This is a genomic window from Mycetocola sp. Y171, from assembly GCF_056713165.1.
On record NZ_JBWYGX010000001.1, the window covers coordinates 223,784 to 280,526 of the forward strand.

Sequence of the window (56,743 nt, forward strand, 5' to 3'; positions counted from 1 at the left end):
AGCGACCGATTTTCCGCTAAAACGAACGTCCGCCGGGCGAATCCTTCCCCGAGACGGCGCTCCAGATCGTGCACGACGAGGCGATGCTGGACGGCAACTCGAGGCTCTAGCCCCCGCACGGGCTCACCTTCGTAGGAGCGTGCTCGTGTGACTTGCCGCTGAATGGCGGCGATTTGGCAGTGTCACTGTAACCTGCGGCGCCATCGCACACGGGATCCCGCAGCGCTAGATGCCCTTCGTCTTAGTGCCAGCTTGAGGCGACGTCTGCGGCACTGTTCACGACTTCGGCCCGTCGCCCTCGGTAGGTCGCTCACTCGCTGTAGCCGGCGGCGCACTGGCCCGCCCCCCGGACCCGGCTTCGGACTTCTCCGGCGGAGCGATCCGGAACTCCGGGACCTGCGAGACCATCAGCCACGCCGGCAGTACGATCACGCACAGGACCGGCAGCAGTGTGATGTCTCCGCCGATGGCAACGGCAACGAAGAGGGCGAGCCAGCCGTCGCGGCCGACGACGAGCACTATGCCCACTACGCCGCAGGCGACGGCGAGGGCTAGCGGGATGGACGGGACCAGGGCATGCGCGGCGAGCCCGAGCGCGACGCCGATGAACGTGGCGGGGAAGATCCGGCCGCCGCGGAACAGGGCGGAGGCCGCGACGAGCAGGGCCGCGATCTTGATTCCTGCGATGACGAGCAGCTGACCGGCATCGTACTGACCGGGATTTTGCAGCAGTTCGCCGATCTGCGTCAGGCCCTTGAACATCGTGATCGGTCCGCCCAGGAAGCCGAGCGCACCGAGAATGAGTCCGCCGAGGGTGGTGATGAGGATGGGATACCGCAGCGCGTGCAGGCCGCGATAGACGAGGGGGAAGGCTGCCAGCGCGGCGAGTCCGACGACCACGACACCGCACGCGATGAGCGTTCCCGTGAGGAAGTCGATTGGGTGCGGTCCGGGGTAGGCAGGCATGTCGAACGCGAACGGCGGCGCGCCAAGCAGATGCATGGTGATAGATGCGGCACCGGCGGCGGCAACGGGAAGGAACAGCCGGTCCCAGAGTGATCCGCCGGCCTTCACGGCGGCGACGAGCCCGGTGAAGAGGAGTGCCGCGGCGACCGGGGTGCCGAAGAGCGCGCCGATTGTCGCCGAGGCGGCCAGCAGCGTCGCGATCTGCGTAGGCACTTGTGGGATCAGCCGCGCGAAGAGCGCGACGACGATCGCGCAGTTGATCGCGATGGTCGGGTTCTCGGGTCCGAGGCTCACTCCGCCGGCGAGGCCAAGGAGCGTGACGATCGCGATCCCGGGCAACCACAGAAGTGGGAGTGGCGGTCCCGTGAGTTCCGTCGTGGCGGTGTCGGGGCCCCCGTGTCCCGGCAGGAGGTGCAGCACGATGCCGACTGCGAGCCCGGTGACCGTGAGCACCAGGATGATCCACCATCCGGAGGGATTGATGCCCAGCGCGCCGGGCAGTGTGGTCCAGAGCACGGTCCCCAGTGCGTCGGAGAGGCGGTCGAGGGTCCAGAGGATGAGAGCGGCGAGGACGCCGACGGCGATGGCAGGAACGGCGAGGACGAGCAGGCGCCGCGGAGTGACGTTGGGGTCCGTTTCCGGCATTGCGAGGCTCATTTGTATCGCTACTTCGAGATGATCACGGTGCGACCGCTCGCGCCGGATCGACGATCCAAGGACCCTGCCAGCCGCTGTGGGCCTCGACGAGGGTCGACGCAATCGCGGGCCCCCACGTCCCCGGCGCGTACGGATGCACGGGGGGCGGGTTGTCGATCAGCGGCTGCATGATCCGCCAGTTCTCGTCCACGACGTCCTGCCGCTTGAAGTGACTAGAGTCTCCGACCATCGCCGCGTGCAGCAGCACCTCGTAGGGTGTGGGACCCTCACCGCCCTGGTCGGCGAATTCCGCGTCTAGGGTGATCGCCTGGGGTCCCGTGCCGTCGCCGCGGTGGGCGTCGATGAGTAGCCGGACGCCGGTCGAGGGATCGAACTTGATCACGAACTCGTCGCGCACCGGCTGACGGTCCTCCCCGCTGCCGAGCCCCAGGTGGACAGGTGGCGGCTCCCGGAAGACGACGCGCACCTCGGTTTGGGTCACGGGAAGTCGTTTGCCGGTCCTGATGTAGAACGGGACGCCCTGCCAGCGCCAGTTGTCGATCTCGAGGCGCAGGGCCGCATACGTCTCGGTGGTCGAGCCGTCGGCGACGCCGGCGATGTCCTGGTAGCCGTCGTACTGGCCCCGGATGTAGTGAGCGGGATCGGCGGCCTTCACGGCACGGAACAGCGTGACCGCCGCATCGCGCAGCGAGTCCGGCCCCTGCGCGGACGGGGGCTCCATAGCGGCCGCCGCCACCACCTGCATAAGGTGATTGACCACCACGTCCCGCAGCGCGCCAACCGGGTCGTAGAAGTGACCCCGATCCTCGACGCCGAAGTCTTCGGCCATCGTAATCTGCACGCACTCCACGTAGCTGCGATTCCAGAGCGGTTCGAGAATGGTGTTGGCGAAGCGGAGGTAGAGGATCTCCTCATAGCCCCTCTTCCCCAGGTAGTGATCGATCCGGTACAGCTGCGGTTCTTCGATGTGCGCGCGCAATTCCGCCGCGAGCGCCTTGGCCGATTCGACGTCGTGGCCGAACGGCTTCTCGACGACGACCCGTGCCGCCGCGGTCAGCCCGGCTTCGGACAGTCCCTTTACGACGGTGCCGAACAGGAACGGGGGGATCTCGAGATAGAACACGGGATGCTTCGCTCCGCGGATCGCCTCACCTACCCGCTGGTAGGTGTTCGCGTCGGCGAAATCGCCCTGCACATAGGCCAGCCGTCCGGCGAACCGAGCGAACGTGTCCTCGTTTAGCACCTCGCCCGTCGCTACGATCGAGTCCCGCGCACGCTGCACCAATCGCTCTAGCGACCAGTCGTCGACGGCCACGCCGACGATGGGACAGTCGAGCAGCCCTCGCTGCTCCAACCGATACAGCGAGCGGAAGGTCATCACCCTGGCGAGGTCGCCGGTTATCCCGAAGACCACCAGCACGTCGGCGACTGCCGACCACTGATGAGAGGCTGGGGATGTCGTGGGCGCAACTGATGTTGTCATCGGGGCCTCCATGCTCATCGGGGCGAAAGCCGCGGGGTTCCGCGACGAGCGTTATGGTCGTCCCTCGGCTCCCAGAATGCCGGCCGCGACCGCGGCGTGCCCGACTGATTTCGGTGTGCAGGGCGCTCGTGCGGCGCCGCGAGGGCGATCATGATGGCGCAGGCTGACCTGCCGGGCTGTCTTTCGCCCGGAGCTGCCGCACACCGACGGTCCCGATGCTCGCGCAAATGCAGAGGCCGGAGGCAATCAGCAGCGGCGGATAGTCGAGGAAGCTCAGGATGCCGATGACCCCGATCGGCAGCAATAGCGCGAGCGCGAAGTGGAGGATGCCGGCACGGTGCAGTCCGACGCAGGTCACGATGAGTCCGACGACGAGGAGTCCGAAGGCGATGCCTGTCGGGATCGCGACGGCGGTGTTCGCCAGCGCGTCGTCGACGTAGGTCTGCATCATGGTCGTGTCCAGGTTCGTGCTCGCGCCGGCGATGTAGGTCATGAAGTCCATGCCGTCGAACGCGCCCCAGCCCACGAAACCCATGGCCGAGAGCACGAGCCCCCACAACGCAGCCTTGGGGTGGCTGGGCCGCACCAGCCGGTTCAGCCCGATAACCGCCGGGGCCAGGATGACTCCTCCCACGAAGAACAGCGTGTGCGCGATGAAGAATTGGGTCGAGTGGTCGTGCGCGGCGTCGTAGTACTCCGACCCGCTGGTGACTCGGATGCCGTGCGCAGGATGGGTGATTGTCGCGGCGAGGAGGACGAGCGAGCCAACGATCATCAGGATGGCAAAGACGACCCTTTCGGTGTGAGCGTAGCTCTCAGCGACGGCGACGGTGGACTGGGTTCCTTGGGTGGCCATTGCTGGCCTCCTTCCCTGGCAGAAACGCGGATGCTGTTAGCAGCGTTTATGCTGCCCCAACGACCGTTATTCGCCGAGCTTGACAGGATCGTCCTGCGTCGCAGGTCCCCCAGATGGGGTGATTCCGTCGCGACGTTTCCCAAAGAGCGGTGTTGGGGAGTTCCTACGGTTGCCGGTGGTCACGATCAGCGCTACCCCTGGGATGCTCGAAAACTCGCGACCAGTGTCGCTCATATGCAGACTCTAGAGCGTGACTGTTCATCCAAGATCTCGGATGTGGGATTCGCACGTCAACCGCGAGCGCAACCCTCAGAGGGAACGCCCACCGGTACACGAACCTAGAGTCAGGGCCTCGTGCCTCTAGCGTTTCCCGGCGTCAGTACCGTGCTCGGCGGTGAAGACCGCTATCTCGCGCTGATAGCGGCGGAGGAAGAAAAGCCCCATCGCGCTCCATAAGACCACCAGTACGATCTGAATCCACGGGTTCCAACTCCAAGAGGTGGCCACCCCACCGATGACCAGAATGACCGCGGAAATGATGCCGATGCTCAAGAAGAAGACACCGAAACTCCGGTGCCTTTCTATCGCCATGCGTTGCTGCACAAGTGAGGCCATGACCGTGACGGTACACCCTGACCCTTAGCGAGAACCATCTGCCCGGCCTCGCATGATGGTAGCGAAGCGCTACGCTGACGAACTACGTAAACGACGAGGAGTCCCGTGGCTAAAGCCCCTGAGACTAGAGAAATGTCGAGTTGGTGGCTCGCCGTCGTCGGCCTTGGCTTACTGATTCTTGGCGGATCTCTCTTCCTGCTCGATTGGGCTGGCGTGATTGACGCGCACTCCTATTCAGCCATTGCTATTGGTCCGGTTGCTGCTGGGACCCTTCTATTGATCATGGGCGTCGTCCTGGGCCTGAAAGGAAGACGAGTTGAGGGCGACGGAAGGAATCGGTACGGGAAACCGAAGAAGTAGGCAAAGCCCAACCCCACGAGAGTCTCGACGCGGAACGCAGCGCGTGCGATCATCTGCCCGTGGCCACGAGCCATCGTCGGCAGTTGCCCAGTTCCTCGCGGAACACTGAGCCGAAGGGTCCAGCGGCCTACCGTTGCTTTCGATAGTGCGTCCCCTATGGGAGAGTTCGTTCATGAATCTGACAGTGCTCGAAGATGAACGGGTCTGGGGTCTGCTTCCGCGCGAAATGACCTGGCTCTCTGCAACTGCGATGTTTATGGGGACGGTCGCTTTGGTCGGATTGGGGTTCATCGTCAGTCCCCTCTTCTTCATCGCCGCAGTGCTAGCACTGGTGGCGATGATTTACCTCGTTCGAGTCACCTTCCACCTTCGGCGCCTTGCGTACAGAGAGGCAGAAATTACCTGACTCACCCGGCAGCGCCGGAGAGCCCCTGAACGGCACCTCGAAGGTCCGCTGTCCAAAGTTGATTCGGCTTCAGTAGACTCCGCCACATGAGCCCGTCATTGATCCTCTCCTTGGTTTCCCTGGCGCTGGCTATCGGCGTTGCCGTATACGCGTTCCCACGGCCGGGCGCTAAAGGTCAGCCGTGGACGCGGGGTCGAAAGGTCGCTCTGGGCATCATCGTGGTCGCACTCGTTCTCGCGGTCCTGGCCCTCCTGCTCAGTTTCTGAGCCACGAGCTAAAATCACCCTCCGTGCCGTCCAGCGACGGCGAAGTAACGGAAGACCGCCGGCCGCTAGCGATTGCCTCGATCGCCGCAAGCCGGACCCTCTGCGGACACATCCCAGCAGCTACGGGCGTCGCGACGCTTGTCGCCGCCTACGTTCCGTATGACCCGCCCGCGTCGGATTCGCACAAAGGTGCGCTTTACGCTCCACCCTGGCCCAGCGCAATTCAGGTCGGCGCTCGAACGCGCGCGAAATTGCCAGAGCCAGCACCTCAGACTGCGATCAGCTGACGCTGACCACCGGCGCACCGATAGACGTGTCGCTCGCCGGCATCTCAGCCGCGAGGCGGTTGGCCTCTTCGATCAGCGTGGCGACGATCTCGGACTCGGGCACGGTCTTGATGACCTCACCCTTGACGAAGATCTGGCCCTTGCCGTTACCGCTGGCGACACCGAGGTCCGCTTCGCGCGCTTCGCCTGGACCGTTGACGACACATCCCATCACCGCGACGCGAAGGGGAACGGTCATGCCTTCGAGACCATCCGTCACATCGTTGGCGAGCTTGTAGACGTCGACCTGCGCACGGCCACAGCTCGGGCAGGAGACGATCTCGAGCTTGCGCTCACGCAGGTTGAGCGACTGCAGGATCTGCAAGCCGACCTTCACTTCTTCGGCGGGCGGCGCACTGAGCGAGACCCGGATCGTGTCACCGATGCCCTCAGAGAGCAGGATGCCGAACGCGGTCGCGCTCTTGATCGTGCCCTGGAACGACGGCCCTGCCTCGGTCACACCGAGGTGCAGCGGCCAGTCGCCGCGCTCGGCGAGCAGGCGGTAGGCCTTCACCATGACGATCGGGTCGTTGTGCTTGACCGAGATCTTGAAGTCGTGGAAGTCGTGCTCCTCGAAGAGGCTGGCTTCCCAGACGGCACTCTCGACGAGCGCCTCCGGCGTAGCCTTGCCGTACTTCTGCAGCAGTCGCGGGTCGAGTGAACCGGCGTTGACACCGATGCGGATCGACACGTCTGCGGCCTTGGCCCTGCGGGCGATCTCGGCGATCTGGTCGTCGAACTTACGGATGTTGCCGGGGTTGACTCGCACAGCCGCACAGCCGGCGTCGATCGCCGCGTAGACGTAGTTCGGCTGGAAGTGGATGTCGGCGATGACCGGAATCTGGCTCTTCTTCGCGATGATCGGCAGCGCCTCGGCGTCGTCACGGCTGGGCACCGCCACGCGGACGATGTCACAGCCGGATGCCGTCAGCTCGGCGATCTGCTGGAGGGTCGCGTTGATGTTCGGCGTCGGCGTCGTCGTCATCGACTGGACGCTGATCTGCGCGTCACCTCCGACGAGGACCTTGCCGACCTTGATCTGACGGGTCTTACGCCGTGGAGCGAGGACTTCGGGGACCTTGGGCATTCCCAAATTAACTGCTGGCACGATGCCATCCTACGCCGGGACCCCTGAACGCTTGCCGCACGCCCGGGCACCTGTTTCGGCGCCCGAACGTGCGACACGGGTCAGCCGATTGCGACTCTGAGCGGCGGTTCGGTGGCAGCGATGACCTCATCGACAGTGACGCCCGGCGCCACTTCGACGAGCACGAGACCGTCAGGGGTGACGTCGATCACGGCGAGGACGGTGATGATGCGGTGAACGACGGCCCGGCCGGTGAGCGGCAGCGAGCAGTCGTTCACGATCTTGGCTGAGCCGTCCCTAGCCACGTGCTCCATCAGGACGATGACGCGCCCGGCGCCGTGGACGAGGTCCATCGCTCCGCCTGGGCCCTTGACGACCTTGCCGGGGATCATCCAGTTCGCGAGGTCACCGGTCGCGGAGACCTGCATGGCGCCGAGGATGGCTGCGTCGATCTTGCCACCGCGGATCATCGCGAAGCTCAGGGCCGAGTCGAAGAACGACGTGCCGTGGAGGGTGGTGACGGTCTCCTTGCCCGCGTTGATGAGGTCAGGATCGACGGCATCCTCTGTCGGATATGGTCCGACACCCAGGATGCCGTTCTCCGACTGCAGGGTGACGGTGATGTCGTCAGGCACGTAGTTCGGCACCAGGGTCGGCAGGCCGATGCCGAGGTTGACGTATGCGCCGTCGGTCAGTTCGAGGGCGGCGCGTGCGGCCATCTCGTTGCGGGTGAGAGCCATGGGTCAGGCACCTTCCGTTGTGCGAACGGTTCGTCGTTCGATACGTTTCTCGATGTCGGGTCCGACGAGCACGACGCGATGCACGAAGACACCAGGCAGGTGAACGGCGTCAGGGTCGATCTCCCCCGGTTCGACGAGTTCCTCGACCTGGGCGATGCAGATCCGGCCGGCCATCGCCGCGAGCGGCGAGAAGTTGCGGGCGGACTTGTCGAAGACGAGGTTCCCGTGCCGGTCACCGCGTTTGGCGTGAACGAGAGCGAAGTCGGTGGCGATCGCCTCCTCGAGAACGAAGGGCTTCTCCTCGCCGCGCACGGTGAAGTTGCGCACATCCTTCGCCGGCGAGGCGATGGCGATGGCACCGGATCCGTCGTAGCGTCGAGGCAGCCCGCCTTCGGCGACCTGAGTGCCCACACCGGTCTGGGTGAAGAACGCCCCGATGCCCGCGCCGCCTGCACGGAGCTTCTCGGCGAGGGTGCCCTGCGGCGTGAGCTCGACCTCGAGCTCGCCGGAGAGGAACTGGCGCTCGAACTCCTTGTTCTCACCGACGTACGACGACGTCATCTTGCGGATGCGGCGGTTGGCGAGAAGAACGCCGAGGCCCCAGTCGTCGACGCCGCAGTTGTTGCTGACGATCGAGAGGTCATCGCTCCCCTGGTCGAGAAGGGCCTGGATCAGGATCATCGGGTTGCCACACAACCCGAAGCCTCCCACCGCGATCGACGAACCGCTGGCGATGTCCGCCACCGCCTCGGCCGCGCTTGCCACTGTCTTGTCCAAAGTCACCGTCGCACCTCCATCGCTGCCCGATCCGCCGTTCTGCGGACGCGGAGTCGCGAGGCGCGGTGCTTCTGGCGCCGGTGCCTCGCGCCTACAAACCTATCGGTGGAATCAGGGCTGCGGGTGCGACCGGGCCGGGGGAAACCGTCCGAATCCGTGGCAAGCTAGAAGAAGCATGTTCACCGTGCAGACCAGTGCGGAAACGACGAAGGAGTCGAGAAAACTATGAGTTCAGACGATGTGGTCATCCTGGCCGGTGCACGGACCCCTCAGGGCCGCCTGCTCGGACAGCTTGCAGGTTTCAGCGCCGTCGAACTCGGGGCGATCGCCCTGCGGGCGGCCATCGAACGGTCGGGTGTCGACGCGGATGACATCGACGCCGTGGTCTTCGGCCAGGTGCTCCAGGCCGGAGCAGGGCAGAACCCTGCCCGCCAGACCGCACGTGCTGCAGGCATCGGCTGGAACGTGCCCGCCGTCACCGTGAACAAGGTCTGTCTCTCGGGCATCCACGCCGTCGTGGACGCTGCGCGCCTCATCCGCGCCGGCGAAGCATCCGTCGTCGTCGCCGGCGGGCAGGAGTCGATGACGAACGCTCCCTACGTGCTGCCCGCGTCACGCAAGGGCTACAAGTACGGCGACGTGACGCTCATCGACACCGCCGCCTTCGACGGACTCACCGACGCCTTCGACGGCGACTCGATGGGCATCTCGACGGAGCGTCACAACGCTCCCCTCGGCATCGATCGCGCCGCTCAGGATGCCGTCGCCGCCGGCTCGCACCAGCGGGCGGCAGCCGCCCAGTCGTCGGGTCTGTTCGACGGGGAGATCACCCCGGTCACCGTTCCGTCACGTCGCGGCGAACCGACCGTGCTCACCGTGGACGAGGGAGTGCGCGGCGATTCGACGGCCGAGTCCCTCGGCGCCCTGCGGCCTGCCTTCGACAAGGACGGCACGATCACGGCAGGCAACTCGTCACCGCTCAGCGACGGAGCTTGCGCCCTCATCCTGGCGCGCCGGTCGTGGGCCGAGGAACGCGGCCTGTCGTGGCTCGCCGTCGTCGGAGCATCCGGATCGGTCGCCGGCCCCGACAACTCGCTGCACTCGCAGCCGTCACGCGCCATCGCCGCCGCCCTCGACAAAGCAAGCTGGACGGCTTCCGACCTCGACCTGATTGAGATCAACGAGGCGTTCGCGGCCGTCAGCGTGCAGTCGATGCGTGACCTGGAACTCGACCCCGAGAAGGTCAACATCCACGGCGGTGCGATCGCGCTCGGTCACCCGATCGGCGCGTCAGGCGCACGGCTCGTGCTGCACGCCGCACTCGAGCTGTCGCGGCGCGGCTCAGGCAAAGCCGCCGCAGCTCTCTGCGGAGGCGGCGGCCAGGGCGACGCCCTCCTGCTCTCGCGCTGAGCCGCTCAGCCGACGAGGCGCATCGAACTCCAGCCTGACCCGAGCTGGAACGGGGGCGCCCAGCCTTCGCGATTCGCCAGATGGAACATCCACAGTCGTCCCTGCAGGTCGCGTCCGACGAGCCCCCTCCCACCGAACTGAGCCAGTGCGTTGTAGTTTTTCCAACCGGTGCCAAGGAACTGGTGACCGGGCAGCCAGCCTCCGGCACCGTTGTTCCCGTAGAGGTAGAGCGTGTCGCCTGGGGCCAGCGGCCCCGACAAGGACACCCGCATCGAGGTCCGCCCGACCAGATCGGGCAAACCATCGCGATTCAGGCTGATGCCACCGACGAGCAGCGAAAAGATCCCCCAGCCCTTACCGATGAGACGGGAGCTCGAGAATCCGCCGGTGCCGTTGCCCGCGTAGAGCCACAAGCGCCCCGAGCTGTCACGAGCGAAGACGTCCTTGGTGCCATTGACGTCGAAGTCCCCAGCTGAGATGACCGCTGTGAACGACCCCCAGCCCACACCGACCTTCTTCGAGCCAAGCCAGCCGCCGAGGCCGTTGCCTCGATAGAGCCACAGGCCGCCGGAGCGGTCACGGGCGAGCAGGTCGGGGTTGCCATCACCTGAAAAGTCACCGGGCGAGAAGACCTGGTCGAAACCTGACCATCCGGACCCGATCACGGTGGCGCGCGACCCGCTCAGCGGTAGGAACTCGTTGTTGAACGGATGAACCGCCCCGCGGTACATCATCAGCGCCCCAGCCGACGTGATCGCCAGCACATCGGGTATGCCGTCGCCCGAGAAGTCGCGGTTGTCGTTGGCTGGTACCGCCGCCGCGACGGCCGAGGGAGAAGCGGTCACTTCGGCCGCATCCGCCTCGCCAGGAACGACGCCGATAGCGAGGACCACGCATATCAGCGCAACGAGCATCGCGCGCGGGCGGAAGAGCGAAAACGGCGGTGCAGGCAAGGTGTGCGACACGGTCGGCTTTCTTCGAAAGGCAGGCAGGGCTGCATCACCCTACCAGCCGGCGGCTGACCTGGGAGAAGGACCTTCCGATGTCACTCTCCCGCTGAGATCAGGCCAGACGTTCGGCGAGGAAACGCCAGGCCAGCGCTGACATGCGCGCGGCCTGCGCGTTCGTCGCCGCTCCCCCGTGCCCACCCTCGATGTTCTCGTAATAGGTGACGTCGGCACCCGAGTCGATCAGCTTCGCAGCCATTTTGCGTGCGTGGCCCGGGTGCACCCGATCGTCGCGGGTCGACGTGGTCAGGAGCACGGGCGGGTACTGCTTTCCGTCCTCGACGAGGTGGTACGGCGAGAACGTCTGCAGGTACTCCCACTGGTCGGGATCGTCCGGGTCGCCGTACTCGGCCATCCACGACGCGCCGGCCAGGAGCTTCGAGTACCGCTTCATGTCGAGCAACGGCACCTGGATCACAACGGCGCCGAACAGTTCGGGGTACGCGGTGAGCATGTTGCCGGTGAGCAGACCGCCGTTCGAGCCGCCCTGGACGCCGAGATGGGCGGGCGACGTGACGCCCCTGGCGATGAGGTCGCGGGCGACGGCGGCGAAGTCCTCGTATGCGCGGTGCCTGTTCTCCTTGAGCGCGGCCTGGTGCCAGGTCGGTCCGTATTCGCCACCGCCACGGATGTTCGCAACCGCGTACGCGCCGCCCTGCTCCAGCCAGGCACGGCCGATCGTTCCCGAATAGCCGGGCGTCAGCGAGATCTCAAAACCGCCATAGCCGTACAACAGGGTCGGTGTCGACCCGTCGAAGGCGGCATCCTCCCGGTGGACGAGGAAGTACGGAACCCTCGTGCCGTCCTCGGATTCCGCGAACTGCTGCTCGATCGTCAGCCCGGCCGGGTCGAAGAAGGCGGGCTGAGACTTCAGCGGGATGGGGAGCGCGCCGGCCTGTCCGACCGTCGCGATCGACAGCGTGGTCGGGGTGAGGTAATCGGTGGCCACGACCCAGACGAGGTCGTTCTCGTCCGGGTCGACCGCCGACACCTGGACGGTACCGAACTCGGGCGCGCCGGGGAACTCGCTGCGCTGCCACGCGGCATCCGTCGGTGTGAGCACGCGGATGCGGCTCTTCACATCGTCGAGGACGGTGAGGACGAGCTGGTCGCGAGTCCAGGTCGCGCCGGAGAGCGACGTCGTCGGTGTCGGCTCGAAGACGAGCTCGAACGAGCGGTCGCCCGCGAGGAAACCCTCGAAGTCGGCGGCGAGCAGCGACCCGGCTCGGTAGGTCACGCCGTCCGGTGTCCAGTCGTCGCGGAGTTCGATCAGCAGCCACTGCCTCGAGTACCCGATCTCCGCCGAGTCGGGAACGTCGATGCGTGTGGGGATGCCGTCGACGATGACGAACACCTCTGACGTGTAGAACGTGGTCGCGCGCCAGAAGAAGTCACGGATGTAGCCGGGCGTGTGACTGCGGAACGCGCGCACGGACACATCCGAGACCTCGCCCTCGAACACGGTCTCGGCGGACTCGATCGGTGTCCCCCGCTTCCATCTTCTGGCGGTCCGCGGATAGCCGGACGAGGTCAGCGCCCCCTCGCCGAGCGCTGAGGACAGGAAGACGGTGTCATCGTCGATCCAGCCGAGCCCGCCCTTGGACTCGGGACGGAAGAAGCCGCCCTCCTCCGGCGGCACGAACCGGAACGTCTCGAGGTCGAACTCGCGCGTGACATCCGCATCCGATCCACCGTGGGACAGGTCGATGAGGGCCTTGCGATAGTCGGGCCGGAGAACACTGGCGCCGTGCCAGACCCAGTCTTCGCCCTCTGCGGCGTTCAGTGCGTCGATGTCGAGGACGGTCTCCCAGGCGGGCTGCGGCGAGCGGTATTCGTCGAGCGTCGTCCGCCGCCAGAGGCCGCGCTGGTGCCCGGCATCCGTCCAGAAGTTGTAGTAGAAATCGCCGACCTTCTGGACCAGGGGCAGTTTCGCGTCCGAGTCGAGCACGCCACGAATGGCCTCTTCGGTGCGCTCGAACGCGTCTGAGGCGGCCAGCCCGCCAAGAGTTTCGTCGTTCCGTGCGCGGACCCAGTCGAGGGCCGTCTCGCCGTCGATGTCTTCGAGCCAGAGGTAGGGGTCGTGTTCGTCGACGGTCATGGTCCCAGCCTAGGAGGCGAAGCATCGGGCACGGCGTCGGTGGGGGCTGTTGCGCTGCGGCGATTCAGGTCTACTCTTCGGGTGTGTCTGCGGAATCTCAGGCGTATCGCGCCGCCCTCGACCGGGCTCACGCCCACTCCCTCGAGTGGCTGTCATCGCTGCCCACCCGGCCGATCGCACCGCGATCGACGGTGGACGAGGTGGCTGCCCACACGAGCGGTCCCCTCCCCGACGCACCGACGGATCCCGCCGACGTGGTCGATGAACTCGCCGCACTCGCCGAACCGGGTCTGATGGGGATCCCCTCCGGACGGTTCTACGGCTGGGTGATGGGCGGGACTCTCCCCGCCGCACTCGCAGCCGACTGGATGGTCAGTGCCTGGGACCAGAACACCGGGATGCGGAACGCCACTCCGGCGACCGCCGCGATCGAGGAGGCCGCGGGGCGATGGCTCCTCGACCTGCTCAAGCTCCCCCCGGGTTCAGGGGTGGGATTCACCACGGGCGCGACCGTTGCGAATTTCGTGGGACTCGCCGCCGGGAGGGCCAGCGTCCTCGCCGACGCCGGCTGGGACGTCAACGTCGACGGACTCACCGGCGCGCCTCGGGTGACGGTGCTCGTCGGTGACGAACGGCACACGTCCGTGGACCTGGCCCTTCGCTACCTCGGTCTCGGCTCCCCCACCGCGGTCGCAGCGGACGACCAGGGCAGGCTTCGACCCGACGCGCTCGAGGCTGCGTTCGCCACGGTGGATGGTCCTGTGATCGTCTGTCTCCAGGCCGGCAACCTTCACTCAGGTGCCTTTGATCCGATGCGCGAGGCCATCGAGGTCGCGCACAGGCACGGCGCGTGGGTGCACGTCGACGGTGCGTTCGGTCTCTGGGCCGCGGTCAGCCCGCGATACGACAGTGCTCTCGACGGCTTGGAGTTGGCGGATTCCTGGGCGACTGACGCACACAAGACGCTCAATGTGCCGTATGACTGCGGCCTCGCGATCGTTGCGAAACCGCATCTGCTGCGGTCGGCCTTCGGCGCCCACACCGACTACCTTCTCCACGACGACGCCGTCGGCGATCCTTTCGAGAGAGTGCCGGAGATGTCGCGCCGTGCCCGTGGCATCCCGACCTGGGCAGCGCTGAAGTCACTCGGACGCTCAGGCACCATCGCCCTCGTCGAACGTCTCGCCGCGACAGCGCGTGAACTCGCAGATGGGCTGTCGGCGCTGGACGGAGTCGAGGTGCTCAACGACGTCGTGTTCACCCAGGTCTGCCTCAGTTTCGGCAGCGACGAGCGCACCCGGGCTGTCACCCAGGCACTCATCGCCGACGGCGACGTGTGGATGAGCGGGTCCCGGTGGCAGGGTCGCGACATCCTCAGGATCTCGGTGAGCAACTGGTCGACGGATGCCGCAGACATCGCGACGTCTATCGCGGCCGTCGAGCGCGCGATGGCCGCGACCGTCTGATCCGACCGGCCGGTGCGCGTCCAACAGGAGAAATGTGTGCTCGCGCACGCTCAACAGGATGACGAGCGATTTCTCGGATGACGACTCTGTCGAGCGCGGGAGACAACCTCTTCCGCATCGGCCCAGCGGCGGTTAATCTGGGGCCATGTGCCGAAACATCCATACGCTCCATAATTTCGAGCCGGCCGCCACCGACGATGAGGTGCACGCCGCCGCTCTCCAGTTCGTCCGCAAGGTCAGCGGGTCGACGAAACCGTCGAAGGTCAACGAGGATGCCTTCAACCTCGCGGTCGCCGAGATCGCCCACGTCACGAGGCATCTGCTCGAGGATCTCGTGACGACGGCGCCGCCGAAGGACCGCGATGTCGAGGCTGAGAAGGCCAAGGCCCGTTCGCTGGCGCGGTTCGCCCGCGCGTAACCCGCTGTCGGGTCCGCGCGGGCAAACCCCTAGCGGCCGGAGGGGTTGTTCGTCCTGATCACCTCGAGGCGTGCCCGGTATTCGGTCTCGTCGATGTCGCCCTGCGCGAAGCGTTCGGCCAGGGTGCTCTCAGCGCTTCTGCCCGGGCTGTGCGCAGCGGCCCACGGAGGTGCCGACCGGCGCCAGCGTCGCCCGAGGAAGGCGAAGAGCAGCGCGAACACGAGGATCCAGAAGACCGGGATCAGGAAGAACCACCAGCCGAAGCCTGGCCCCCAGCCCGGGTGCATGGCGACCGTCGCGAGCGCCGGTGATGCGAGTGTGCTGATCATGAAAGTGTCCCTTCGTTCGTCGGTTCCACCGGAACCGTCAGCCCAAGCATCGATGCTGGGCGGCTCGCGGGAATCTGCCGGGGGGACGAATCCGGCGTACTCCGCTCGGACGACGTCAGGCGGTGAAGCCAGGCGCCACGAGTCCGCTTTCGTAGGCGAGCACGACGAGTTGCACCCGGTCACGGGCACCGAGCTTCGTGAGGATGCGGGATACATGCGTCTTCGCGGTGAGCGGGCTGAGGAACAGCCGGGCGCCGATCTCCTCGTTGGAAAGACCCGCGGCGACGAGGACCATCACCTCGCGTTCCCTGTCGGTGAGGGCGTCGAGGAGCTGAGGGGTCACCGTCGAGTGGAGCCGGCCGGAGATCCGCTCCAGGAGCCGCCTGGTCACGCTCGGTGAGAGGAGCGCGTCGCCCGCAGCGGCGATCCTCACCGACCTGATCAGCTCGACCGGTTCCGTGTCTTTCACGAGGAATCCGCTCGCGCCTGCGGCGATCGCCTGGGCGACGTACTCGTCGAGTTCGAAGGTCGTGACGACGACGATCCTGGTTCCGGCGAGCGCCGGGTCCGCCGTGATCTGCTCCGTCGCCCACAGGCCGTCACCGTCAGGCATCCGGATGTCCATCAGCGCGACATCCGGGCGATGCTCCCTGATGCTCGCAACGGCATCCGCCCCTGTCGCCGCCTCGCCGACGACCTCGATGTCGGGTTCGGCCTGGAGCAGCGCACGGAACCCGGCCCGAATGAGCTGCTGGTCGTCCGCGATCACGACACGGATCATGAGGTCCCCGGCAGCGTGGCCGTGACGAGGAATCCCCCGTCGGTGCCGTTCCCCGTGACGAGGGTCCCTCCGAGCAGTTCGGCACGTTCGGTCATCCCGAGGATGCCGTTGCCCGTGTCGCCGCGGAACGGGTCGACCGCTCCCCTGCCGTTGTCGGCGATGGTCAGGCGGATCGTGCCCGCGGTCTCGTCCAGGCGCACCTCCGCCCTGCTGGCCTGGGCGTGGCGAAGCACATTGGTGAGGCTCTCCTGGACGATGCGGAACAGCGCGAGCTGGACGGCAGCGGACGGCACGCTGTCGAGGTTCGCCGTGTACTCGACGTCGAGTCCCTGCGCGCGCATGGACTCGACGATGTCAGGGATCCTGGCGAGGTCGGGCTGTGGCGCGAGCGACGCCGCGTCGACGCTGTCTGCCCGGAGGAACGCGAGCACTCCCCTGACTTCGTCGAGTGCCGTCTTGCTCGCCGACTTGATGTTCGCGAGCGCTTCACGGGCCCGCTCGGGCTCGGTGTCCATGAGGTGGAGACCGACACCAGCCTGCACGTTGATCTGCGAGAGCGAATGCGCGAGCACGTCGTGCAGTTCGCGGGCGATCCGCATCCGCTCGGCCTGCTCGACCGACTGGCGGTGCTCGACGGCCCTGCGCCTGGCTTCGCCGATCCGGTCGCGGCGCTGGCGAACTCGTTCGGCGACGGCGAGCAGCAGGGCGATCCCCGCCGTCGCCACGGCGATCCGAACCGGATGCCAGTCGGTGCCGAGAAGGGACCCCATCGTCACTGCGGCGACCCAGCCGACGGCGACGGAGCTGTAGACCCAGACGCGCGCACCCCGAACGATGCCGAGCACGATGGCGAAGGCGAAGGCCAGGTACGGCGGGCCGAACTCGGGTGGCAGGAGAAGGTCGGCGACGGCAGCCGCGGTCACGACGGCCGCCACGAGGCCGGGGAATCGGCGGGCGCCGAGCAGCGCGATCGGCCCTGCTGCCGCGACGGCGATGCTCAGGGCGGCGAGAGCACCCGTCGTGTCGGGCTCGGTCCGCCAGAGAAAAAAGGCCGTCGGGGGCACCTGCACGAGAAAGGAGAGCAGGACGGGAAGCCAGAGCCGAGCGGCGGGCGGCAGCCCACGGAACGGCGGCCGACCGCCCCACCGGGCAAACGGGTCGCCGTGTTCAGGGTCGACCGCCGCGGGGAGCATCCCTCAAGAGTAGTGAGAAGTTCACGGACCGCCATCCACCGCCCGGCGTCTGGGACTACTCCTTGCGGAGTACGGCTCAGCCGAAGAGGCTGACCGGCTTCACAATGTCGGCGAAGATCAGCAGCGCGCTCATGCCTCCGAGCACGATGACGACGACGAAGGTGAGGGGCATCAGCTTCGCCGCGTCGACCGGCCCGGGGTCTGGACGGTTGAACAGACGGGCGAACCCGCGACGGATCGCTTCCCAGAGAGCTGCGGCGACGTGTCCACCGTCGAGAGGGAGAAGGGGAACGAGGTTGAAGACGAACAGCGCGATGTTCAGCGAGCCGAGGATGCCGAGGACGGTCTGGACCTTGCTGGCGACGGGGACCTCTTCGAGGCTCACCACCTCGCCGGCGATCCGGCCGACACCGACGACGCTGATCGGGCCGTTCGGGTCGCGTTCCCCCGGGCCGAACGCGGCGTTCGCGATGCCGATCAGACGGTCGGGCAGATTGAGGATCATGTTCGCGACGCTGCCGATGTTCTCCCCGACGGCGGGCAGGACCGCGGTCGCGGGCTCCGGCACCAACGCCTGCTGCGATCCGATGCCGACGAACCCGACGTCCTCGGTGACCTGGTCGCCCGAGGCATCCGTCACCGGCTTGCCTTCTGCGTCGAGGACGTATCGTTCGGTGAGCAGGGGGGTGAGGACGATGGTGCTCTCAGCACCGTCGCGCGAGATCACGACGGTGAGATCCCGGCCCGGTGACGTCCGGATGATCTCGGTGGCATCGGTCCAGGAACCGACGGCGGTTCCGTCGATCGAGAGGATGGTGTCGCCGGGTTTCAGGCCTGCTGCCGCCCCTGGGGCGAGCGGGTCGTCGTCGGCGCAGGTCGTCTGCTCGCTCGTGGCGGGAAGGACGCACTCGCTCACGGTCGCGACGGTGGTCGTGGACTGCGGGACGCCGAACCCCATCAGCACGATCGCGAACAGCACGATCGCCAGGAGCAGGTTCATGGTCGGTCCGCCGAGCATGATGATGATGCGCTTCCAGACCGGAAGCCGGTAGAACGTGCGGTCGTCTTCTCCGTCGCCGACGGTGTCTGCGCTGGCCTCCCTGGCATCCTGCACAAGGGTGCGGAAGAACCCGTCACCGCGGGACTCGGATTTCGCCGGACGCTCGTTGCTGAGGGTCTGAAGGAAACCGGTCGTCGACTCGCGTGCCGTTCCGTCCTTCGCCGGCGGATACATCCCGATCATGGAGATGTAGCCCCCGAGCGGGATGGCCTTGATGCCGTACTCGGTGTCACCCTTCTTCTTCGACCAGAGGGTCTTGCCGAACCCGATCATGTACTGCGTGACCTTGACGCCGAACAGCTTCGCGGGCACGAGGTGACCGATTTCGTGCAGGCCGATCGACACGGCGATCCCGACCAGAATGATCAGGATGCCGAGGATGTACAGAAGGGCGGATTCCACGCTGCTCACGATACAGCGCGGCTCTGTACGGTTGCTGTCGGCCGGCTGTGAGGGATGCTCCGTTCCCCCTGTGAGAACATGGGGCTGTGCGCCCCGAACACCCCAGACCCACGTCCCTCGCCGCCTTCGCGGACCGATTCTCGCTGGCTCTGCACGAAGAGCTGCCGGCGGTGACCCTCACCGGTATCACCATGGACTCGAGAGACGTCCGGCCCGGTGACCTCTACGTCGGCGTGCCTGGGGTGACGTTCCACGGGGCGTCGTTCGCGCGCGATGCGGTCGCGAGGGGCGCTGTCGCGATCCTCACGGATGCCGAGGGCCTCGTCGCTGCGACCGGGTCAGGTGTACCTGTGCTCGCGACCGTCGAGTCGCCGCGCCTCGTCATCGGGGCGATGGCCGCCTGGCTCTATGGCACAGACACGAACGCTCCCCCGGTGTTCGGCATGACCGGCACGAACGGCAAGACCTCCACCGCACATTTCCTCGACTCGATCCTGCGGCAGCTGGGCAAGACGACAGGACTCAGTTCGACCGCTGAACGCCGGATCGGACGGGAGGTGGTCGCCAGTTCGCTGACGACTCCTGAGTCGCCCGAATTGCACGCCCTCCTCGCCCGGATGCAGGAGTCCGGCGTCGAAGCCGCGATCATCGAGGTCAGCGCGCACGCCCTCACCCGGCACCGCGTCGACGGCCTCGTCTTCGATGTCGCCGCCTTCACCAACCTCAGCCAGGACCACCTCGACGACTACGCGAGCATGGACGACTACTTCGCCGCGAAGCTCTCCCTCTTCACCCCCGAACACGCCAAGCGCGCCGTCGTGTCGCTCGACACTCCTGCCGGCCTCACAGTCGCGGCACGGGCCGGGATCCCGGTGACCACGATCACTTCCCTCCCCGGGACCGCGGCCGACTGGACCGTGAGGATCGACGAAGAGGACCCGTCCTTCACGTCGTTCACGCTCATCCGGGATGCGGACCGGGCGGAGATCTCGACGCGGGTGCCCGTGATCGGCAGGCACATGGCCGCCAACGGCGGGCTCGCGATCGCCATGCTCGTCGAGTCCGGCATCGCCCTCGCCGAAATCGATTCGGCACTGCGTCGCGACGGCGGGATCACCGCACACCTCCCCGGCCGGGCCGTGCAGGTGCCTGTCGTCGACGGGCCGGCGGTGTACGTCGACTCCGGACACACCCCTGATGCCTTCGCCAAAACCCTCGAAGCCGTGCGCCACCTCACCAGGGGGCGCGTGATCATGATCGCCGGGGCCAACGGTGACCGCGACCAGCTCAAGCGCCCGGAGATGGGCAGGGAAGCCGCCCTCGGCAGCGACCTGCTCATCATCACCGATCACCAGCCCCGCTCCGAAGACCCCGCCCTCATCCGTGAAGCGGTGCTCGATGGGGCCCGCGCGGCCAAACCAGGCGGGGACATCCGCGAGATCGCCGCACCTGAGGAGGCCATCAGGGCCGCCGTGCGCGAGGCGACGGCCGCTGACACGATCCTCTGGGCCGGACTGGCCGAGAAGGAGTACCGCGAGGTCGCCGGGGTCAAGGTGCCGTTCTCGGTGCTCGACGAGACTCGGGCCGCGCTGGCCGAGGCGGGCTGGACCGCCGCTTAGACCGCTGCGATCACGCGGTCGGCGTGGGCGCGCGCCTCACGCTCGGCGTCGGCGAGGCTGGCGAGGCTGAGTTCGCCCTGCTGTTCGTGCTCTTCGACGACCCGACTGACCGTGTCGACGATGTCGAGGAAGCCGATCCTGCCCTCGTGGAAGGCGGCGACGGCCTGTTCGTTCGCGGCGTTGAACACGGCTGGGTACGTTCCGCCCGCGCGGCCGACCGTCTTGGCGAGGTCGACGGCGGGGAAAGCCGTCGAGTCGAGAGGCTCGAACGTCCAGCTCTGCTGTGCAGTCCAGTCGAGCGGCCGCCCCACACCGGCGACGCGGTTCGGCCAATCGAGGCCGAGCGAGATCGGCAGCCGCATGTCAGGCGGCGACGCCTGGGCGAGTGTCGAACCGTCGATGAACTCGACCATGGAGTGCACGATCGACTGCGGGTGCACGACCACGTCGATGCGCTCGTATGGCACGTCGAAGAGCAGGTGCGCCTCGATCACTTCGAGCCCCTTGTTGACGAGGGTGGCCGAGTTGGTCGTCACGACGGGTCCCATGTTCCAGGTGGGGTGGGCCAGCGCCTCGGCAGGCGTGACCTTCGCCAGCGACTGGCGGGTCCTCCCCCGGAACGGGCCACCGGATGCCGTCAGGACGAGGCGGCGGACCTCACGGCTGGTCCCTGCCCTGAGGGCCTGGGCGATGGCGGAGTGTTCGGAATCGACGGGGACGATCTGACCGGGCTTCGCGACGCGGGTGACGAGGTCGCCGCCGACGATGAGCGACTCCTTGTTCGCGAGCGCGAGCGTCCTGCCGGTCTCGAGCGCGGCCAGGGTGGGGCCGAGACCGACGGAGCCGGTGATGCCGTTGAGGACGACATCCGCCTCGACAGCCCGGACGAGCTGCTCGCACTCGGCGGCACCGATCGCGGTGTCGTCGACCGAGAACTCGGCAGCCTGTTCGGCGAGGAGTTCCCTGTTCGCGTTCGCGGACAGCCCCACCACCTCGAATCGGGTGGGATTGGCCCTGATGACATCCAGGGCCTGGGTTCCGATCGAGCCGGTTGATCCAAGAATGAGAACGCGACGCACCCCGTCAGCTTAGCCGCGGCATCCGGTTCGCCACCGGGACAGCCCGGACTACCGGGTGGTGGCGAGGATGTCGACGACGAAGACGAGCGTGTCGGTGCCTTCGATGCCCGCGTCGGGCTGGCCGGCCTCACCGTAGCCCTCGGCGGGCGGGACGACGACGATAACCTGCGACCCGACGGCCTGGCCGACAAGCGCCTTGGAGAAGCCGGGAACGACGCCTGTCGTCTGGAAACTGGCCGGGGACTTGCCCCAGCTCTGGTCGAAGACCTCGCCGGTGCGCCAGTTGGTGCCCTGGTACTGGACCGCGACGGTGTCGCCCTCGACGACGAGTTCGCCGTCACCCTGCTTCAGGGTGGCGAGCTGCAGTTCGGCAGGCGCGTCACCTTCGGGAAGGGTGACGGTCGGCTTGCCGTTCTTCGCCAGTTCGACGGTGGGCAGGCCGGCGACAGGCTCCTGGTCGACGCCGGTGGCCTTTTCAGGCATGATGCTCAGCACGTCGGCGACGAGCAGAAGCGAATCGGTGCCTGCAACGCCTGCGTCGGTGGAGCCTGCGTCGCCGAAGCCGTCAGCAGGCGCCACAACGGTGACGACCCGTGATCCGACGTTGACGCACTCGATCGTCCTGACGATGCCCGGCAGGATGCCGGTCGTGTCGTCGACGACGATCTGCTGCGGGCCGAGTCCGTCGTACCTGGTCTGTGCGAGCTGGTCGCCGCTGGTCGCGTTGAACAGGGTCAGTTCGACGGCGACGCTGTCTGCCGGCTGGACTTCGTCCCCGTCGCCCTCGATGACGATCTGTCGTTCGGAACTCTTCACACTCAGCGGTGCCGTGAAGTCGACGGTCGGCTTGGCGCCGAAATCGCCGGTCACTTTCACGGAGTCGACCGCAGCGCCGCTCTTCGTGTCTTCGCAACTGAGCGCCGCCGGTTCTTCGGTCGACGCCGGCTCAGGGGTAGAGCAGCCCGACAGCACGAGCGCGGACGCTGCAGCGGCAACGAGGAGAAGAGGAAGGGAAGTGCGCACAGAGAATCGCTTTCACAGAGGAGTGGGAGAAGGCCAGTCTGCCTCACGAGCCCTCGAATTACCTGCGAACGGCCTCAACGCGCACCGGCAATCGCACGGCCGATACCCCATGCGCAAGGAGGAATACGACAGGCACTACTCTCATCCTTTGTGTCAAACAGCGAAATCACCGTCGATGAGCGTGGCGAAACTGCCTCGCCCGGGCTGGTCTATCACCTCGGCCGCGCGGTGCTCATGCCGATCGTCCGCCTCGTCTACCGGCCCAGGATCCTCGGCCGTTCGAACGTTCCGGCATCCGGTCGGGTCATCCTCGCCAGCAACCACCTGTCGTTCATCGACAGCATCGCGATCCCGGTCGTCGCACCGCGTCGGGTACAGTTCCTGGCGAAGTCCAGCTATTTCGACGGGTCGGGCCTGAAGGGCTGGGTCTCCCGCACCTTCTTCACGTCGATCGGCGCTGTCGCCGTCGAACGCGGCGCAGGCGCTGCCGCACAGGAAGCCCTCGATGCGGGCAAACGCATTCTCGAGACCGAGAGCGCGTTCGCCATCTACCCCGAGGGCACACGCTCGCTCGACGGCCGGCTGTACAAAGGCCGCACCGGTGTGGCCTGGCTTGCCCTCTCCACCGGCTCGCCCGTCGTTCCCGTCGGACTCATCGGGACGGATGAACTCATGCCGGTCGGAAGCACCGTTCCGCGGCTGAAGCGGGTCACCGTCGTCTTCGGCGAACCCATCGACCTCAGCCACCATGGTGCCGCGACGAGCGGCAGGGCCAGGCGAGCGGCCACGGACGAGATCATGAACGCCATCCACGCGCTCACCGACCAGGAACGCGCGGATTCCTACAACGAGACTCCCCCTGCGGACACGATGGAGAAGCTCAAACGCGCCGTCTTCCAGCGCGAGCGCCTCTGACGCCCTGAGGCATCCGATCGCCGTCAGGCGACGACGATCTCCGGTTCGTGGCGCACCGGGAAGTTCACCGAGTTCGCGATGAAGCAGAGCTCGTTGGCCCTGCCGTGCGCGGCGAGGGCGGCATCCACCATGGACGCGTCGGCAACAGTGACCCTGGGGCGGAGGACCACCTCGGTGAACGCGCCACCGCCCTTCCCGTCCTCGACCATGGTTCCGTTCGCGTCGTCTTCGTACGCGGTCACGACGACGCCGACGGTCACGGCGACGTGGAGGTAGGAGAGCAGGTGGCACTGGGCGAGGGCGGCGAGGAGCAGTTCCTCGGGGTTCCACCTGGCCGGGTCTCCCCGAAACGGTTTGTCGGCCGACCCTTCGAGCGGATGCTTCCCCTCGGCGGTGACGACGAGCTCCCGACTGTAGTCGCGGTAGCCGCTTGTGCCCGTGCCGCGGTTGCCGTGCCACTCGACAGCGACGGTGTACTCGTGTTCGCCCAACAACATGAGCCCAGTTTGTCATGCCGCCGCTCGGATCAGCGGCTAGCCTTGTCCGGTGACTACTGCACCTGACCTTGTCGAGACTTTCACCACGGCGAGCGCCGTCGAACTCGCGGTCGTCACCCGCAGCGGTTTCGTCGAGTCCAGGCACTCCGGATCGGCGATCGTGCTCGACCAGCACGCCGACGTGATCCGCTCGCTCGGGAACACCGCCGCACCCGTCTACGGCCGTTCCTCGCTGAAACCGTTCCAGGCGATCGCGGTCATGAACGCCGGCGTCGGCCTGCGCGGTGCGGCCGCCGTGCTCGCCACGGCGAGCCACGCGGGCACGCAGCGCCACGTCTCCGTCGTCAGAAGCATCCTCGCCCAGGCCGGGCTGACCGAGATCGCGCTGCAATGCCCGGCGGACTGGCCGCTCGACGCGACCGCGCGCGACGAACTCGTCCGCGACAACGGCGGAGCTTCGCCCATCTACATGAACTGTTCGGGCAAGCATGCGGCCATGCTGCTCGCCTGCGTCACCAACGGCTGGCCGATCGAGACCTACCTCGAGAACGACCACCCGATGCAGGTCCAGGTCCGGGACGTTCTCGAGCGTTTCACCGGCGAACGCCCCGTCCACACCGGCGTCGACGGCTGCGGCACACCGGTTCAGGCGTTGTCGCTCGCCGGTCTCGCCCGCGGGATCGGTCGCATCCGCACTTCATCGCCCACGTCCCCGTTCGCGATCTACCGCAACGCCGGCATCCTCTGCCAGGCCGTGCTCGAGAACGGCTGGGCGATCGACGGGGCGGGTCGCGCCAACACCGTCGTCATCGACCGGCTCGGCGTGTTCGCAAAGCTCGGGGCCGAAGGCGTCATGGTGATGGCAGCCCCTGACGGAACAACCGTCGCCCTGAAGATGCTCGACGGCAGCCTCCGCGCCGCGACTCTCGTCGGCCTCAGCCTGCTCGTGGACGCCGGCGCGCTCGAGCGTGACGTCGTCGACTCGGTGCTGCCCGACCTCAGACTGTCGGTCACAGGCGGGGACCGCACCGTCGGGGAGATTCGCGTCTCCCCGCTGCTCGAACTCTCCTGACTCGATAGGCTGGTGGCGGGCATCCGTGCCCGCTGACAGTGCTGTCGCGACTCCTACAGGGGTGCGAAGCATTCCCCTGTGTGCCGTCCCCATCCGGAACGGCACGGAATAAGGAGCACCATGAGAGTCGCCGTCCCCCGCGAAGTCAAGAACAACGAATTCCGCGTGGCCATCACGCCCGCAGGAGTCCACGAACTCACCGTTCACGGCCACGAGGTCTTCATCGAGACCGGTGCAGGCGCCGGATCCTCGATCCCCGACGACGCCTATGCCGCAGCAGGTGCGACGATCCTTCCGGATGCCGAGACCACGTGGGCGCGCGCCGAACTGCTCCTCAAGGTGAAGGAGCCGATAGCCGCCGAGTACGGGCACTTCCGCGAAGGCCTCGTCCTGTTCACGTACCTCCACCTCGCCGCCGAGCCCGACCTGACGCGGGCACTGATCGACTCGGGCGTGACCGCCATCGCCTACGAGACCGTTCAGCTGCCGAACCGCTCGCTCCCCCTCCTCGCCCCGATGAGCGAGGTGGCCGGACGGCTGGCCACGATCGTCGGCGCGAACACCATGCTCAAGCCGAACGGCGGCCCCGGTCTCCTCGTCCCCGGCGTCCCTGGAACCTCTCCCGCCCGGGTCACGGTGCTCGGCGGAGGTGTCGCAGGCACGAACGCCGCTGCCGTCGCTGTCGGTCTCGGCGCTGACGTCACCGTGCTCGACACCAACATCGCCAGGCTCCGCGAACTCGACGCCCTCTACGCGGGCCGGATCAAGACGATTGCCAGCAACGCGTTCGAGATCGAGCACTCGCTCGTGAGCGCCGACCTCGTCATCGGTTCCGTCCTGATCGCCGGAGCGCAGACGCCGAAGCTCGTCAGCAACGCGCTCGTGGCGAAGATGAAGCCGGGCAGTGTGCTCGTGGACATCTCCGTCGACCAGGGCGGCTGCTTCGAGGACTCCCACCCGACCACCCACGCCGACCCGACGTTCACGGTGCACGGCTCCGTGTTCTATTGCGTCGGGAACATGCCGGGTGCCGTCCCGCACACGTCGACATACGCGCTGACGAACGCGACCCTCCCCTATGTCCGTGCGATCGCGAACGCCGGGTGGAAGAGTGCCCTGGCCGCGGATCCCGCTCTCGCCCTCGGCCTCAACGTGCACGGCGGTTCCGTGTACAGCGCACCGGTCGCTTCGGCCCACGGTCTCAGCCACGAGGAGACGTCACCACTGGGCTGAGCGACCCGTCCGGCATCCGTCATCTGCGACCCGACACCGGGTCCAGGCTCACTCGCGTCACCTCCCCGCCCGGCGAGCAGGACCAGGCCCGCCCCTGCACCCGGTCCAGCAGGGGTGGACGTGACCTGATCCGCGTGATGGTGCGGAATTCGGCAGGTGAACAGCCGTCGACGATGATCCTGGCGTTCTCGCGCAATGCGGTGAGGAGCGACCAGTGCGCCTGCCACTGGTCGCTGTCGCCGACGATGACGACCGCTCCTCCTCCGGGCCGGCGGACCTCGGCGACGGTGATCCGTCCGGAAGCGACGTCGGCGAGGGCGGCCACGCGGACGGGCACCTTGGACGGATCGGCGGAGTTCTCCGCGAGGATCTCCTCGACCCTTCGCGCGGGTGCGCTCGACACGACCAGGCTGATGGCGCTGCCCCGCCAGTCGACGGGCGCCACGGTGCGACTCGCGGCGTGGCGGGGCGGACCAGGCTGGACTTCAGGTGCGCACAGTTGGACGGAGACACCCCGCCAGAGGGCGCTGCCGGCGCGACGGCCCTCGACCCAGCCCGCACTCTCGCCGCCCGCGAGCAGGTGCTCCTGCCGGTTGGCGGTGCCCAGCAGCACGGTGGACCCGACGAACCCTCCCAGAGCACCGGTCGGCCCGGCCAGTCGCTGCATCGTGATCGCCAGCCACACCGACCTCCGGGGGCCGTCCCGCAGCAGGGCAAGAATCCCGTCGCGGAGTTCGACGGCGTCGTCGGGGTCGATGCCGGCGAGGAGGGAGTCGAGGTCGTCGACGAGGAGGAGCAGATCGCCCGCATCCGCGGTTCGGGTGGGCAAATCTGCGGCGAGCGAATGGATCACGTCCCAGGCCAGCTCGGCGTCAGACCCGATCCGTTCGACCAGGAACGAGCCGATGCGAGCGGCCTCAGCCTCGATCGTGTCGAGGAGGGTGGTTTTCCCCGTGCGAGCCCTTCCAATCACGAGGAGACTGCCGTCGACTCCCGGATGCCACACGGCGGTGTCCTGTCGCTGCTCGGCCGGGTGGTCGGCGAGACCGAGGCGGATGCCGTCCCCCGCCACGGCGAGGCTTCCCCGCTCCACACGCGCAGGAAGCGGGTCGAGCCACGGCCGTCGCCGCTCAGCCGGAGGCGGCCAGCGCCCCGCTGCCCGGTGAAGGTCACGCTCCGAGGTCGACGCCACCTGGACGGTGACGGTGCCGTCTTGCGCGGCGAGCGAAAGCCTGCCCGGGATCGTCGCGGGCAGGAATGCCGCGTCGTCCGTGCCGAGGACGGCGGTGCTGTCAGCGCGGTTCGTGACCCGCAGCGACATCCGGAGTCCGCAGTTGGCGAGCAAGGAGTCCCTCACAACCCCCGCAGGACGCTGGGTGCAGAGGACGAGGTGCATGCCCAGCGACCTTCCGCGGGCCGCGACGTCGACGAAGAGAGCATGGAGGTCCGGGTAGCCGTCGAGCATCGCGGCGAACTCGTCGACCACGATGACCAGGCGGGGCAGTGACGGCAGAGCCGCGATGTCCCTGGCGCCGGCGTCGCGCAGGCGACGTTCCCTGAAGCGCACTTCGGCACGAAGGCTTTCGAGAGCCCTCGCCGCCGAGACGGCGTCGAGGTCTGTGACCACGCCCACCACGTGCGGAAGGCGACGCAGCGGATCGAAGGCAGCGCCTCCCTTGAAGTCGACGAGCAACAGCGTCACGACGTCGGGCGGGTGTCGATCGGCCAGGCTGGTGACCCAGGTGACGAGCAATTCGCTTTTGCCGCTGCCCGTCGTGCCTCCGACGATCGCATGGGGGCCGTGCGCAACGAGGTCGACGAGCACTGCACTCCGGCCGGAACTGCCGATCACCGCAGACAGGGACGCGGTCGAGGAGGGCGGCGGCGCGTCGACGGACGCCTCGGCGAGCCCGATCGACAGTGGCAGGGCGTCGCCGGCCGTCCCTGCGCCGGCGTGGCGGGCATGGTCGGCGAGTTCCTCGGCGAACCGGGCGGCCTCGGCCTCTGACACGAGGTCGACGATGACCTCGGTCGTGTCTGGCCGCCCGGCAGCGGTCGTCCGGTGAAGCAGCGCCGTCGCGACCCCGGTGAACTCGATGAGGTGGGAGCAGCGCGTGGGGATCAGGTCGAGACGGTCGGCGAGGACGAGCAGGACCTCGGCCCGGTCGGCGGCGCCGATCGGCCCCGCAGCAGCAGACCTCTCAACGACCCGCACGCTCGTGGCCGCCGTCCGTGCGCTGCGGTGCGGAAGTGGACGGGTCCAGTCCCAGCCGTCCGGCACGTCGACGACGGCGAGATCATCGGGGCCGGCGGCGGTGCACAGTTGGACGAGCAGCCCCCTGGCGAATGCGCGCGTGACGACGGCTGGTCCGACGATTCCGATCCCCGCCGAGGCGTCGATGCCGACCGGGACATCGGAGACTCGGGCGGCCAGCCGTTTCACCCTCGCCGTGTCGTTTCCGGGCGGTCCGTCGATACGGACGCCGCTCGGCTGCTCGCCGTAACCGACGACGACGATGGTCTTGCGGTCGTCCGGAGCACGCCAGCGGCCGAATCCAGCTGCGCCGGACGGCTCCACCGCGGCGTCGAGGACGAGGCGCGCTCCCCTGGCGGCAGCCCGCCTGGACCGGCGCTCGTCAGCGTGTCTCTCGCCCACGAGAGTCGTGAGCCTGGCGAGTTCCAACCCGTAGGCGGTCGTCTCAGCACGGAGCCGACGACGGGTGGACCAGCGGTTGTCCACAACGCCCGCGATGGCGACGACCGGACCGAGCGCGGCGAACGCGAGGACGAACGGCGAGCGCGTGAACGACCAGATGACGACGGATGCCACGACAGGGGCGAGACTCGCCACGATCGGGAACGGCGACCCCGCGCCCGCGACCGGTTCGGCCGGAACGGTGATCGGCTCGTCGATGGGCTCGTGCATTCACCCAGCACAGCAGGTGCGCGGACGTTCCAACCGAATCGACTGTGCCGGTGGAAGCGCGTGTGACGTGGCCGCCCCGGTGGAGGACCGGTCAGTCGAGAACGGCGGTCTCGCTGTTGTCGATAAGGAGTTCGTCGAGGACGATGGCGCTGACATTGTCGCGCCCGCCGTTTTCGAGAGCCGCATCGACGAGGCTCCTGACGGCATCCTCAGGGGACGCGGCCTGCATGAGGAAATGACGCAGGCCGAAGTCGGTGAGTTCCTTGGTCAGCCCGTCTGAGCAGACCAGCCAGCGCGCCCGGTCGGTCGACAGGATGTCGGTGTAGTCGGGAAGCGGGTCGTCCGAGAACCCGACGGCGCGGGTGATCACGTTGCCGTGCGGGTGGGATTCGGCTTCGTCAGGAGTGATCGCGCCGATCGAGATCAGTTCCTGGACCACCGAGTGGTCGAGCGTCACCTGGATAAGTTCGTCGCCGAGCAGCCGGTACACGCGCGAGTCGCCGATGTTGAAGACCGTCCACGCCGGGACGTCGGCCTCAGGGCCTGTGAATCCGAAGACAATCCCGGTCACGGTGGTCCCTGTGCCGAGATCCGACTTGCCGACCTGCTCGAGCATGTCACCCACGGCCGCACGGAGCGCGGTTTCGACGGCATCCCTGTCGACGGTCTCCCCCGAGGCAACGCGTTCCGCAAGGCGGGCGATCACTGCGGCGCTGGCGACTTCGCCCGCGTCGTGTCCGCCCATTCCATCGGCGACGGCGAAGATCGGGTAGTCGACGATCAGGGCGTCCTGGTTGACCTGGCGTTTGCGGCCGGTGTCGGTGACCGAGGCCCACGACAGTTCCAGTGCCAGTCCGCCGGGCACGTCGACAACACGCGAATCGGTACTCACGTTGATGCCGGTCACGCAATCGTCCTTTCGGAGCCCCCACGGTGCAGAGCCGTTGCGTCGATAATACCGGCGATGCGGATGTGGCGCGTCGCGGCTTACCGTCCGGCGGTGATTGCGACGCCGTTTGTGGCATCCGGTGGCACCTCCCACGCCCAGTCGGGGAGGCGGCCGGACTGGAGCATCAGGTCGAGCAATTCGGCCAGCCCGTATACGCTGTCCACCGCACGCGCCTGGTCGACCCAGCGGCCGGCGATTGTGCCTGCGCCGAGCGCCCAGTGGCACCACGCGATCATGGTGAGCAGGGGCGGTGTCGCCCGCCTCGGGACACGAGCTGCGGTGTGGCGGAGCAGCCGGATCGCCGACCGGAGCCGTCCTGGATCGGGCCGGGGCATCCCGAATCCGCCGAGGGCCATTGCCCCAGGCAGGTCGCTGATGTCTTCGCCCCGGTCATGCCTGTCGTTCATCTCCATGACCCTGACCCCGAACCCGGCTCCCCATGCCCAGGTGAGCAGGACTTCGTCGCGGACCGCAGGGGCCTGAACGACGAACGCCAGAAGCGCGGCGTCACGGGCAGTCGGATCGCCCACGCCGACCAGCCGGTCTGCGAGGTCGACGACGTCTCCGGAGAAGTTCTCGTCGAACAGCAGTGCGGGGGCGAGCTCAGGAGAGCCCCTGAGCCCGTCGAGCTCGGTGTACCGCTTCGCCGTCATTTCCCTCGATTCGAAATCCGCCGTCGGCAGGGTGGATTCGGCATCGACGTCCACGAGTTCTGTGCGCTCGACGTTGTCCGCGAGCGTCCGGTGGGCCGGCGAGGTGGTGATGAGCGCCAGGGGTCGCCCGGCGCGAGGGCATTCGTCGTCGAGGTAACTCCCCCAGCCGTCGGCGGCGACGCACAGGGCGTCGCGGACCAGGAAGCCGCAGTCCCGTGCGCGATCCAGCACGCTACGGACGACGGCGTCGCGCGGCATCCCCTCGCCGGTCGCGAATGAGTCGTCCGTGTAGACGACGGGTACGAGGGCGTCGACGTCGGGGATGCGGCAGATCATTCCGAGCATCGTGTTCGCCGCCCGTCGACGGACCGCAGGCGACGACGCCTCCGACGGCAGGTCGCAACGGAGGGCCCCGCAGGTCCTGTTGCCCCGAAACGCCACGAGGACGATGCTCTCCCCCGGCCGGAAGCCGGTCAGGTGCGGGACGAGGGCGAGGAAATCCTGGGCGTCATGAGTTCGGATGATCGTGGTCATGCCCGGGAGTCTGCTCCCCCGGTGCCCGGTCGCCGACCGGTGGCCCTCCGCTGTGGAGAACCGACCGGTCGGCCGGGACTGTGGGGGACTACACCTCGTCGTTGACCGGTGCTGCGAACTGCGAGTTGTACAGGTTGTAGTACGCGCCGCCCTGGGCGAGCAGCCCGTCGTGGCTGCCCTGCTCGACGATCCGCCCCGATTCCATGACGAGGATCACGTCCGCGTCCCGGATGGTGGAGAGCCGGTGAGCGATGACGAAACTCGTCCGATCCTGTCGGAGGGTCGACATCGCCTTCTGGACGAGGACCTCGGTCCTGGTGTCCACCGAGCTCGTGGCCTCGTCCAGGATGAGCACGCTCGGCTGGGCGAGGAACGCGCGCGCGATGGTGAGCAGCTGCTTCTCACCCGCTGAGACGTTCGACGCTTCGTCGTCGAGCACGGTGTCGTACCCGTCTGGGAGGGAGTGCACGAACCGGTCGACATAGGTGGCGCGGGCAGCGGCGAGGATCTCGTCCTCCGTGGCATCCGGTCGCCCGTACGCGATGTTGTCGCGGATCGTGCCGCCGAACAGCCAGGTGTCCTGGAGCACCATGCCGATCCTGCTGCGGAGGTCGAGCCTCGTCATCTGGGCGATGTCGACGCCGTCGAGCGTGATCCGGCCGCCGTCGAGCTCGTAGAAGCGCATGATCAGGTTGACCAGGGTGGTCTTCCCCGCGCCGGTCGGACCGACGATCGCGATCGTGTGGCCCGGCTCTGCGACGAGGTCGAGGTCCTGGATGAGCGGCTTCTCGGGCGAGTAGCTGAACGACACGTTCTCGAACACGAGCCGTCCGACATCGTCTGTCGGCGTCACCGGCACTGCGGGGTCAGGCGACTGCTCGTCGGCGTCGAAGAGCTCGAAGACGCGTTCGGCGGATGCCACACCCGACTGGAGCAGGTTGGCCATCGATCCGAGCTGCGTAAGCGGTTGGGTGAACTGGCGCGAGTACTGGATGAACGCCTGCACGCTGCCGAGGCTCAGGGCCCCCGTGGCGACCTGCAGGCCACCGACGACGGCGATGGCCACATAGACGAGGTTCCCGACGAACATCATCGACGGCATGATGATGCCGGAGATGAACTGGGCGCCGAAACTCGCCTGGTACAGCTCGTCGTTCTTCTCCTGGAATCGCTTGCCGACCTCGCGCGACCGACCGAACACCTTCACGATGGCGTGTCCGGAGTACATCTCCTCGATCTGCGCGTTCAGCTCGCCGGTGTGTGCCCACTGGGCGACGAACTTCTTCTGCGACCGTTTCGCGATCACCGCGGTGATGAGCACGGTGAGCGGGATGGTGACGAGGGCGATTCCGGCAAGGAGGGGTGAGATGGAGAACATCATCCCGAGCACGCCGACCACCGTCAGCAGCGACACGAGGACCTGGCTGAGGGTCTGCTGGAGCGTCTGCGAGATGTTGTCGATGTCGTTGGTGACCCGGCTGAGCAGCTCACCGCGCGGCATCTTGTCGAAGTACGACAGCGGAAGCGTGTTCACCTTCGTCTCGACGTCCTCGCGGAGCCGGTACATGGTCCGCTGGACCACGCCGTTGAGCACGAGCGCCTGGATCCAGCCGAACAGGAACGCCAGGGCGTAGATGGCGAGTACGAGCAACAGCACCCGCGAGAGCGCCTCGAAGTCGATCCCTGACCCGGGGTCGAGGTTCATGCCGGCGAGCATGTCCGCCTGTTGGGTCTGACCATCGGCACGGAGACCGTCGACGATCTGATCCTGGGTCGCGCCCGCGGGCAGGTTCGCCGAAATCGCGCCCTCGAAGATGATGTTCGTGGCGTCGCCGAGGATGCGCGGGCCGATCACCGAGAACGTGACACTGATCACCGCGAGGATCGTCACGGCCACGAGAGGGAGCCACTCGGGCTGCAGGCGCTTCATCAGCCGCTTGGCGCTCGGCCCGAAGTTCATCGACTTCTCGGCCGGCATCCCTGCGCCACCGAACGGTCCGCCGCCGCGCGGTGGGCGAGCGGGGACGCGGGTTTCGGTCTCGGTCTCTGTGTCGCTCATGATGCTTCCTCTGTGGTGAGCTGTGATTCCACGATCTCGCGGTACGTGGTCGAGCGCTCGAGCAACTCGTCGTGGGTGCCGAGCCCGACGATCGCGCCGTCTTCGAGCACGAGGATCTGGTCTGCACCGAGAATCGACGACACCCGCTGGGCGACGATCACGAGAGTGGCGTCGCCGACGTCCCGTGCGAGCGCCGCGCGGAGCCTGGCATCCGTCGCGAGGTCGAGGGCGGAGAACGAGTCATCGAAGACGTAGATCTCGGGGCGCTTGACGAGTGCCCGCGCGATCGCGAGCCGCTGGCGCTGACCGCCGGAGACGTTCGAGCCGCCCTGTGAGATCGGCGCGTCGAGGCCGTCCTGGAGCGCCTCGACGAAGTCTTTGGCCTGTGCGACCTCGAGTGCGTGCCAGAGTTCGTCGTCGCTGGCGCCGGGCTTCCCGTACCTGAGGTTCGATGCGACGGTGCCCGAGAACAGGTAGGGCTTCTGCGGCACGATGCCGATCTTCGACCAGAGCAGATCCTGATCCGTCTCCGCGACCGAGACGCCGTCGACGAGCACCCGGCCGGCGGTCGCGTCGAACAGCCGGGGCAGCAGGTTGACCAGTGTGGTCTTCCCCGCTCCGGTCGAACCGATGATCGCCGTCGTCGTCCCGGGCTGGATGGCGAAGGACAGGTTCCTCAGCACAGGCTGGTCCGCCCCCGGGTAGGAGAACGACACCCCGTCGAAGACGATGCTCCCTGCAGTGTCCAGAGTGACGACAGGCGAGGAGGGCTGGCGCACCGAGGAGTCGGTATCGAGCACCTCTCCGATCCGGTCGGCGCTGACGGCCGCGCGCGGGATCATGACAGCCATGAAGGTCGCCATCATCACGGCCATGAGAATCTGCATGAGGTACTGCAGGAACGCCATCACCGTGCCGACCTGCATGGAGCCTTCCTCGACGCGGAACGCTCCGAACCAGAGCACGGCGATGCTCGAGACGTTGAGCACGAGCATGACGATCGGGAACATGATCGCCATCAGACGGCCGGTACGGAGTCCGACATCGGTCAACTCGTCGTTGGCCTTCTCGAACCGGGTGGTCTCGACGTCCTCACGGACGAACGCACGGACGACGCGGATGCCGGTGAGCTGCTCACGCATGACCTGGTTGATCCGGTCGATCCGGCGCTGCATCGACTGGAACAGCGGGATCATGCGCACGATGATGAGCCCGACGGCGATGAGGAGCACGGGGATGGCGACGGCCATCAGCCACGACAGCTGGAGGTCGAGTCCGAGCGCGAGCACGACACCGCCGATGGCGAGTATCGGCGCCGAGACCATGAGCGTCGCGGTCATCAGCACGAGCATCTGCACCTGCTGGACGTCGTTGGTGCTCCTCGTGATGAGCGAAGGGGCGCCGAACGACGACACTTCACGTTCCGAGAACTCGGAGACGCGGTCGAAGACCGCCTGGCGGAGGTCTCGCCCGAGTGCCATCGCTGCTTTCGCCCCGAAGTACACGGCCACGATCGCGCAGAGCACCTGGAGGAGCGTGATCCCGAGCATCATCATGCCGACCCGCATGATGTATTCGGTGTCACCGGTGGCCACTCCGTTGTCGATGATGTCGGCGTTGAGCGTCGGGAGATACAGCGACGCGATCGACTGCGCCAGCTGGAAGACGATGACGCCGACGAGAAGCGGCCAGTGCGGCTTCAGGTAGCGTCCGGTGAGTTTAGCGAGCATGGGTGTCCCTGGTGGTGCCGGTGTCGGGTGAACCGACGATGCCGTGCAGAATGAGCTCGGTCAGTTCGTCGTCGGTGAAGGCGCTGCCTGCGGTGAGCAGCGGGAATGAGCTGGCGAAGGCGAGGAGTCGCGCGAGCTGGGCGACCTGCGCGGCGCTCCAGCCGAGCTTCTCCTGGTCTGCGCCGAGGGCGGCCGCGACCCGCTCGGCGATGTCGTCGCGCATCGAGACCGGTGCGGGGCGGTCCTCCTCGCGGAGCGTCGACATCACGGCGAACACCCCGGTGAAACGATGGCGGAGCGCACCGAGGATGAGGCGGACCTTCGCGTCGAGCGGGAGGCCGGAGTCGATGGCATCCAGTTCCCTGAGCAGCGGCGCCGGGTCGAGGTAGCGGGTGACAGCCGCCTTGAGAAGGCTCTCCTTGTCGCCGAACGCACGGAAGATGGTGCCCTCGGCAACGCCGGCTGCCTCGGCGATCTGGCGAGAGGTGACGCTGCTGCCGTTCTCGAGCAGCAGCGGAAGCACGGCGTCGATGATCATCGATCGCCTGTCGTCGGGCGACAGCGGCGCCGCCCGGCCTGGGAGCAGGGATGAAGGGGTTGTGGTCACCCCGCAATCGTAACGGAGTGAGCGCTCACTCATTACTTCCCGGAGCGTTACTCCTCTTCGCGGGGAGCGAACAGAGCGGTGATCGTCTCGAGTTCGTCTGCCGACGGATGCCACGCCGTCGCGGCATCCGCATTCTGCAGGATCTGCTCTGGCCTCGTCGCTCCGGCGATCACGCTCGTCAGGGCCGGCTGGGCGAGCAGCCAGGCGAACGTGGCCTGAAGCATGGTGATGCCGCGCTCGTCGCAGAAGGCCTGGAACGACTCGATCGCGTCCCATGGCGCGCTCTCGAGCAGATGGCTGCGCTGACGCATGATCCGCGAGTCAGCCGGGCCGCCGTCGCGGCTGAACTTTCCGGTGAACAGGCCGTTGTACAGCGGGAAGTATGGCAGGAATCCGAGGCCGAAGTGCCGTACCGCAGGGAGTACCTCGCGTTCGGCGTCCCGCACGAGGAGGCTGAACTCGTTCTGCGAGGAGATGAACTTCGGGTGCCCGTGGAGTTCGGCGGTGAGGTCGGCCTCAGCCACCTGCCATCCGGCGAGGTTGGAGTGGCCGATGTAGCGCACCTTGCCCTCTGTGATCAGGTCGTGCAGCGCCGAAAGGGTCTCCTCGATCGGCGTCATCGGGTCCGGCGTGTGCAGCTGGTACAGGTCGATCCAGTCGGTCTGGAGGCGCCGAAGCGATGCTTCGACGGCCAGTCGGACGTACCGCCTCGACCCTTTGGCTCCCCAGCCCTCGATCCCGACCTCGGCACCCGCGTGGCCGAACTTGGTCGCCAGTACGACAGAGTCCCTGCGCCTCTTGAGTGCCTTGCCCATGAGGGTCTCGCTGAGGCCGGGCTCCTTGCCGTACATGTCGGCGGTGTCGAACAGTGTCACGCCGGCGTCGATGGCTGCGGAGATGACGGCGTTCGTCCCCTCCTGGCTCTCGCTGGCGGTACCGAGCCGCCCGAAGTTGTTGCAGCCGAGTCCGATCGTCGAGACGCGGAGGCCGCTGGTGCCGAGTGTGCGGTATTCGATGTCTGCCATCTCCCAAGGCTAGCGCCGCGGCTCCTCCACAGCGCGACCGGCATGAACCGGATGCCCACAGCTCTGGCGTCATCCGGTGCGCGTGCCGCTTCCGGTCGTACCGTCGCTGCATGACGACACACGCCAAGACCCGAGAACCCCAACCCACCCTCTTCGACCGGCCCGTCGGCCTCATCCGCGTTCCCAGTCCGCTCGGGAGGATCGAGCTCACGAGTGACGGGACCGCCGTGACCGGCCTGCGGATCGAACGCGACGGCAGGCTGCCGCGAGACGGCTACCGCGAGTCCTCCGTCGACGTGCTCGTCCGCGCCGCCGAGCAGCTGGCTGAGTACTTCGACGGCGGCAGGAGACGCTTCGACGTTCCGCTGTCCGTCGAGGGAACGGAATTCCAGCAGAGCATCTGGACTGCTCTCAGCACCGTCCCGTTCGGCGAGGCGACGACCTACGGCCGACTCGGCCACGATGCCGGGCTCGGCATCGCCGGTCGCGCGGTCGGCGGAGCAATACGCGCCAACCCCGCTCCCCTGCTCATCCCCTGCCACCGCGTTCTCTCCAGCGGCGGCCGCGTCGTCGGCTACAGCCAGGGCAGTGGGGTGGCGGCCAAGCACTGGCTGCTCGAACACGAAGGCATCCCCTACCGGTGACCGGACTCGGCTAGCCTGACGTCGTCGGGGTCGTCCGGCCCCCTGACATCGAAGGATGCACCTGTGACCACCTCCCCCTCCGTGATCGCCGGTGCCGATTCCCGGGCCCGTTGCGCCTGGGTCGGCTCCGACCCCGAGTACGTCCGGTATCACGACGAGGAATGGGGTACACCGCTCGTCGGCGACCAGGCCGTGTTCGAGAAGATCAGCCTCGAGGGCTTCCAGGCCGGTCTCTCGTGGATCACTATCCTCAGGCGGCGCCCGGCCTTCCGCGCAGCCTTCGCCGACTTCGACATCGACACCGTCGCAGCCATGACGCCTGACGACGTCGAACGGCTCGTCCAGGATGCCACGATCATCAGGCACAGGGGAAAGATCGAGGCGGTCATCGGCAACGCGAAGGTCACCAGGGAGCTCGGGGAGAGCCTCTCCGACCTGGTCTGGAGCTTCCAGCCTGAGGCGGGGCGGCCACGACCCGAGCAGCTGAGTGACATCCCGGCGATCACCCCTGAGTCGTCTGCGCTGAGCGCAACGTTGCGGAAACGCGGCTACCGGTTCGTCGGACCGACGACCATGTACGCGCTCATGCAGTCGGCCGGTCTCGTCGACGACCACGTCTCCGGGTGCTGGCGAGCCACCGCCTGAAAGCGCGGCGTGATCAGACGATCAGTGCGAGCTCGCTGCCGTCTGAGTGACGTTCCAGCCGGAAACCGGTCGTCGGAGCCCAGTCGAGAAGTTCGTCGGCGGTCGTGAAGACGATTCCGGCCTCGAGGATGGCCCTCGTGAACTCACCCTTCGCCTTCTTGTTGAAGTGGTTGAGGGCCCGACGCGCTCCACCGGCGCCTTCGGTGAGGACGCGGAGGAAATGTGATCCATCAGGGGCGGGGCCGAGCGCGACGTACGCTTCGGAGCGCAGGTCGAGCACGAGCCCTGGCTCCTCGGCGAGTGATGCCGCGACGGCCGTGCGCCAGTGGCGTTTGAGTGGGCGCCCAGGCACGCGGGAGTCGTGCGACAGCCGGTACGCCGGAATCGGATCGAGGGCGCCGACCGGGCCGAACAGCGCCGCGTGGATCACCAGGTGCCTCCCGGCGAACGCCCGCGCCGGTTCGGACAGGGATGCCGCGTCGAGCGCGTCGAAGAGGACGCCGGTGTACCTGTCGAGTGCAGGCAGGGTGGGAGACTCCCACAGGATCCGGTTCGACTCGGCTTCTCCGCGCTGCTTCGGTCCCAGCTTCAGGGCCGCGACGGCGGCATCCGTGTCGAGCGAAAGAGCGGCAACGTCGTCGGCAAGCGAACGCCGTGCCTCGGTGAGCCCGGGGAACCGCAACCGGTCGAGGGACAGCGAACGCCCCGTGCCGCCTGCTCGCTTCGTCTCAGACGGAGGGAGCAGAATCAGCACGGGGCGTTGCGGTTGCCTTGCGGCGGAATTACTTGACGAGGCTGGCGTTGCCGGCCACGACTGTCACGGTGTTGTTCTCGACCGACAGGAATCCGTCGGCCGCTGTCGCGACGATCTTCTGACCGTTCTCAGCGGTCACACGGACCTCACCCTCGGCGAGGATGGCAAGCATCGGCTCGTGGCCGGGGAGAATGCCGATCTCTCCCTCGACCGTGCGGGCGACGACCATCGAAGCGGTGCCTGACCAGACTTCCTGGTCCGCCCCGACAACACTGACCTGCAGCGATGCCATGACTAGCCGTTCTCCTTCTGAATCTGAGCCCAACGCTCTTCGACGTCGTTGATGCCACCGACGTTGAAGAACGCCTGCTCGGCAACGTGGTCGAACTCGCCACTGGCGATCGCCGAGAAGGACTCGATGGTCTCCTTGAGCGGAACGGTCGAACCCTCGACACCGGTGAACTTCTTCGCCATGTAGGTGTTCTGCGAGAGGAACTGCTGGATGCGACGTGCACGGGCGACCGTGATCTTGTCTTCTTCGCTCAGCTCGTCGACACCGAGGATCGCGATGATCTCCTGGAGTTCCTTGTTCTTCTGAAGGATCGCCTTGACCCGGACGGCGGTGTTGTAGTGGTCATCACCGATGTAACGCGGGTCGAGGATGCGGCTGGTTGACGTGAGCGGGTCGATGGCCGGGTAGAGGCCCTTCGACGCGATCTCACGCGACAGTTCGGTGGTCGCATCGAGGTGGGCGAACGTCGTCGCCGGAGCGGGGTCGGTGTAGTCGTCAGCAGGAACGTAGATGGCCTGCAGCGACGTGATCGAGTGGCCACGGGTCGAGGTGATGCGCTCCTGGAGGATACCCATCTCGTCGGCGAGGTTCGGCTGGTAACCCACGGCGGATGGCATACGACCGAGAAGGGTGGAGACCTCGGAACCTGCCTGTGTGAAGCGGAAGATGTTGTCGATGAACAACAGCACGTCCTGCTTCTGCACGTCGCGGAAGTACTCCGCCATCGTGAGTGCCGAGAGGGCGACGCGGAGTCGCGTTCCTGGCGGCTCGTCCATCTGGCCGAAGACGAGGGCGGTCTTGTCGAAGACGCCCGCTTCTTCCATTTCGTGGATGAGGTCGTTGCCCTCACGGGTACGCTCACCGACACCGGCGAACACCGAGACACCACCGTGGTCGGAAGCGACGCGCTGGATCATTTCCTGGATGAGAACGGTCTTGCCGACACCTGCACCACCGAAGAGTCCGATCTTTCCACCCAGAACGTACGGGGTGAGGAGGTCGATCGACTTGATGCCGGTCTCGAAGAGCTCGGTCTTCGACTCGAGCTGGTCGAATGCCGGAGGCTTGCGGTGGATCGGCCAACGCTCGGTGATCTCGATCTTCTCGCCGGGCTCGGCGTTGAGGACCTCTCCGATGACGTTGAAGACCTTGCCCTTGGTGACGTCACCGACGGGCACGGTGATGGGCGAGCCGGAGTCGGTCACTTCCTGGCCGCGGACGAGTCCGTCGGTCGGGTTCAACGCGATGGCGCGGATGAGGTCGTCACCGAGGTGCTGTGCGACCTCGAGTGTGATGACCTGGGTCTCGCCGGCCATGTTGACGGTCGTCTTCAGGGCGTTGTAGATACCGGGGATCGCGTCGTGCGGGAACTCGATGTCAACAACCGGACCGGTGACGCGGGCGACACGGCCGGTTGCGCCGGCCTTCACCTCACTCGTCGCGTCCTGAGCGGTGGCAATGTCTGTCATGCTCTTCTTCTCTCTTCGTAATCGCGTTACTTGGCGGACGACAGTGCGTCTGCGCCGCCGACAATCTCGGAAATCTGCTGGGTAATCTCGGCCTGACGCGCGTTGTTGCGGAGCCGCGTGTAGTCGGTGATGAGCTTGTCCGCGTTCTCGCTGGCCGAGCTCATCGCCTTCTGCGTGGCCGCGTGCTTCGCAGCAGCGGACTGGAGCAGGGCGTTGAAGATACGGCTCTCGATGTAGACGGGCAGCAGCGCGTCAAGCACGCTCTCGGCATCCGGTTCGAACTCGTACAGCGGCAGAACCGTCTTGTCGTCCGGTTCTTCGACACCTTCGACGACCTCGAGGGGAAGCAGTCGCACGACCTCGGGGACCTGGCTCATCATGCTGACGAGGCGGTTGTACACGATGTGGATCTCGTCGACGCCGCCTTCGGATGCATCCACGATGAACTTCTCGAGAAGCGCCGCGCTGATCTCCTGAGCCATGGTGAAGGTCGGGTTCTCGCTCTCGCCGACCCACTGGCCTTCGCTCGCGCGCTTGCGGAAGGTGAAGTACCCGACGGCCTTGCGACCGATGAGGTAGAACACGACGTCCTTGCCCTGGCTGCGGAGCAGCTCGGCGAGTTCGTTGGCTTCACGCAGGACCTGCGAGTTGAACGCGCCGGCGAGGCCGCGGTCGGACGCGAAGATCACGACGGCTGCCCGCTCGATCGTCTCCGGCTCGGTGGTCAGCACGTGGTCGACGTTTGAATACGTCGCCACGGCTGACACCGCGCGGGTGATCGCCCGGGAGTATGGACCTGAAGCCGCTACCCGCGCTTGCGCTTTCGCGATGCGCGAGGCGGCGATGAGTTCCATCGCCTTGGTGATCTTCTTGGTCGTCTGCGCAGACTTGATCTTCTGCGTATAGACCCGAAGTTGTGCGCCCATTACTTATCGACGTCCCTTGACGATCTTTTCCTGGTTGACATCCTCTGCCGGAAGCTCGGTGAACTGCTCTGAGCCCGGTCCGTTGAGGGGCTTGCCCTCGCCGGTCTGGAACTCCAGCTTGAACTTGTCGACAGCAGCATCGAGCTCGGAGACGGTGTCGTCGTCGAGCACGTTGGTGTCGCGCAGCTTCGTCAGCACCTGGGTGTTGCGGGCGAGGTAGTCGTGCAGTTCGCTCTCGAACCGCAGGATGTCCTCGACCGGAACCTCATCGAGCTTGCCCTTGGTACCGGCCCAGATCGAGACGACCTGGTTCTCCACGGGGAACGGCGAGTACTGCGGCTGGCGCAGCAGCTCCGTCAACCGGGCGCCGCGAGCGAGCTGGCGGCGGCTGGCCGGGTCGAGGTCGGACGCGAACATTGCGAACGCCTCGAGCGAGCGGTACTGGGCGAGCTCCAGCTTCAGGGTTCCTGAAACCTTCTTGATGCTCTTCACCTGAGCGTCACCACCGACTCGCGAGACCGAGATACCCACGTCGACTGCCGGACGCTGGTTGGCGTTGAACAAGTCGGACTGCAGGAAGATCTGGCCGTCGGTGATCGAGATCACGTTGGTCGGGATGTAGGCCGAGACGTCGTTCGCCTTCGTCTCGATGAGCGGAAGACCGGTCATCGATCCGGCACCGAGCTCGTCGGACAGCTTGGCGCAACGCTCGAGCAGGCGGGAGTGCAGGTAGAACACGTCACCCGGGTATGCCTCGCGTCCCGGCGGACGACGGAGGAGGAGCGAAACGGCGCGGTAGGCCTCAGCCTGCTTGGACAGGTCGTCGAAGACGATGAGGACGTGCTTGCCGCCGTACATCCAGTGCTGGCCGATGGCCGAGCCCGTGTACGGTGCGAGGTACTTGAAGCCGGCAGGGTCGGACGCAGGAGCGGCGACGATGGTGGTGTACTCCATGGCGCCGGCCTCTTCGAGCGCGCCCTTCACAGCCGCGATCGTCGAGCCCTTCTGACCGATGGCGACGTAGATGCAGCGGACCTGCTTGTTGACGTCGCCGGAGTCCCAGTTGGCCTTCTGGTTGATGATGGTGTCGATCGCGATCGCGGACTTGCCGGTCTGGCGGTCACCGATGATGAGCTGGCGCTGGCCGCGGCCGATCGGGATCATGGCGTCGATGGCCTTGATTCCGGTCTGCATGGGCTCGTGCACGCTCTTACGCTGCATCACGCCAGGAGCCTGGAGCTCCAGGGCGCGGCGGCCTTCGGCCTTGATCTCACCGAGGCCGTCAATCGGCGCGCCGAGCGGGTCGACCACGCGGCCGAGGAATGCGTCACCGACCGGGGTCGAGAGCACCTCACCGGTGCGAGTGACTTCCATGCCCTCGACGATTCCGCCGAACTCACCAAGGACGACGACACCGATCTCGTCTTCCTCGAGGTTCTGGGCGAGGCCCAGGGTGCCATCGGCGAAGCGGATGAGCTCGTTGGCCATCACGCCTGGCAGTCCCTCAACGTGGGCGATGCCGTCACCGGCGTCGGTGACGTAACCGACCTCGGTGGTGGTCGCCTTACCCGGCTCGTAAGCCGTGACGAAGTCCTTGAGAGCATCCCGGATCTCGTCGGGGCTGATCGTAAGTTCTGCCATCTTCTTCCCTATCTGTGTGGGGACGTGTGTCCCCTACGTTGTACTGGCGTTAGCCAGCAAGCTGAAGTCTGAGTTCGCCGAGGCGCGAGGAGATGCTGCCGTCGATGACGTCGTCGCCGACCTGCACGCGCAGGCCTCCGATGACGGCGGGGTCGACAACCTGGTTGAGCCGGAGTGCCCGCCCGTACTGCGCGGCGAGGCCTTTCTCGAGGCGCTCGAGCTGGACCGGTCCGAGGGGTGTTGCGCTGGTGACCGTCGCGACGATGAAGCCGTTCTGGTCTGCGACGACGGATGCCGCGTGGCGAAGCAGTTCACCGATGCGACGGCCGCGAGGCTGCAACACCAGGTGCTTGACGATCTCGACGCTTTCGGGTGAACCCTTGCCGCTGAGCAGGCTGTCCACCAGCGCAGCCTTGGCGTCCTGGGCTCCGAGCTTGGAGCCGAGCGCGAGCTCGAGTTCCGCGTCGGAGGAGACGACCTGGCCGAACGAGAAGAGCTGAGCCTCGAGGCGGGCATCCGGACCTGCGGAGAGAGCCGCTGCCCTCAGACCGAGTTCTTCGATGCCACCGAGAAGGTCCTCGGCGCTCGACCAGCGCGCGCCGGCGAGGTCCCGAAGCAGTCCGACGGCCTGTGCACCGAGCCGTGAGCCGAAGACGCGGTCGATGACCGCACCCTTGGCCGAGCTCTCAGCTGACGGGTCGGCCAGCAGCGAGCGCAGCTGGCCGGAGTCGCCGACGACCCGACCGGCAGCGAAGAGTTCGCTGGCCGTGGTCAGGTCGGTCGCGCCGAGGTCGGACAGAGCCTTCTTCGACGAAGCCAGTGCTTCCCGAGTTGCGCTTCCCATTAGTTGTTTGCCTTCTCCGAAGCTTCGAGGTCGGCGAGGAACCGGTCGACGATGGCCGTGGCCTTGGCGTCGTCCGCGAGAGTCTCACCGATGACGTTGCCTGCGAGGTCGATGGCGAGCGTGCCCACTTCACCGCGAAGCGAAACGAGCGCTGCCTGACGTTCGGCCTCGATCTGCGCCTGGGCGCTCACGGTGACGCGCTGGGCTTCGATCGTGGCCTGGCTCCGCGCTTCAGCGACAATCTGCTTGCCGTCCTCGCGGGCGGACTCACGGATCTTGCCGGCCTCCTGGCGGGCTTCGGCCAGCTGAGCGGTGTACTGCTCGAGCGCGGCCTCGGCCTGGCGCTGAGCTTCGTCCGCCTTGGCGATGTTGCCCTCAATGGCCGCAGAACGCTCGTCGAGCATGACCTGCATCTTCGGAAGAACAATCTTCCAGAAGAGCGCCAAGAGGATGACGAAACACACCGCCGACCAGAAGATGTCGTAGAGCTCGGGGATCAGAGGGTTCTTGGTAGCGCCCTCTTCAGCCGCCGCAACGAGTGCGTGAAGCATCTTGCCTCCTTACGAGGGTGAAAGAGGTTACTGGAAGATGAAGTAGGTGGCGATACCGATGAAGGCGAGTGCCTCGGTGAAGGCGATACCGATCCACATCAGGACCTGCAGTCGGCCGGCCAGCTCAGGCTGGCGGGCGACACCCTCGATGGTCTTTCCGACGACGATGCCGACGCCGATGGCGGGGCCGATCGCTGCGAGACCGTAACCGACCGTCGCGATGTTTCCGTTGATCTCGGCGAGAACGGTTGTTGCGTCCACGTGATGTTTCCTTCCGTGATGTAAGAGCAGGCGGATGCCGGCTCTTTAGTGCTCTTCAGCTACCGCGAGCTGGATGTAAACCGCGGTGAGCAGGGTGAAGACATAAGCCTGGAGCAGTGCGACCAGGATTTCGAACAGGGTGAAAGCGAAGCCGAAGGCGAACGTGACCGCGCCAAGGGCGATGAACCATCCGCCCAGGGTGAAGACGAAGAACTGGGTCGCCGCGAAGAACAGGACGAGGAGCAGGTGGCCGACGACCATGTTCATCAGAAGTCGGAGGGTCAGCGTGACCGGCCGGATGATGAACGTCGAGATGAACTCGATCGGGGTCACGATGATGTAGACGGGCCATGGCACACCCGCCGGGAAGAGGGAGTTCTTGAAGAACTTGCCCGGGCTCTTCTTGATACCGGCGTAGATGAACGTGACATACGAGATCAGCGCGAGAACGAGCGGCACACCGATGACGGACGTTCCTGCGATGTTGAGCCCAGGGATGATGCCGGTGATGTTCATGGTGAACACCATGAAGAACATCGTCGTGAGGATCGGCAGGAATCGCTTTCCGTCGACCTTGCCGAGGAGGTCCTCGGCAATGTTGACGCGAACGAAGTCGAGAGCCATTTCGATGAGGCTCTGGAACTTGGTCGGGACGATCTTCATGTTCCGCGTGCCAAGCCAGAAGACGACGACCAGCGCGATGACTGCGAGGAAGCGGATCAGGACGATCCGGTCGATGTCGAATCCGGTGCCCTCGAGCAGCACAGCATCCGGGAAGAATTCCGTGATCGACGGCCCGTGGAAGGTCCCGTCGTCGGTTGAGGTCTGAACCAGTAAGTTCACAGCGTTAGCTAACAGCGCGCTCTCCTGTTTCGGGCGTGAAGCGAAGCTCTCGCGACGACGAACGGTGGGATGTGCCCGACGCACATACTTTCTGCGACATGTTCGGGCGGGGAATCTCCGATAACACTATCAAATGATGGCCGACCGGACGAATCCAGACCCAAGTTAATTGGAGGGCTTGCCTTCCCCGGGAAGGGTCACGTCGCTGGCATACGGCATGCGTGACTTCGACACGATGATGACGTCGACTACGAGGGACACGATGACCCCAGCGATGACGCTGAGGAACAGCACTGTGGTGTTGATCCAGGGCTGTTCCCTGAGTACAACGGCCAGCACGAGGAAGAGCACGAACTTGACCAGCCAGCCGCCCATGACGACGCCGAAGAAGATCGGGACGAACAGGTCGGTGCCGAACCAGCGGTTGGCGAACAGGATGCTCGCGGCGGTGATCCCGAGGAACACGACGGCCATTGCGGTGCCGATCAGTGCGCTGACCAGCCCTCGGTTGCCGTCGACCAGGTAGCCGAGCGTGCCCCCGATCACAGCCAGGGCGAGCGACAGGAGGCCGCCCCACTTGAGGCTGGCTCGGAAGATGGCTGCAGACTTCATCTGGGGTCCTTGTTCGTTACGGGGAGCGGGTCGGGTACTGGTGCGTCAGGGTCCCGTTCGTCCGAGGCTTCGTCGAGCGGGTCGTACACCGCGAGCGAATCGGCGGTCCCTGAGCCCTCTGGCGCGGTCTGGGCGGTGACCTCGGCTGCCTTCCGGCGGCCGAGCGGGGCGAGAGTGACGATCGTGCACGCCACGACGCCGACGAGGAGGAACCCGAGCGCGATCCAATAGGGCTGGAACACGAAGAACATCAGGCAGGACAGCGCGATGACGGTCGTCCACGCGTAGAAGATGAGCACGGCGTGCAGGTGGGAGTGTCCCATGTCGAGCAGGCGGTGGTGCAGGTGCATCCGGTCGGCACTGAACGGGGATTTCCCGGCACGCAGCCGGCGGAAGACGGCCAGTGCGAAGTCGAGCAACGGAACGATGAGAATGGCGAATGGCAGGATGATCGGGATGAACGCACCGAGCAGCTCGCTGCGGCCGACTCCCCCGCCGCCGGTCGGGTCCGCATTGAGCGCAGACGGATCGATCTGGCCGGTGATCGCGACGGCAGACGTGGCCATCAGAAGCCCGACCAGGAGCGCCCCGGCGTCGCCCATGAACATCTTGGCCGGGTGCCAGTTGAGCGGCAGGAAACCGGCGCACGCGCCCACAAGCACCGCGGAGATGAGCAGGGAGAGGTTGAAGTAGGTCGACTGGCCGAGGTCGCGCACGAGCAGGTAGCCGTAGACGAGGAAGACGCCGTTGGCGATCAGTCCGACACCGGCGACGAGGCCGTCGAGTCCGTCGATGAAGTTCACCGCGTTCATGACGAGGACGATGGCGAAAACCGCCAGAGCCGCCGACATCCACGATGACCCGACCGTGAGCCCACCGATCGGCAGCGAGTAGATCTGCACGCCGAGCCAGGCGATGAGACCAGCGGCCATGAACTGCCCGGCGAGCTTGATCATCCAGTCCAGGTCCCAGATGTCGTCGGCGATGCCGATGACCACGATGAGGAGCGCTGCGCCGAGGATGGCGAGGATCGATCCGGGCGGGTTGAACGTCTGCTCGAAGAACGGGGTGACCCTCGAGATCAGATAGGCGAGTCCGAACGCGGCGACGACCCCGCCGAACATCGCCACACCGCCGAGGCGGGGGGTCGGTCGGGTGTGGACATCCCGTTCGCGGATCTTCGGGTAGAGCTTGTACCGGAGCGCCAGCTTGTAGACGACGATGGACAGCAGGAAGGTGATCAGTGCCGTGGCCGCCGCGATGAGGGCATAGAGGATCATGCCGTCGACGCACCGTCCTCAGCCGGCGGGTCTTCGAGCAGGTCGCCGAGGATCTCGTGGAGCTGCTCGCGGCTGATGGCGCCTTCGCGGAGGATGGTCACCTTGCCCTCCGGAGCGACGAGAGCGGTGGCATCCACGATCGTCGACGCGGTGGACTGGCTCTGACCGCCGTCGAGGTAGGTGTCGACCGAATCGCCGAGCATGTCGAGGGCTTCTGTTGCCGTGGTCGCCGCGGGCTTGCCGGTGAGGTTGGCACTGGACACCGCGAGCGGCCCGGTCTCCTCGAGCAGCTCGAGTGCGATGCGATTGTCTGGCATCCGGACGGCGACAGTGCCGTCGGTGTCGCCGAGGTCCCAGGCCAGCGAGGGCTGGGCGGGCAGCACGATGGTGAGGCCGCCCGGCCAGAACGCGTCGACGAGTTTCCGCACGGCGTCGGGGACCTCGGCGGCGAGGGCCTCGAGCGTTGCGACGCCGGGCACGAGGACGGGCGGAGGTGACTGGCGCGTGCGACCCTTCGCGTCGAGCAGCCTCTGGACGGCCTGCGGCGAGAATGCGTCCGCAGCGACGCCGTAGACGGTGTCCGTGGGGATGACGACGAGTTCGCCCCTGCGGACGGCGGCGCGCGCAAGACGCATACCGGTGAGAAGGTCGGAATCCTGGGAGCAGTCGAAGAGGCGAGACATCCCGCCGATTCTATCCCGGGGCCGGTGGGAGGATGCCGCAAACGGGCGGTCGGAGACCGTATCGATACCGACCGCCGCCCGTCGTCATCGTGCACCCTTGCGCCGGAACAGCCAGGTCCCCCATCCGATCGCGATCCCCAGGATGAGGAGGCACCAGCCGACAGCCAGGAGGGCGCTGTCTCCCATCGGAGTCCCCATCAGCAGGCTGCGGATCGTCTCGATGATCGGAGTGATGGGCTGATGCTCGGCCAGCGGGCCGAGCCAGGCCGGAAGGGTGTCGACCTCGACGAACGCGCTCGACAGGTACGGCAGGAACAGCAGGATGAAGCCGTACCCGTTCGCCGCCTCCGGACTGGACGCAGCGAGTCCGATGGCCGCGAAGAGCCAGGTGATCGCGAGGATGTACAACGACACGATCGCGATCGCCCCCACCCACTCCAGGAACCCGCCCGTCGGCCGGAATCCGACGGCGAGTGCGACGCCGACGACGACGGCAGTCGCGACCAGGTTGCGGATGAGGCTCGCGACGACGTGGCCGGTGAGCACGGCTGTGGCAGGGATCGGGAGGGTGCGGAAACGGTCGATGATGCCGGTCGTCATGTCCGTCGCGACGTCGACGGCGGTCGATGAGGCGCCGAAACCGGCGCAGAGGAGGATGATGCCGGGGACGACGTAGTTGACGTAGTCGCCCGAGGGATCGATCGACCCTCCGAAGACGAACGTGAACATGAACATGAGCAGCACGGGGAGCAGGATCGCCATGAGCAGCGCGTCGACGTTGCGGATCGACCGCCTGAGGCTCCGGTCGATGAACGTGATCTCACTGACGCCCCAGGAGACCCGGCGTGACGCCGTGACCGCGGTCATGACCGCACCTGGGCTGCCTGCGCGACGGCATCCCGATCGGTGAGCTGGAGGAAGACGTCGTCGAGGCTCGGCGATCGGAGTCCGATCGTGCACCCTGGGCCGGCGTCGGCATCGAGTCGGTCGATGGCGGCGCGGAGTCCGTCCGCTGAACCATCGGTGGGCACTGACCGGAGCACGACGTCGTCGGGGGAACGCAGTTCGACGACCTCTCCCCCGACCCGCGCCTTGAGTTCGGCCGGCGACCCGTCGGCGACGATCCGACCGGTCGCGAGGAGGGCGATGTGGTCGGCCAGTTCGTCGGCTTCCTCGAGGTACTGGGTGGTGAGGAAGACGGTTGTTCCTGCGGTCCGCAGGTCCCGGATCAGCGACCACAGTTCACGACGGCTCCTGGTGTCGAGGCCGGTCGTGGGTTCGTCGAGGAACAGCACAGCGGGCATCCCGATCAGGCTGAGGGCCAGGTCGAGCCGCCTGCGCATTCCTCCGGAGTAGGTCTTCACCGGTTTGCGCCCTGCGGCCTGGAGACCGAAGGTGTCGAGGAGTTCTGCGGATCTGTGCGCGGACTCCCTGCGGGAGAGACCCCACAGTCTGGACATCATTCGCAGGTTCTCGTCGCCCGTCAGGACCTCGTCGACGGCGACGGACTGGCCGGTCAGGCTGATCGCCCGCTTGACCGATGTCTTCGCGCCGACGACATCGTGACCGGCGACGGTGGCGGATCCCGAGTCCGGGGCCACGAGGGTGGTCAGGATGTTGATCATCGTCGTCTTACCGGCACCGTTCGGGCCGAGGAGGGCGAAGATGGTGCCTTCCGGGACGGCGAGGTCGATGGCGTCGAGGACGTGAAGTGAGCCGAAGGACTTGCTCACCCCCTGCATCTTGATGGCGGTCTTCATGGGAAAAATCCTTCCGTCTCGCCGGTCTGCGGCGTAAACTGTTTATGACACATACGTTACTGTTTAACATATACACAGTCCTAGGATGGTCGTCAAGCCCGATCAGAATGGAAGCCGATGGACATCGAGGACGACGGACCCGAACTGCCGCGCGGCATCGCCCTGGCCTGGGGTGTCGCCACCAATCCCCAGCGCGGGCCCAAGCGTGAGTTGAGCATCGAGGGGATCGTCGACGCGGCCATCGAGATCGCCGACGCCGGGGGCCTCGCATCCGTGTCGATGTCGAGCGTCGCTGCGAAGCTGGGTTTCACGACGATGTCTCTCTACCGATACGTCAGCGCCAAGGACGATCTGATCCTGCTGATGCAGGAGCACGGGACCGGGGTTCCCTCTGCCGCCGATGATGCACCTGAGGGCTGGAGGGAGGCCATGTCTGCCTGGCATGCGCACGCGATAGCGACCTACGCCGCCCACCCGTGGCTCCTCGACATCCCGATCACCGGCATCCCGATGACGCCCAACAACCTCTCGTGGATGGACGCCGCCCTCGAGTCGCTCGCGGACACGCCGCTGTCGGAGCACCAAAGACTTGCGGCCGCTCTCGCCGTCACCGGTCACTCCCGCTGGCAGGCGAGCATCGAGCGCGGCTACGTGGAGGCGAGCGTCAAGGCGGGCATCGCGTCGGAGGAGTTCGACCGCCTCGAGGAACGCATTCTCGCCTCACTGGCCACCCCCGACCGATTCCCGGCCGTGCATCGGGCACTCGCAGCAGGGGCGATGGGGCCTGAGAGCGGTGAGGACCCGTTCCGGTTCGGGCTGCAGGCGATCCTCGACGGGATCGAGGCCGTGATGGCCGAGCCAGGAGCAGACGCCGTTCCTCGCAGCGAGGACTCCATGGCCGACGATCACTTCCCGAAAGACAGGGCCGTCCGCGAAGCGGCGCGGCTGAGGCACGATGCCGAGGTGAAACTTCGCGAAGCGCGCAGGCGTGAGCGCGAAGCCATCGCGAAAGCCAGGGAACGCGCAGCGAAGGCCGCAGAGAAGGCCGCACAGCGCGGGTAGCGGGCTGTGGCTAGCTCCGAACGGCTGTCGTCGTGCGGTCGCGCTGAGTCAGGTCCCTGAAGGTCGCGGGGGCGCGCCAGCCGTCGGCCGTGAGGATGTCACGGATCGCCTGACCCTGCAGCTCTCCGTGTTCGATGACGAGGGTGCCACCCGGGCGGAGGAGCCTCGCGGCCGTTCCGGACAGCTGACGGACGACGTCGAGTCCGTCCTCTCCCCCGTAGAGCGCGGCGGCCGGGTCGTAGAAGCGCACCTCCGGGTCGCGAGGAATCGCGGCATCCGGCACGTACGGCGGGTTCGAGATGACGACGGATGCCTTCCCGTCCAGCTCAGGGAAAGCCCCGGCCAGGTCCTCGAACACGAGTGTCGCGTTCGCTGCTGCCGTCTCGGTGAAGTTCTGCCGGGCCCACAAGAACGCCTCGACCGAGTTCTCGGCCGCGTAGATGAGGGCATTCGGGACCTCTGTGGCCATCGCGAGGGCGATGGCGCCCGAACCGGTGCCGAGGTCGATGCCGATCGGCTCCGGGTCCGGCATCGATCTGAGTGCGTCGATCGCGAACTGAACGACCTGCTCGGTCTCCGGCCTGGGTACGAAAACGCCGGGCCCGACGGCAAGATCGAGGGAGCGGAAAGCGGCACGGCCGAGGATGTGCTGGAGCGGCTCTCGCTGGGCGCGCCGGTCGGTGAGGAGTGCGATCGTGGCCGCGTCCTGTTCGGAAACCGGGCGTCCTGTGAGTCCTGCCGCCTGCACCTCACCCCTGCCGAGGCCGAGGACGTGGCCGACGAGAAGTTCGGCGTCGACGTCCGGGCTCGGGACGCCGGCCCTCGCCAGTACCTCGCCGGTGTGGCTCACGAGGGCGCCGACTGTCGCGGTCATCGCGGTCATGGAGTGGCCTGCCTGTCTGGGGAAAGCGGGAGGGAGACACCGCCGGGAATCGAGCCTACCCGCAGCTGAATCCCGCGACATCCGGAATGTGCGAGGAGACATCCCGGTTGGAGCGGGAATAAGCTGTTATCCCGACGACTGCGCCAGACGCAGACCATAACCCAAGGAGCATATACGTGGCTGGAAAGATCTACGCCAATATCACCGAGGCGTTCGGCAACACCCCACTGGTCCAGCTGAACCGGGTGACCGATGGTGCAGGAGCCACGGTGCTCGCGAAACTGGAGTACTACAACCCCGGTTCGAGCGTGAAGGACCGCCTCGGCGTCGCCATCGTCGACGCGGCCGAGGCCGCAGGCGCACTGAAGCCGGGCGGGACGATCGTCGAAGGAACGAGTGGCAACACGGGCATCGCCCTCGCCCTCGTCGGAGCCGCGCGCGGCTACAAGGTCATCCTCACGATGCCGGCATCCATGAGCTCTGAGCGACGCGTTCTTCTGCGTGCATTCGGTGCCGAACTGGTGCTCACCGAGCCCGCGCTCGGTATGAAGGGCGCTGTCGCCCGGGCAGAGGAGATCGTCGAAGCCACTCCGGGCGCCATCCTCGCGAAGCAGTTCGCGAACGAGGCGAACGCCGAGATCCACCGCAAGACCACCGCTGAGGAGATCTGGCGCGACACCGACGGTGACATCGACATCTTCGTCGCCGGCGTCGGCACTGGCGGAACGATCACGGGTGTCGGGCAGGTTCTCAAGCAGCGCAAGCCAGAAGTGACCGTCGTCGCCGTCGAACCGATCGACTCCCCCATCCTCAACGGCGGTGCTCCCGGCCCGCACAAGATCCAGGGCATCGGGGCGAACTTCATCCCTGAGATCCTCGACACCACCGTGTACGACGAGGTCATCGACGTCACCTTCGAGAACTCGATCAAGGTGGCCAAGCGACTGGCGGCCGAGGAGGGCATCCTCGCCGGGATCTCGTCCGGCGCGATCATCTGGGCTGCCACTGAGCTGGCGAAGCGCCCAGAGAACGCGGGCAAGCGAATCGTCGCGATCGTCTGCGACACCGGAGAGCGGTACATCTCGACGCCCCTCTGGTCAGATCTCGCCGACTAAGTCATGTCGGCTCTCTCCCGAATCCGGGAAGACATCACCGCCGCGCGCGTGCACGATCCTGCCGCGCGCGGTTCGGTGGAGATCTTCATCACCTACTCCGGCCTGCACGCCATCTGGGCGTACCGGCTGACCCATCGCCTCTGGACGACAGGCGCCCGGATGCCCGCGCGTCTGCTGTCGCAGTTCACCCGTTTCCTGACCGGCGTCGAGATCCACCCGGGTGCCGTCATCGGCCGGCGGTTCTTCATCGACCACGGCATGGGGGTCGTCATCGGCGAGACGGCGGAGATCGGCGACGACGTGATGCTCTACCACAGCGTCACGCTCGGCGGAAAGTCGCGGGGCAGGGAGAAGCGGCATCCGACGCTGGGGAACGGCGTGCAGGTGGGAGCTGGGGCGAAGATCATCGGCCCGATCACCGTCGGCGCAGGAAGCATCGTCGGGGCGAACGCCGTTGTCACCAAGGATGCGCCGCCGCTGTCGCTGCTGGTCGGGATTCCCGCCATCGCGCGGCCGCGTGAGCCTGGCAAGACCTACGGGCTCACCGACCCGGAGTACCACATCTGACCTGTTGGCGATGCGGGGTGGGCGTCGGGTTCGGCGCGGACAGGGTCATCCGTCGCGAATGCCGTGAAACCGGCGTCAAAACCGGCACATACGACGGATGAAACGGATGCCGCGGCCTAAGCCGCCACCCGGCATCCGTTTCGGCGTTCATGTGTCACAAACGGCGGATAAGCCCGCGCCGTAGCCGCCGTTTGCGACCAACGTAGCGGTGCGGTCATGCGACGGACGAACCAGAAAACCGGCCATCCCGAGGGGTGACCGGCTTTCGTACGTCAGAGTGCGACCTAGCCCTGGTCGCCGATGTCGGCGAGACGCGCCTCTTCGTCGGCACGGATGGCCGATTCGATCAGCGGATCGAGCGCTCCGTTGATCACGGCGTCGAGGTTGTACGCCTTGTAGCCGGTGCGGTGATCGGCGATCCGGTTCTCGGGGAAGTTGTACGTGCGGATGCGCTCCGACCGGTCCATCGTGCGGATCTGCGTCTTGCGCTTGGCGCTGTCGAGCTCTGCCTGCTCCTCCTGCTTGCGGGCGAGGATGCGGGCGCGAAGCACACGCATGCCGGCTTCACGGTTCTGCAGCTGGCTCTTCTCGTTCTGCATCGCCACGACGATCCCCGTGGGGAGGTGGGTGATGCGCACGGCGGAGTCCGTCGTGTTCACCGACTGGCCGCCGGGGCCACTGGAGCGGTAGACGTCGATCTTCAGGTCGTTCTGGCTGATCTCGACCTCTTCAGGGGCGTCGACCTCGGGGAAGACGAGAACTCCGGTGGTCGAGGTGTGGATGCGCCCCTGTGACTCGGTCGCCGGGACGCGCTGCACGCGGTGCACGCCACCCTCGTACTTGAGGTGCGCCCAGACGCCCTGTGAGGGATCCGTCGCGTTGGACTTGATGGCGACCTGGACGTCCTTGTAGCCGCCGAGATCGCTCTCGGTGCGCTCGAGGAGTTCCGTCTTCCAGCCCTTGGACTCTGCGTAGTGCAGGTACATCCGGAGCAGGTCGGCCGCGAACAGTGCGCTCTCGGCTCCGCCCTCGCCACCCTTGATCTCCATGATGACGTCGCGCCCGTCGTCAGGGTCGCGCGGAATCAGCAGACGACGCAGCTTCTCCTGTGCTGTGGCCAGTCCTTCTTCGAGGCCGGGGACTTCGGCGGCGAACGCGTCGTCTTCCTTCGCCAGCTCACGGGCAGCAGCGAGGTCGTCCTGCACCTCGAGCCACGCGTTGTGCGCCGCGATGATCTTGGAGAGTTCGGCGTAGCGCCTGTTGATCTTCTTCGACCTCGCGGGGTCCGCGTGGACCGCTGGGTCGGCGAGCTGTTCCTGGAGGTCCTTGTGCTCATCGATCAGCACCTGTACCGATTCAAACATTGTCTATCCGTCCTTTGCGATTTTCATCCTGCCACCTGACCAATGAGAAAACCCGCCTGCTCCGGCCGGTCACCCCGATGGGTGCCTGCCGGAGCAAACGGGTTCGTCAGCTCAGCTAGCGGTGGTCGCGCTCGTGGCCGTGGCTGTGACCGGTGCCTGCAACGGGTGCCGGCATCGACTTCTGCATCTGGACGAGGAACTCGACGTTGGACTGGGTCTCCTTGAGCTTGCCCAGGACGACCTCGAGTGCCTGCTGCTGGTCGAGACCGGCGAGGGCACGTCGCAGCTTCCAGGTGACCCGGACCTCATCGGCACCGAGCAGCATCTCCTCACGACGCGTCGACGATGCGTTGACGTCGACGGCGGGGAAGATGCGCTTGTCGGCCAGCTGGCGCGACAGACGGAGCTCGGAGTTACCGGTTCCCTTGAACTCTTCGAAGATGACCTCGTCCATCTTGGACCCGGTCTCGACGAGCGCAGTGGCGAGGATGGTTAGCGAGCCACCGTTCTCGATGTTGCGCGCCGCACCGAAGAAACGCTTCGGCGGGTACAGGGCGGATGCGTCGACACCGCCGGACAGGATGCGTCCGGAGGTCGGCGCTGCCAGGTTGTATGCGCGGCCCAGGCGGGTGATCGAGTCGAGCAGCACGACGACGTCGTGTCCGAGCTCGACCAGGCGCTTGGCGCGCTCGATAGCGAGTTCGGCGACCGTGGTGTGGTCTTCTGCCGGACGGTCGAAGGTGGAGGCGATGACCTCACCCTTCACCGTGCGCTGCATGTCGGTGACTTCTTCAGGGCGCTCGTCGACGAGAACGACCATGAGGTGGACCTCAGGGTTGTTGATCGAGATGGCGTTGGCGATCTGCTGAAGGACGATCGTCTTGCCGGCCTTGGGCGGCGCGACGATGAGGCCGCGCTGGCCCTTGCCGATCGGGGCGATCAGGTCGATGATGCGCTGCGTGAGCTTGCCCGGCTCCGTCTCGAGACGCAGGCGGTCCTGCGGGTAGAGCGGGGTGAGCTTGCCGAACTCCACGCGAGCGGCTGCTTCGTCGACGGTCTGGCCGTTGACGGAGTCGACCTTGACGATGGCGTTGTACTTCTGACGTGCGTTGGTGTCGTTCTCACGCGGCTGGCGGATCGCTCCGACCACGGCGTCACCCTTGCGCAGGTTGTACTTCTTGACCTGCCCGAGCGAGACGTAGACGTCGTTCGAGCCCGGCAGGTAGCCGGAGGTACGCACGAAGGCGTAGTTGTCGAGGACGTCGAGGATGCCGGCGACGGGCAGGAGCACGTCGTCGTCGGAGATCTCCGGCTCGAAATCGGCGCTGTCCTGGCCTCCGCGGCGCTTGCGGTCGCGGTACCGGTTGCGGCCGTTACGGCCACCCTCGTCCTGCTGGTCGCGCTGCTGGTTGCGGTCGTTGCCTGAACGGTCGCTGTCGCCGCGTTCCGGCTGACGGTCGGGGCGCTCCTGGCGATCGGGCTGACGGTCGGTCTGGCGGTCGTTGTTACGACGTTCGTTCTGGCCGCGCTCGTTCTGTCCACGGTCGGCCTGTCCGCGCTCGTTCTGGCCGCGGTCGTTCTGAGCGGCCTTCTCGTCGGATGCCTGCGCCTGGTCGGCGTTGGAGTTGCGGTTGCGGTTGCGGCCACGGCCACGGCCCTGACGGGGCTCCTGGGAGGAGTCGTCGGAATCGCCGGCGTCGGCGGTATCGGCTTCTGCCGGTGCCGCCTCGGCCTGGTCGTCTGTGCTTTCCGCACGGTCGGCCTTGGCACCGCGTCCGCGACGGTTGTTCTTCTTCGGCCGCTGCGGGGCTTCATCGGCCACGGCCTGTTCGCCGTCGACGGTCGAGTCGGTCGTAGCGGATGTGTCGGATGTGTCGGCGACCTGCGCGGGAGCATCCGCGACCGGGGCATCCGGGATCTGGG

Annotated in this window: 54 protein-coding genes (1 of these 54 only partly in view); 14 read left to right on the top strand and 40 right to left on the bottom strand. The window is 66.7% G+C overall.

The window, feature by feature from the left end:
• Positions 1 to 276: 276 nt before the first annotated feature.
• From AC1M2K_RS01140 to AC1M2K_RS01155, 4 genes are all read right to left on the bottom strand, one after another.
• Complete coding sequence (locus AC1M2K_RS01140; RefSeq protein WP_480239509.1) at positions 277 to 1,611, bottom strand: ion channel protein; 1,335 nt, start codon at positions 1,609 to 1,611, stop codon at positions 277 to 279.
• Between the two features lie 34 nt (positions 1,612 to 1,645).
• Complete coding sequence (gene zwf / locus AC1M2K_RS01145; protein ID WP_480239510.1) at positions 1,646 to 3,043, bottom strand: glucose-6-phosphate dehydrogenase; 1,398 nt, start codon at positions 3,041 to 3,043, stop codon at positions 1,646 to 1,648.
• 211 nt (positions 3,044 to 3,254) lie between these two features.
• A complete protein-coding gene (locus AC1M2K_RS01150; protein WP_480239511.1) occupies positions 3,255 to 3,962 on the bottom strand; it encodes a hypothetical protein in 708 nt (235 codons plus the stop codon).
• 360 nt (positions 3,963 to 4,322) lie between these two features.
• Complete coding sequence (locus tag AC1M2K_RS01155) at positions 4,323 to 4,577, bottom strand: hypothetical protein (protein WP_480239512.1); 255 nt, start codon at positions 4,575 to 4,577, stop codon at positions 4,323 to 4,325.
• A 532-nt stretch (positions 4,578 to 5,109) separates the two neighbouring features.
• On the opposite strand from AC1M2K_RS01155, the gene AC1M2K_RS01160 reads away from it, so the two are divergent.
• Together AC1M2K_RS01160 and AC1M2K_RS01165 are read left to right on the top strand one after the other, a co-directional pair.
• On the top strand, positions 5,110 to 5,343 hold the full coding sequence (locus AC1M2K_RS01160; RefSeq protein WP_480239513.1) for a hypothetical protein: 234 nt from the start codon (positions 5,110 to 5,112) through the stop codon (positions 5,341 to 5,343).
• Between the two features lie 86 nt (positions 5,344 to 5,429).
• Positions 5,430 to 5,609 (top strand): hypothetical protein, encoded by a 180-nt coding sequence (locus AC1M2K_RS01165; RefSeq protein ID WP_480239514.1) that lies wholly within the window; start codon positions 5,430 to 5,432, stop codon positions 5,607 to 5,609.
• 279 nt (positions 5,610 to 5,888) lie between these two features.
• Here the strand turns inward: AC1M2K_RS01165 and ispG are convergent, their stop codons facing one another.
• From ispG to AC1M2K_RS01180, 3 genes are all read right to left on the bottom strand, one after another.
• On the bottom strand, positions 5,889 to 7,043 hold the full coding sequence (gene ispG, locus AC1M2K_RS01170; RefSeq protein ID WP_480239515.1) for a flavodoxin-dependent (E)-4-hydroxy-3-methylbut-2-enyl-diphosphate synthase: 1,155 nt from the start codon (positions 7,041 to 7,043) through the stop codon (positions 5,889 to 5,891).
• A gap of 80 nt (positions 7,044 to 7,123) precedes the next feature.
• Positions 7,124 to 7,762, bottom strand: coding sequence for a 3-oxoacid CoA-transferase subunit B (locus AC1M2K_RS01175; RefSeq protein ID WP_480239516.1), 639 nt, complete (start codon positions 7,760 to 7,762; stop codon positions 7,124 to 7,126).
• 3 nt (positions 7,763 to 7,765) lie between these two features.
• The gene (locus AC1M2K_RS01180) at positions 7,766 to 8,545 is read right to left on the bottom strand and encodes a CoA transferase subunit A (protein WP_480239517.1); all 780 of its coding nucleotides are present in this window, start codon (positions 8,543 to 8,545) and stop codon (positions 7,766 to 7,768) included.
• A 219-nt stretch (positions 8,546 to 8,764) separates the two neighbouring features.
• Between AC1M2K_RS01180 and AC1M2K_RS01185 the strand changes: the two genes are divergently transcribed.
• A complete protein-coding gene (locus AC1M2K_RS01185) occupies positions 8,765 to 9,949 on the top strand; it encodes an acetyl-CoA C-acetyltransferase (protein ID WP_480239518.1) in 1,185 nt (394 codons plus the stop codon).
• Between the two features lie 5 nt (positions 9,950 to 9,954).
• Here AC1M2K_RS01185 and AC1M2K_RS01190 read toward each other — a convergent pair whose 3' ends face one another.
• Positions 9,955 to 10,914, bottom strand: coding sequence for an FG-GAP-like repeat-containing protein (locus AC1M2K_RS01190; RefSeq protein WP_480239519.1), 960 nt, complete (start codon positions 10,912 to 10,914; stop codon positions 9,955 to 9,957).
• A gap of 97 nt (positions 10,915 to 11,011) precedes the next feature.
• Positions 11,012 to 13,054: a prolyl oligopeptidase family serine peptidase gene (locus AC1M2K_RS01195; protein WP_480239520.1), complete on the bottom strand. Its 2,043-nt coding sequence runs from the start codon at positions 13,052 to 13,054 to the stop codon at positions 11,012 to 11,014.
• 83 nt (positions 13,055 to 13,137) lie between these two features.
• Here AC1M2K_RS01195 and AC1M2K_RS01200 point away from each other — a divergent pair, with 83 nt between their 5' ends.
• On the top strand, positions 13,138 to 14,520 hold the full coding sequence (locus tag AC1M2K_RS01200) for a pyridoxal phosphate-dependent decarboxylase family protein (RefSeq protein ID WP_480239521.1): 1,383 nt from the start codon (positions 13,138 to 13,140) through the stop codon (positions 14,518 to 14,520).
• A 145-nt stretch (positions 14,521 to 14,665) separates the two neighbouring features.
• Entirely contained in the window at positions 14,666 to 14,938 is a 273-nt protein-coding gene (locus tag AC1M2K_RS01205) for a DUF2277 domain-containing protein (protein ID WP_480239522.1), read from the top strand.
• A 29-nt stretch (positions 14,939 to 14,967) separates the two neighbouring features.
• Here AC1M2K_RS01205 and AC1M2K_RS01210 read toward each other — a convergent pair whose 3' ends face one another.
• The 4 genes from AC1M2K_RS01210 to AC1M2K_RS01225 form a co-directional block, all read right to left on the bottom strand.
• Entirely contained in the window at positions 14,968 to 15,267 is a 300-nt protein-coding gene (locus tag AC1M2K_RS01210; protein WP_480239523.1) for an SHOCT domain-containing protein, read from the bottom strand.
• Between the two features lie 115 nt (positions 15,268 to 15,382).
• Positions 15,383 to 16,048, bottom strand: coding sequence for a response regulator (locus tag AC1M2K_RS01215; protein WP_480237593.1), 666 nt, complete (start codon positions 16,046 to 16,048; stop codon positions 15,383 to 15,385).
• Positions 16,045 to 17,241 carry a sensor histidine kinase gene (locus tag AC1M2K_RS01220; RefSeq protein WP_480239524.1) on the bottom strand — a complete coding sequence of 399 codons (1,197 nt, stop codon included), beginning with the start codon at positions 17,239 to 17,241 and terminating at the stop codon, positions 16,045 to 16,047. Before AC1M2K_RS01220 ends, AC1M2K_RS01215 begins: the two co-directional genes overlap by 4 nt.
• A gap of 76 nt (positions 17,242 to 17,317) precedes the next feature.
• On the bottom strand, positions 17,318 to 18,703 hold the full coding sequence (locus AC1M2K_RS01225) for a M50 family metallopeptidase (RefSeq protein WP_480239525.1): 1,386 nt from the start codon (positions 18,701 to 18,703) through the stop codon (positions 17,318 to 17,320).
• Between the two features lie 86 nt (positions 18,704 to 18,789).
• Here AC1M2K_RS01225 and AC1M2K_RS01230 point away from each other — a divergent pair, with 86 nt between their 5' ends.
• The gene (locus tag AC1M2K_RS01230; protein WP_480239526.1) at positions 18,790 to 20,322 is read left to right on the top strand and encodes a Mur ligase family protein; all 1,533 of its coding nucleotides are present in this window, start codon (positions 18,790 to 18,792) and stop codon (positions 20,320 to 20,322) included.
• Here the strand turns inward: AC1M2K_RS01230 and dxr are convergent.
• Positions 20,319 to 21,401, bottom strand: a complete 1,083-nt coding sequence (gene dxr, locus AC1M2K_RS01235) for a 1-deoxy-D-xylulose-5-phosphate reductoisomerase (protein WP_480239527.1) — start codon at positions 21,399 to 21,401, stop codon at positions 20,319 to 20,321. The two genes, AC1M2K_RS01230 and dxr, sit on opposite strands and share 4 nt — an antisense overlap.
• Positions 21,402 to 21,449: 48 nt before the next feature.
• Entirely contained in the window at positions 21,450 to 22,424 is a 975-nt protein-coding gene (locus tag AC1M2K_RS01240) for an FKBP-type peptidyl-prolyl cis-trans isomerase (protein ID WP_480239528.1), read from the bottom strand.
• Between the two features lie 234 nt (positions 22,425 to 22,658).
• Between AC1M2K_RS01240 and AC1M2K_RS01245 the strand changes: the two genes are divergently transcribed.
• Positions 22,659 to 23,339: a lysophospholipid acyltransferase family protein gene (locus tag AC1M2K_RS01245; protein WP_480240792.1), complete on the top strand. Its 681-nt coding sequence runs from the start codon at positions 22,659 to 22,661 to the stop codon at positions 23,337 to 23,339.
• A 23-nt stretch (positions 23,340 to 23,362) separates the two neighbouring features.
• Here the strand turns inward: AC1M2K_RS01245 and AC1M2K_RS01250 are convergent, their stop codons facing one another.
• On the bottom strand, positions 23,363 to 23,833 hold the full coding sequence (locus AC1M2K_RS01250; protein ID WP_480240793.1) for an OsmC family protein: 471 nt from the start codon (positions 23,831 to 23,833) through the stop codon (positions 23,363 to 23,365).
• A 52-nt stretch (positions 23,834 to 23,885) separates the two neighbouring features.
• Here AC1M2K_RS01250 and AC1M2K_RS01255 point away from each other — a divergent pair, with 52 nt between their 5' ends.
• Entirely contained in the window at positions 23,886 to 24,908 is a 1,023-nt protein-coding gene (locus AC1M2K_RS01255) for an asparaginase (RefSeq protein WP_480237599.1), read from the top strand.
• 120 nt (positions 24,909 to 25,028) lie between these two features.
• Entirely contained in the window at positions 25,029 to 26,141 is a 1,113-nt protein-coding gene (ald, locus tag AC1M2K_RS01260; protein WP_480239529.1) for an alanine dehydrogenase, read from the top strand.
• Between the two features lie 19 nt (positions 26,142 to 26,160).
• Here ald and AC1M2K_RS01265 read toward each other — a convergent pair whose 3' ends face one another.
• The 7 genes from AC1M2K_RS01265 to AC1M2K_RS01295 all read right to left on the bottom strand — a co-directional run bounded on the left by AC1M2K_RS01265 (position 26,161) and on the right by AC1M2K_RS01295 (position 36,624).
• Positions 26,161 to 29,067 (bottom strand): FtsK/SpoIIIE domain-containing protein, encoded by a 2,907-nt coding sequence (locus AC1M2K_RS01265; RefSeq protein ID WP_480239530.1) that lies wholly within the window; start codon positions 29,065 to 29,067, stop codon positions 26,161 to 26,163.
• Positions 29,068 to 29,158: 91 nt separating this feature from the next.
• Entirely contained in the window at positions 29,159 to 29,974 is an 816-nt protein-coding gene (locus tag AC1M2K_RS01270) for a PP2C family protein-serine/threonine phosphatase (RefSeq protein ID WP_480239531.1), read from the bottom strand.
• Between the two features lie 80 nt (positions 29,975 to 30,054).
• On the bottom strand, positions 30,055 to 31,203 hold the full coding sequence (locus tag AC1M2K_RS01275) for a DUF4192 family protein (protein ID WP_480239532.1): 1,149 nt from the start codon (positions 31,201 to 31,203) through the stop codon (positions 30,055 to 30,057).
• An 88-nt stretch (positions 31,204 to 31,291) separates the two neighbouring features.
• Positions 31,292 to 33,262: an ABC transporter ATP-binding protein gene (locus AC1M2K_RS01280; protein ID WP_480239533.1), complete on the bottom strand. Its 1,971-nt coding sequence runs from the start codon at positions 33,260 to 33,262 to the stop codon at positions 31,292 to 31,294.
• A complete protein-coding gene (locus tag AC1M2K_RS01285; protein ID WP_480239534.1) occupies positions 33,259 to 34,992 on the bottom strand; it encodes an ABC transporter ATP-binding protein in 1,734 nt (577 codons plus the stop codon). The genes AC1M2K_RS01280 and AC1M2K_RS01285 overlap by 4 nt, the downstream gene beginning before the upstream one ends.
• Positions 34,982 to 35,599, bottom strand: a complete 618-nt coding sequence (locus AC1M2K_RS01290) for a TetR/AcrR family transcriptional regulator (protein ID WP_480239535.1) — start codon at positions 35,597 to 35,599, stop codon at positions 34,982 to 34,984. The genes AC1M2K_RS01285 and AC1M2K_RS01290 overlap by 11 nt, the downstream gene beginning before the upstream one ends.
• A gap of 47 nt (positions 35,600 to 35,646) precedes the next feature.
• The gene (locus AC1M2K_RS01295; RefSeq protein WP_480239536.1) at positions 35,647 to 36,624 is read right to left on the bottom strand and encodes an aldo/keto reductase; all 978 of its coding nucleotides are present in this window, start codon (positions 36,622 to 36,624) and stop codon (positions 35,647 to 35,649) included.
• Between the two features lie 110 nt (positions 36,625 to 36,734).
• On the opposite strand from AC1M2K_RS01295, the gene AC1M2K_RS01300 reads away from it, so the two are divergent.
• Both AC1M2K_RS01300 and AC1M2K_RS01305 read left to right on the top strand, forming a co-directional pair.
• Positions 36,735 to 37,268 (top strand): methylated-DNA--[protein]-cysteine S-methyltransferase, encoded by a 534-nt coding sequence (locus AC1M2K_RS01300; RefSeq protein ID WP_480239537.1) that lies wholly within the window; start codon positions 36,735 to 36,737, stop codon positions 37,266 to 37,268.
• 63 nt (positions 37,269 to 37,331) lie between these two features.
• On the top strand, positions 37,332 to 37,913 hold the full coding sequence (locus AC1M2K_RS01305; RefSeq protein ID WP_480239538.1) for a DNA-3-methyladenine glycosylase I: 582 nt from the start codon (positions 37,332 to 37,334) through the stop codon (positions 37,911 to 37,913).
• Between the two features lie 13 nt (positions 37,914 to 37,926).
• On the opposite strand, the gene AC1M2K_RS01310 is transcribed toward AC1M2K_RS01305, so the two are convergent.
• The 14 genes from AC1M2K_RS01310 to AC1M2K_RS01375 all read right to left on the bottom strand — a co-directional run bounded on the left by AC1M2K_RS01310 (position 37,927) and on the right by AC1M2K_RS01375 (position 49,829).
• Positions 37,927 to 38,667: a YaaA family protein gene (locus AC1M2K_RS01310; protein ID WP_480237609.1), complete on the bottom strand. Its 741-nt coding sequence runs from the start codon at positions 38,665 to 38,667 to the stop codon at positions 37,927 to 37,929.
• 28 nt (positions 38,668 to 38,695) lie between these two features.
• On the bottom strand, positions 38,696 to 38,959 hold the full coding sequence (locus AC1M2K_RS01315) for a F0F1 ATP synthase subunit epsilon (protein ID WP_480239539.1): 264 nt from the start codon (positions 38,957 to 38,959) through the stop codon (positions 38,696 to 38,698).
• Positions 38,960 to 38,961: 2 nt separating this feature from the next.
• Positions 38,962 to 40,428: a F0F1 ATP synthase subunit beta gene (atpD, locus tag AC1M2K_RS01320; RefSeq protein ID WP_480239540.1), complete on the bottom strand. Its 1,467-nt coding sequence runs from the start codon at positions 40,426 to 40,428 to the stop codon at positions 38,962 to 38,964.
• A gap of 26 nt (positions 40,429 to 40,454) precedes the next feature.
• Positions 40,455 to 41,354, bottom strand: coding sequence for a F0F1 ATP synthase subunit gamma (locus tag AC1M2K_RS01325; RefSeq protein WP_480237612.1), 900 nt, complete (start codon positions 41,352 to 41,354; stop codon positions 40,455 to 40,457).
• A gap of 3 nt (positions 41,355 to 41,357) precedes the next feature.
• The gene (gene atpA, locus AC1M2K_RS01330; RefSeq protein ID WP_480237613.1) at positions 41,358 to 42,995 is read right to left on the bottom strand and encodes a F0F1 ATP synthase subunit alpha; all 1,638 of its coding nucleotides are present in this window, start codon (positions 42,993 to 42,995) and stop codon (positions 41,358 to 41,360) included.
• A gap of 49 nt (positions 42,996 to 43,044) precedes the next feature.
• Complete coding sequence (locus tag AC1M2K_RS01335; protein ID WP_480239541.1) at positions 43,045 to 43,839, bottom strand: F0F1 ATP synthase subunit delta; 795 nt, start codon at positions 43,837 to 43,839, stop codon at positions 43,045 to 43,047.
• The gene (locus AC1M2K_RS01340) at positions 43,839 to 44,390 is read right to left on the bottom strand and encodes a F0F1 ATP synthase subunit B (protein WP_480239542.1); all 552 of its coding nucleotides are present in this window, start codon (positions 44,388 to 44,390) and stop codon (positions 43,839 to 43,841) included. The genes AC1M2K_RS01335 and AC1M2K_RS01340 overlap by 1 nt, the downstream gene beginning before the upstream one ends.
• Positions 44,391 to 44,417: 27 nt before the next feature.
• Positions 44,418 to 44,651 (bottom strand): ATP synthase F0 subunit C, encoded by a 234-nt coding sequence (atpE, locus tag AC1M2K_RS01345; protein ID WP_292904365.1) that lies wholly within the window; start codon positions 44,649 to 44,651, stop codon positions 44,418 to 44,420.
• 45 nt (positions 44,652 to 44,696) lie between these two features.
• Positions 44,697 to 45,494 (bottom strand): F0F1 ATP synthase subunit A, encoded by a 798-nt coding sequence (gene atpB / locus AC1M2K_RS01350; protein WP_480239543.1) that lies wholly within the window; start codon positions 45,492 to 45,494, stop codon positions 44,697 to 44,699.
• A gap of 165 nt (positions 45,495 to 45,659) precedes the next feature.
• On the bottom strand, positions 45,660 to 46,106 hold the full coding sequence (locus AC1M2K_RS01355; RefSeq protein WP_480239544.1) for a Cg1360 family ATP-synthase-associated protein: 447 nt from the start codon (positions 46,104 to 46,106) through the stop codon (positions 45,660 to 45,662).
• Positions 46,103 to 47,386, bottom strand: a complete 1,284-nt coding sequence (locus tag AC1M2K_RS01360; RefSeq protein ID WP_480239545.1) for an MraY family glycosyltransferase — start codon at positions 47,384 to 47,386, stop codon at positions 46,103 to 46,105. The genes AC1M2K_RS01355 and AC1M2K_RS01360 overlap by 4 nt, the downstream gene beginning before the upstream one ends.
• Entirely contained in the window at positions 47,383 to 48,069 is a 687-nt protein-coding gene (locus AC1M2K_RS01365; RefSeq protein ID WP_480239546.1) for an L-threonylcarbamoyladenylate synthase, read from the bottom strand. Before AC1M2K_RS01365 ends, AC1M2K_RS01360 begins: the two co-directional genes overlap by 4 nt.
• Before the next feature lie 84 nt (positions 48,070 to 48,153).
• Positions 48,154 to 48,936 (bottom strand): ABC transporter permease, encoded by a 783-nt coding sequence (locus AC1M2K_RS01370; protein WP_480237620.1) that lies wholly within the window; start codon positions 48,934 to 48,936, stop codon positions 48,154 to 48,156.
• A complete protein-coding gene (locus AC1M2K_RS01375; RefSeq protein ID WP_480239547.1) occupies positions 48,933 to 49,829 on the bottom strand; it encodes an ATP-binding cassette domain-containing protein in 897 nt (298 codons plus the stop codon). The genes AC1M2K_RS01370 and AC1M2K_RS01375 overlap by 4 nt, the downstream gene beginning before the upstream one ends.
• Positions 49,830 to 49,946: 117 nt before the next feature.
• Here AC1M2K_RS01375 and AC1M2K_RS01380 point away from each other — a divergent pair, with 117 nt between their 5' ends.
• Positions 49,947 to 50,891, top strand: coding sequence for a TetR/AcrR family transcriptional regulator (locus AC1M2K_RS01380; RefSeq protein WP_480239548.1), 945 nt, complete (start codon positions 49,947 to 49,949; stop codon positions 50,889 to 50,891).
• Between the two features lie 10 nt (positions 50,892 to 50,901).
• On the opposite strand, the gene prmC is transcribed toward AC1M2K_RS01380, so the two are convergent.
• Positions 50,902 to 51,774, bottom strand: a complete 873-nt coding sequence (gene prmC / locus AC1M2K_RS01385; RefSeq protein ID WP_480239549.1) for a peptide chain release factor N(5)-glutamine methyltransferase — start codon at positions 51,772 to 51,774, stop codon at positions 50,902 to 50,904.
• A 176-nt stretch (positions 51,775 to 51,950) separates the two neighbouring features.
• Here prmC and cysK point away from each other — a divergent pair, with 176 nt between their 5' ends.
• Positions 51,951 to 52,889: a cysteine synthase A gene (gene cysK, locus AC1M2K_RS01390; RefSeq protein ID WP_480239550.1), complete on the top strand. Its 939-nt coding sequence runs from the start codon at positions 51,951 to 51,953 to the stop codon at positions 52,887 to 52,889.
• A 3-nt stretch (positions 52,890 to 52,892) separates the two neighbouring features.
• A complete protein-coding gene (epsC, locus tag AC1M2K_RS01395) occupies positions 52,893 to 53,456 on the top strand; it encodes a serine O-acetyltransferase EpsC (RefSeq protein ID WP_480237625.1) in 564 nt (187 codons plus the stop codon).
• A gap of 284 nt (positions 53,457 to 53,740) precedes the next feature.
• Here epsC and prfA read toward each other — a convergent pair whose 3' ends face one another.
• Together prfA and rho are read right to left on the bottom strand one after the other, a co-directional pair.
• Positions 53,741 to 54,820, bottom strand: a complete 1,080-nt coding sequence (gene prfA / locus AC1M2K_RS01400) for a peptide chain release factor 1 (protein WP_480237626.1) — start codon at positions 54,818 to 54,820, stop codon at positions 53,741 to 53,743.
• 115 nt (positions 54,821 to 54,935) lie between these two features.
• On the bottom strand, positions 54,936 to 56,743 hold the 3' portion of the coding sequence (gene rho, locus AC1M2K_RS01405) for a transcription termination factor Rho (RefSeq protein ID WP_480239551.1). It continues 436 nt past the right edge of the window; the window shows 1,808 of its 2,244 coding nt (coding positions 437–2,244); the start codon falls outside the window, past its right edge — the gene reads right to left on this strand; the stop codon is at positions 54,936 to 54,938.

Excerpts from the sequence above, each read along its gene's own strand:
- AC1M2K_RS01140 (WP_480239509.1), bottom strand. The coding sequence starts at position 1,611 with ATGCCGGAAACGGACCCCAACGTCACTCCGCGGCGCCTGCTCGTCCTC.
- AC1M2K_RS01150 (WP_480239511.1), bottom strand. The coding sequence starts at position 3,962 with ATGGCCACCCAAGGAACCCAGTCCACCGTCGCCGTCGCTGAGAGCTAC.
- AC1M2K_RS01155 (WP_480239512.1), bottom strand. The coding sequence starts at position 4,577 with ATGGCCTCACTTGTGCAGCAACGCATGGCGATAGAAAGGCACCGGAGT.
- AC1M2K_RS01160 (WP_480239513.1), top strand. The coding sequence starts at position 5,110 with ATGAATCTGACAGTGCTCGAAGATGAACGGGTCTGGGGTCTGCTTCCG.
- AC1M2K_RS01165 (WP_480239514.1), top strand. The coding sequence starts at position 5,430 with ATGAGCCCGTCATTGATCCTCTCCTTGGTTTCCCTGGCGCTGGCTATC.
- AC1M2K_RS01175 (WP_480239516.1), bottom strand. The coding sequence starts at position 7,762 with ATGGCTCTCACCCGCAACGAGATGGCCGCACGCGCCGCCCTCGAACTG.
- AC1M2K_RS01185 (WP_480239518.1), top strand. The coding sequence starts at position 8,765 with ATGAGTTCAGACGATGTGGTCATCCTGGCCGGTGCACGGACCCCTCAG.
- AC1M2K_RS01195 (WP_480239520.1), bottom strand. The coding sequence starts at position 13,054 with ATGACCGTCGACGAACACGACCCCTACCTCTGGCTCGAAGACATCGAC.
- AC1M2K_RS01205 (WP_480239522.1), top strand. The coding sequence starts at position 14,666 with ATGTGCCGAAACATCCATACGCTCCATAATTTCGAGCCGGCCGCCACC.
- AC1M2K_RS01210 (WP_480239523.1), bottom strand. The coding sequence starts at position 15,267 with ATGATCAGCACACTCGCATCACCGGCGCTCGCGACGGTCGCCATGCAC.
- AC1M2K_RS01215 (WP_480237593.1), bottom strand. The coding sequence starts at position 16,048 with ATGATCCGTGTCGTGATCGCGGACGACCAGCAGCTCATTCGGGCCGGG.
- AC1M2K_RS01220 (WP_480239524.1), bottom strand. The coding sequence starts at position 17,241 with ATGCTCCCCGCGGCGGTCGACCCTGAACACGGCGACCCGTTTGCCCGG.
- AC1M2K_RS01245 (WP_480240792.1), top strand. The coding sequence starts at position 22,659 with ATGCCGATCGTCCGCCTCGTCTACCGGCCCAGGATCCTCGGCCGTTCG.
- ald (WP_480239529.1), top strand. The coding sequence starts at position 25,029 with ATGAGAGTCGCCGTCCCCCGCGAAGTCAAGAACAACGAATTCCGCGTG.
- AC1M2K_RS01265 (WP_480239530.1), bottom strand. The coding sequence starts at position 29,067 with ATGCACGAGCCCATCGACGAGCCGATCACCGTTCCGGCCGAACCGGTC.
- AC1M2K_RS01275 (WP_480239532.1), bottom strand. The coding sequence starts at position 31,203 with ATGACCACGATCATCCGAACTCATGACGCCCAGGATTTCCTCGCCCTC.
- AC1M2K_RS01280 (WP_480239533.1), bottom strand. The coding sequence starts at position 33,262 with ATGAGCGACACAGAGACCGAGACCGAAACCCGCGTCCCCGCTCGCCCA.
- AC1M2K_RS01285 (WP_480239534.1), bottom strand. The coding sequence starts at position 34,992 with ATGCTCGCTAAACTCACCGGACGCTACCTGAAGCCGCACTGGCCGCTT.
- AC1M2K_RS01295 (WP_480239536.1), bottom strand. The coding sequence starts at position 36,624 with ATGGCAGACATCGAATACCGCACACTCGGCACCAGCGGCCTCCGCGTC.
- AC1M2K_RS01300 (WP_480239537.1), top strand. The coding sequence starts at position 36,735 with ATGACGACACACGCCAAGACCCGAGAACCCCAACCCACCCTCTTCGAC.
- AC1M2K_RS01315 (WP_480239539.1), bottom strand. The coding sequence starts at position 38,959 with ATGGCATCGCTGCAGGTCAGTGTTGTCGGGGCGGACCAGGAAGTCTGG.
- atpD (WP_480239540.1), bottom strand. The coding sequence starts at position 40,428 with ATGACAGACATTGCCACCGCTCAGGACGCGACGAGTGAGGTGAAGGCC.
- AC1M2K_RS01325 (WP_480237612.1), bottom strand. The coding sequence starts at position 41,354 with ATGGGCGCACAACTTCGGGTCTATACGCAGAAGATCAAGTCTGCGCAG.
- atpA (WP_480237613.1), bottom strand. The coding sequence starts at position 42,995 with ATGGCAGAACTTACGATCAGCCCCGACGAGATCCGGGATGCTCTCAAG.
- AC1M2K_RS01335 (WP_480239541.1), bottom strand. The coding sequence starts at position 43,839 with ATGGGAAGCGCAACTCGGGAAGCACTGGCTTCGTCGAAGAAGGCTCTG.
- AC1M2K_RS01340 (WP_480239542.1), bottom strand. The coding sequence starts at position 44,390 with ATGCTTCACGCACTCGTTGCGGCGGCTGAAGAGGGCGCTACCAAGAAC.
- AC1M2K_RS01355 (WP_480239544.1), bottom strand. The coding sequence starts at position 46,106 with ATGAAGTCTGCAGCCATCTTCCGAGCCAGCCTCAAGTGGGGCGGCCTC.
- AC1M2K_RS01360 (WP_480239545.1), bottom strand. The coding sequence starts at position 47,386 with ATGATCCTCTATGCCCTCATCGCGGCGGCCACGGCACTGATCACCTTC.
- AC1M2K_RS01365 (WP_480239546.1), bottom strand. The coding sequence starts at position 48,069 with ATGTCTCGCCTCTTCGACTGCTCCCAGGATTCCGACCTTCTCACCGGT.
- AC1M2K_RS01370 (WP_480237620.1), bottom strand. The coding sequence starts at position 48,936 with ATGACCGCGGTCACGGCGTCACGCCGGGTCTCCTGGGGCGTCAGTGAG.
- AC1M2K_RS01375 (WP_480239547.1), bottom strand. The coding sequence starts at position 49,829 with ATGAAGACCGCCATCAAGATGCAGGGGGTGAGCAAGTCCTTCGGCTCA.
- AC1M2K_RS01380 (WP_480239548.1), top strand. The coding sequence starts at position 49,947 with ATGGACATCGAGGACGACGGACCCGAACTGCCGCGCGGCATCGCCCTG.
- prmC (WP_480239549.1), bottom strand. The coding sequence starts at position 51,774 with ATGACCGCGATGACCGCGACAGTCGGCGCCCTCGTGAGCCACACCGGC.
- epsC (WP_480237625.1), top strand. The coding sequence starts at position 52,893 with ATGTCGGCTCTCTCCCGAATCCGGGAAGACATCACCGCCGCGCGCGTG.
- prfA (WP_480237626.1), bottom strand. The coding sequence starts at position 54,820 with ATGTTTGAATCGGTACAGGTGCTGATCGATGAGCACAAGGACCTCCAG.